This window comes from Streptomyces sp. NPDC031474, from assembly GCF_055581185.1.
Genome location: NZ_JBVIJX010000012.1, coordinates 114,119 through 169,982, shown reverse-complemented (window position 1 = coordinate 169,982; position 55,864 = coordinate 114,119). Strand labels below are relative to the sequence as shown.

At 71.7% G+C, this 55,864-nt stretch carries 52 protein-coding genes and 2 pseudogenes (2 of these 54 cut by a window edge); 18 read left to right on the top strand and 36 right to left on the bottom strand.

All coding sequences use genetic code 11. The annotated features are described in order from the left end of the window. Window positions 1–657 carry the final stretch of a vWA domain-containing protein gene (locus tag ACZ5SK_RS26185; protein ID WP_468576638.1) on the top strand. It extends 696 nt beyond the left edge of the window, so the window shows 657 of its 1,353 coding nt (coding positions 697–1,353); its start codon lies off the left edge, out of view; its stop codon occupies window positions 655–657. A gap of 74 nt (window positions 658–731) precedes the next feature. Here the strand turns inward: ACZ5SK_RS26185 and ACZ5SK_RS26180 are convergent, their stop codons facing one another. From ACZ5SK_RS26180 to ACZ5SK_RS26170, 3 genes are all read right to left on the bottom strand, one after another. Next, window positions 732–1,097 (bottom strand): cupin domain-containing protein, encoded by a 366-nt coding sequence (locus tag ACZ5SK_RS26180; RefSeq protein ID WP_334574854.1) that lies wholly within the window; start codon window positions 1,095–1,097, stop codon window positions 732–734. A gap of 145 nt (window positions 1,098–1,242) precedes the next feature. Beyond that, window positions 1,243–2,220 carry a pyridoxal-phosphate dependent enzyme gene (locus ACZ5SK_RS26175; RefSeq protein ID WP_468576637.1) on the bottom strand — a complete coding sequence of 326 codons (978 nt, stop codon included), beginning with the start codon at window positions 2,218–2,220 and terminating at the stop codon, window positions 1,243–1,245. Next, window positions 2,217–2,918 carry a helix-turn-helix transcriptional regulator gene (locus ACZ5SK_RS26170; protein ID WP_457494076.1) on the bottom strand — a complete coding sequence of 234 codons (702 nt, stop codon included), beginning with the start codon at window positions 2,916–2,918 and terminating at the stop codon, window positions 2,217–2,219. Before ACZ5SK_RS26170 ends, ACZ5SK_RS26175 begins: the two co-directional genes overlap by 4 nt. Window positions 2,919–3,089: 171 nt before the next feature. Between ACZ5SK_RS26170 and ACZ5SK_RS26165 the strand changes: the two genes are divergently transcribed. Further along, complete coding sequence (locus tag ACZ5SK_RS26165) at window positions 3,090–3,920, top strand: SAM-dependent methyltransferase (RefSeq protein WP_334574860.1); 831 nt, start codon at window positions 3,090–3,092, stop codon at window positions 3,918–3,920. Between the two features lie 81 nt (window positions 3,921–4,001). On the opposite strand, the gene ACZ5SK_RS26160 is transcribed toward ACZ5SK_RS26165, so the two are convergent. Together ACZ5SK_RS26160 and ACZ5SK_RS26155 are read right to left on the bottom strand one after the other, a co-directional pair. Further along, window positions 4,002–4,916 (bottom strand): helix-turn-helix domain-containing protein, encoded by a 915-nt coding sequence (locus ACZ5SK_RS26160; RefSeq protein WP_334574862.1) that lies wholly within the window; start codon window positions 4,914–4,916, stop codon window positions 4,002–4,004. A gap of 174 nt (window positions 4,917–5,090) precedes the next feature. Next, window positions 5,091–5,321, bottom strand: coding sequence for a DUF397 domain-containing protein (locus tag ACZ5SK_RS26155; RefSeq protein ID WP_079657987.1), 231 nt, complete (start codon window positions 5,319–5,321; stop codon window positions 5,091–5,093). A gap of 171 nt (window positions 5,322–5,492) precedes the next feature. On the opposite strand from ACZ5SK_RS26155, the gene ACZ5SK_RS26150 reads away from it, so the two are divergent. From ACZ5SK_RS26150 to ACZ5SK_RS26140, 3 genes are all read left to right on the top strand, one after another. After that, entirely contained in the window at window positions 5,493–5,912 is a 420-nt protein-coding gene (locus tag ACZ5SK_RS26150) for an ATP-binding protein (protein ID WP_468576636.1), read from the top strand. 26 nt (window positions 5,913–5,938) lie between these two features. Then, window positions 5,939–6,427 (top strand): hypothetical protein, encoded by a 489-nt coding sequence (locus tag ACZ5SK_RS26145; RefSeq protein ID WP_334574865.1) that lies wholly within the window; start codon window positions 5,939–5,941, stop codon window positions 6,425–6,427. A gap of 78 nt (window positions 6,428–6,505) precedes the next feature. Continuing rightward, on the top strand, window positions 6,506–7,471 hold the full coding sequence (locus ACZ5SK_RS26140) for a pirin family protein (protein WP_334574867.1): 966 nt from the start codon (window positions 6,506–6,508) through the stop codon (window positions 7,469–7,471). A gap of 57 nt (window positions 7,472–7,528) precedes the next feature. Here the strand turns inward: ACZ5SK_RS26140 and ACZ5SK_RS26135 are convergent, their stop codons facing one another. Next, window positions 7,529–8,344 carry a recombinase family protein gene (locus tag ACZ5SK_RS26135; protein ID WP_334574869.1) on the bottom strand — a complete coding sequence of 272 codons (816 nt, stop codon included), beginning with the start codon at window positions 8,342–8,344 and terminating at the stop codon, window positions 7,529–7,531. 139 nt (window positions 8,345–8,483) lie between these two features. Between ACZ5SK_RS26135 and ACZ5SK_RS26130 the strand changes: the two genes are divergently transcribed. Further along, the gene (locus ACZ5SK_RS26130; RefSeq protein ID WP_334574870.1) at window positions 8,484–8,708 is read left to right on the top strand and encodes a VOC family protein; all 225 of its coding nucleotides are present in this window, start codon (window positions 8,484–8,486) and stop codon (window positions 8,706–8,708) included. 215 nt (window positions 8,709–8,923) lie between these two features. Here ACZ5SK_RS26130 and ACZ5SK_RS26125 read toward each other — a convergent pair whose 3' ends face one another. After that, window positions 8,924–9,889, bottom strand: a complete 966-nt coding sequence (locus ACZ5SK_RS26125) for an alpha/beta hydrolase (RefSeq protein ID WP_334574872.1) — start codon at window positions 9,887–9,889, stop codon at window positions 8,924–8,926. A 193-nt stretch (window positions 9,890–10,082) separates the two neighbouring features. Between ACZ5SK_RS26125 and ACZ5SK_RS26120 the strand changes: the two genes are divergently transcribed. Next, window positions 10,083–10,538 (top strand): MarR family winged helix-turn-helix transcriptional regulator, encoded by a 456-nt coding sequence (locus ACZ5SK_RS26120; protein WP_334574874.1) that lies wholly within the window; start codon window positions 10,083–10,085, stop codon window positions 10,536–10,538. Between the two features lie 152 nt (window positions 10,539–10,690). On the opposite strand, the gene ACZ5SK_RS26115 is transcribed toward ACZ5SK_RS26120, so the two are convergent. Then, window positions 10,691–11,131 carry an aldehyde dehydrogenase family protein gene (locus ACZ5SK_RS26115; RefSeq protein ID WP_334574876.1) on the bottom strand — a complete coding sequence of 147 codons (441 nt, stop codon included), beginning with the start codon at window positions 11,129–11,131 and terminating at the stop codon, window positions 10,691–10,693. Between ACZ5SK_RS26115 and ACZ5SK_RS26110 the strand changes: the two genes are divergently transcribed. After that, window positions 11,045–11,641, top strand: a complete 597-nt coding sequence (locus ACZ5SK_RS26110; RefSeq protein WP_468576635.1) for a TetR/AcrR family transcriptional regulator — start codon at window positions 11,045–11,047, stop codon at window positions 11,639–11,641. The two genes, ACZ5SK_RS26115 and ACZ5SK_RS26110, sit on opposite strands and share 87 nt — an antisense overlap. Before the next feature lie 146 nt (window positions 11,642–11,787). After that, a complete protein-coding gene (locus ACZ5SK_RS26105) occupies window positions 11,788–12,522 on the top strand; it encodes an NADPH-dependent F420 reductase (protein ID WP_468576634.1) in 735 nt (244 codons plus the stop codon). Window positions 12,523–13,403: 881 nt separating this feature from the next. Here the strand turns inward: ACZ5SK_RS26105 and ACZ5SK_RS26100 are convergent. The 7 genes and pseudogenes from ACZ5SK_RS26100 to ACZ5SK_RS26070 form a co-directional block, all read right to left on the bottom strand. Beyond that, entirely contained in the window at window positions 13,404–14,237 is an 834-nt protein-coding gene (locus ACZ5SK_RS26100; protein ID WP_468576633.1) for a PIG-L family deacetylase, read from the bottom strand. 73 nt (window positions 14,238–14,310) lie between these two features. After that, a pseudogene (locus ACZ5SK_RS26095) lies at window positions 14,311–14,817 on the bottom strand (FtsX-like permease family protein); the annotation flags it as partial. 30 nt (window positions 14,818–14,847) lie between these two features. Then, window positions 14,848–15,116: pseudogene (locus ACZ5SK_RS26090) on the bottom strand (zinc ribbon domain-containing protein); the annotation flags it as partial. 95 nt (window positions 15,117–15,211) lie between these two features. Further along, complete coding sequence (locus ACZ5SK_RS26085) at window positions 15,212–16,603, bottom strand: acyl-CoA reductase (protein WP_468576632.1); 1,392 nt, start codon at window positions 16,601–16,603, stop codon at window positions 15,212–15,214. After that, window positions 16,600–17,943: a hypothetical protein gene (locus ACZ5SK_RS26080; RefSeq protein ID WP_334574887.1), complete on the bottom strand. Its 1,344-nt coding sequence runs from the start codon at window positions 17,941–17,943 to the stop codon at window positions 16,600–16,602. The genes ACZ5SK_RS26085 and ACZ5SK_RS26080 overlap by 4 nt, the downstream gene beginning before the upstream one ends. A gap of 10 nt (window positions 17,944–17,953) precedes the next feature. Then, the gene (locus ACZ5SK_RS26075) at window positions 17,954–18,667 is read right to left on the bottom strand and encodes an ABC transporter ATP-binding protein (protein ID WP_334574889.1); all 714 of its coding nucleotides are present in this window, start codon (window positions 18,665–18,667) and stop codon (window positions 17,954–17,956) included. A 39-nt stretch (window positions 18,668–18,706) separates the two neighbouring features. After that, complete coding sequence (locus tag ACZ5SK_RS26070; RefSeq protein WP_334574891.1) at window positions 18,707–19,945, bottom strand: ABC transporter substrate-binding protein; 1,239 nt, start codon at window positions 19,943–19,945, stop codon at window positions 18,707–18,709. A 172-nt stretch (window positions 19,946–20,117) separates the two neighbouring features. Here ACZ5SK_RS26070 and ACZ5SK_RS26065 point away from each other — a divergent pair, with 172 nt between their 5' ends. Next, window positions 20,118–22,814 carry an ABC transporter permease subunit gene (locus tag ACZ5SK_RS26065; protein WP_468576631.1) on the top strand — a complete coding sequence of 899 codons (2,697 nt, stop codon included), beginning with the start codon at window positions 20,118–20,120 and terminating at the stop codon, window positions 22,812–22,814. 61 nt (window positions 22,815–22,875) lie between these two features. On the opposite strand, the gene ACZ5SK_RS26060 is transcribed toward ACZ5SK_RS26065, so the two are convergent. The 5 genes from ACZ5SK_RS26060 to fabG are packed head-to-tail and all read right to left on the bottom strand — an operon-like array spanning window position 22,876 to window position 28,368. Then, complete coding sequence (locus tag ACZ5SK_RS26060) at window positions 22,876–23,670, bottom strand: SDR family NAD(P)-dependent oxidoreductase (RefSeq protein WP_334574893.1); 795 nt, start codon at window positions 23,668–23,670, stop codon at window positions 22,876–22,878. Window positions 23,671–23,686: 16 nt separating this feature from the next. Further along, the gene (locus ACZ5SK_RS26055) at window positions 23,687–24,895 is read right to left on the bottom strand and encodes an acetyl-CoA acetyltransferase (RefSeq protein ID WP_334574895.1); all 1,209 of its coding nucleotides are present in this window, start codon (window positions 24,893–24,895) and stop codon (window positions 23,687–23,689) included. Further along, a complete protein-coding gene (locus tag ACZ5SK_RS26050) occupies window positions 24,892–26,334 on the bottom strand; it encodes an OB-fold domain-containing protein (RefSeq protein WP_334574897.1) in 1,443 nt (480 codons plus the stop codon). The genes ACZ5SK_RS26055 and ACZ5SK_RS26050 overlap by 4 nt, the downstream gene beginning before the upstream one ends. A gap of 1 nt (window position 26,335) precedes the next feature. After that, window positions 26,336–27,586 (bottom strand): acetyl-CoA C-acetyltransferase, encoded by a 1,251-nt coding sequence (locus tag ACZ5SK_RS26045; protein ID WP_334574898.1) that lies wholly within the window; start codon window positions 27,584–27,586, stop codon window positions 26,336–26,338. Between the two features lie 35 nt (window positions 27,587–27,621). Further along, window positions 27,622–28,368 (bottom strand): 3-oxoacyl-ACP reductase FabG, encoded by a 747-nt coding sequence (gene fabG / locus ACZ5SK_RS26040; protein WP_334574900.1) that lies wholly within the window; start codon window positions 28,366–28,368, stop codon window positions 27,622–27,624. Between the two features lie 119 nt (window positions 28,369–28,487). On the opposite strand from fabG, the gene ACZ5SK_RS26035 reads away from it, so the two are divergent. Then, complete coding sequence (locus ACZ5SK_RS26035; RefSeq protein ID WP_334574901.1) at window positions 28,488–29,714, top strand: acyl-CoA dehydrogenase family protein; 1,227 nt, start codon at window positions 28,488–28,490, stop codon at window positions 29,712–29,714. Between the two features lie 563 nt (window positions 29,715–30,277). On the opposite strand, the gene ACZ5SK_RS26030 is transcribed toward ACZ5SK_RS26035, so the two are convergent. After that, window positions 30,278–30,880 (bottom strand): DUF2889 domain-containing protein, encoded by a 603-nt coding sequence (locus ACZ5SK_RS26030; RefSeq protein WP_468155952.1) that lies wholly within the window; start codon window positions 30,878–30,880, stop codon window positions 30,278–30,280. Next, window positions 30,877–31,704, bottom strand: coding sequence for an enoyl-CoA hydratase-related protein (locus ACZ5SK_RS26025; protein WP_334574905.1), 828 nt, complete (start codon window positions 31,702–31,704; stop codon window positions 30,877–30,879). The genes ACZ5SK_RS26030 and ACZ5SK_RS26025 overlap by 4 nt, the downstream gene beginning before the upstream one ends. A gap of 169 nt (window positions 31,705–31,873) precedes the next feature. Here ACZ5SK_RS26025 and ACZ5SK_RS26020 point away from each other — a divergent pair, with 169 nt between their 5' ends. Together ACZ5SK_RS26020 and ACZ5SK_RS26015 are read left to right on the top strand one after the other, a co-directional pair. Further along, a complete protein-coding gene (locus ACZ5SK_RS26020) occupies window positions 31,874–32,677 on the top strand; it encodes a FadR/GntR family transcriptional regulator (RefSeq protein WP_334574907.1) in 804 nt (267 codons plus the stop codon). A 150-nt stretch (window positions 32,678–32,827) separates the two neighbouring features. Further along, window positions 32,828–34,009: an amidohydrolase family protein gene (locus ACZ5SK_RS26015; RefSeq protein WP_334574909.1), complete on the top strand. Its 1,182-nt coding sequence runs from the start codon at window positions 32,828–32,830 to the stop codon at window positions 34,007–34,009. Window positions 34,010–34,044: 35 nt separating this feature from the next. Here ACZ5SK_RS26015 and ACZ5SK_RS26010 read toward each other — a convergent pair whose 3' ends face one another. Genes ACZ5SK_RS26010 through ACZ5SK_RS25995 form a run of 4 tightly spaced genes read right to left on the bottom strand, consistent with a single transcriptional unit; the run spans window position 34,045 to window position 37,270 of the window. Further along, entirely contained in the window at window positions 34,045–35,142 is a 1,098-nt protein-coding gene (locus ACZ5SK_RS26010) for a serine hydrolase domain-containing protein (protein WP_468576630.1), read from the bottom strand. After that, a complete protein-coding gene (locus ACZ5SK_RS26005) occupies window positions 35,135–36,598 on the bottom strand; it encodes a class I adenylate-forming enzyme family protein (RefSeq protein ID WP_334574912.1) in 1,464 nt (487 codons plus the stop codon). Before ACZ5SK_RS26005 ends, ACZ5SK_RS26010 begins: the two co-directional genes overlap by 8 nt. A gap of 4 nt (window positions 36,599–36,602) precedes the next feature. Next, on the bottom strand, window positions 36,603–37,025 hold the full coding sequence (locus tag ACZ5SK_RS26000; RefSeq protein ID WP_334574914.1) for a MaoC/PaaZ C-terminal domain-containing protein: 423 nt from the start codon (window positions 37,023–37,025) through the stop codon (window positions 36,603–36,605). Further along, window positions 37,022–37,270, bottom strand: coding sequence for an FAS1-like dehydratase domain-containing protein (locus ACZ5SK_RS25995; RefSeq protein WP_334574916.1), 249 nt, complete (start codon window positions 37,268–37,270; stop codon window positions 37,022–37,024). Before ACZ5SK_RS25995 ends, ACZ5SK_RS26000 begins: the two co-directional genes overlap by 4 nt. A 383-nt stretch (window positions 37,271–37,653) precedes the next feature. Between ACZ5SK_RS25995 and ACZ5SK_RS25990 the strand changes: the two genes are divergently transcribed. The 4 genes from ACZ5SK_RS25990 to ACZ5SK_RS25975 are packed head-to-tail and all read left to right on the top strand — an operon-like array spanning window position 37,654 to window position 42,679. Further along, window positions 37,654–38,733 carry an amidohydrolase family protein gene (locus ACZ5SK_RS25990; RefSeq protein ID WP_334574918.1) on the top strand — a complete coding sequence of 360 codons (1,080 nt, stop codon included), beginning with the start codon at window positions 37,654–37,656 and terminating at the stop codon, window positions 38,731–38,733. A 22-nt stretch (window positions 38,734–38,755) separates the two neighbouring features. Next, the gene (locus tag ACZ5SK_RS25985; RefSeq protein ID WP_361703018.1) at window positions 38,756–41,176 is read left to right on the top strand and encodes a bifunctional acetate--CoA ligase family protein/GNAT family N-acetyltransferase; all 2,421 of its coding nucleotides are present in this window, start codon (window positions 38,756–38,758) and stop codon (window positions 41,174–41,176) included. Next, window positions 41,173–42,147: an LLM class flavin-dependent oxidoreductase gene (locus tag ACZ5SK_RS25980; protein ID WP_334574920.1), complete on the top strand. Its 975-nt coding sequence runs from the start codon at window positions 41,173–41,175 to the stop codon at window positions 42,145–42,147. The genes ACZ5SK_RS25985 and ACZ5SK_RS25980 overlap by 4 nt, the downstream gene beginning before the upstream one ends. A 16-nt stretch (window positions 42,148–42,163) precedes the next feature. Next, window positions 42,164–42,679, top strand: a complete 516-nt coding sequence (locus ACZ5SK_RS25975) for a PaaI family thioesterase (protein WP_334574922.1) — start codon at window positions 42,164–42,166, stop codon at window positions 42,677–42,679. Here the strand turns inward: ACZ5SK_RS25975 and ACZ5SK_RS25970 are convergent. Continuing rightward, window positions 42,673–43,824, bottom strand: coding sequence for an acyl-CoA dehydrogenase family protein (locus ACZ5SK_RS25970; protein WP_334574923.1), 1,152 nt, complete (start codon window positions 43,822–43,824; stop codon window positions 42,673–42,675). The two genes, ACZ5SK_RS25975 and ACZ5SK_RS25970, sit on opposite strands and share 7 nt — an antisense overlap. A gap of 541 nt (window positions 43,825–44,365) precedes the next feature. Here ACZ5SK_RS25970 and ACZ5SK_RS25965 point away from each other — a divergent pair. Continuing rightward, entirely contained in the window at window positions 44,366–47,152 is a 2,787-nt protein-coding gene (locus ACZ5SK_RS25965; protein WP_468576629.1) for an AfsR/SARP family transcriptional regulator, read from the top strand. A gap of 107 nt (window positions 47,153–47,259) precedes the next feature. Here the strand turns inward: ACZ5SK_RS25965 and ACZ5SK_RS25960 are convergent, their stop codons facing one another. From ACZ5SK_RS25960 to ACZ5SK_RS25920, 9 genes are all read right to left on the bottom strand, one after another. Continuing rightward, window positions 47,260–48,516, bottom strand: a complete 1,257-nt coding sequence (locus ACZ5SK_RS25960; RefSeq protein WP_468576628.1) for an NADase-type glycan-binding domain-containing protein — start codon at window positions 48,514–48,516, stop codon at window positions 47,260–47,262. Beyond that, the gene (locus tag ACZ5SK_RS25955) at window positions 48,513–49,070 is read right to left on the bottom strand and encodes a phage tail protein (RefSeq protein ID WP_334574927.1); all 558 of its coding nucleotides are present in this window, start codon (window positions 49,068–49,070) and stop codon (window positions 48,513–48,515) included. Before ACZ5SK_RS25955 ends, ACZ5SK_RS25960 begins: the two co-directional genes overlap by 4 nt. Further along, on the bottom strand, window positions 49,071–51,017 hold the full coding sequence (locus ACZ5SK_RS25950; RefSeq protein ID WP_334574929.1) for a putative baseplate assembly protein: 1,947 nt from the start codon (window positions 51,015–51,017) through the stop codon (window positions 49,071–49,073). Then, complete coding sequence (locus ACZ5SK_RS25945; protein WP_079658064.1) at window positions 51,014–51,427, bottom strand: GPW/gp25 family protein; 414 nt, start codon at window positions 51,425–51,427, stop codon at window positions 51,014–51,016. Before ACZ5SK_RS25945 ends, ACZ5SK_RS25950 begins: the two co-directional genes overlap by 4 nt. Before the next feature lie 7 nt (window positions 51,428–51,434). Beyond that, window positions 51,435–51,716, bottom strand: a complete 282-nt coding sequence (locus tag ACZ5SK_RS25940; RefSeq protein ID WP_079658065.1) for a PAAR domain-containing protein — start codon at window positions 51,714–51,716, stop codon at window positions 51,435–51,437. A 67-nt stretch (window positions 51,717–51,783) separates the two neighbouring features. Further along, on the bottom strand, window positions 51,784–53,655 hold the full coding sequence (locus ACZ5SK_RS25935) for a VgrG-related protein (RefSeq protein ID WP_468576627.1): 1,872 nt from the start codon (window positions 53,653–53,655) through the stop codon (window positions 51,784–51,786). Continuing rightward, window positions 53,655–54,482, bottom strand: a complete 828-nt coding sequence (locus ACZ5SK_RS25930; RefSeq protein ID WP_334574932.1) for a CIS tube protein — start codon at window positions 54,480–54,482, stop codon at window positions 53,655–53,657. Before ACZ5SK_RS25930 ends, ACZ5SK_RS25935 begins: the two co-directional genes overlap by 1 nt. Beyond that, a complete protein-coding gene (locus ACZ5SK_RS25925; RefSeq protein WP_079658068.1) occupies window positions 54,479–54,916 on the bottom strand; it encodes a phage tail protein in 438 nt (145 codons plus the stop codon). The genes ACZ5SK_RS25930 and ACZ5SK_RS25925 overlap by 4 nt, the downstream gene beginning before the upstream one ends. A gap of 54 nt (window positions 54,917–54,970) precedes the next feature. Then, on the bottom strand, window positions 54,971–55,864 hold the 3' end of the coding sequence (locus tag ACZ5SK_RS25920; RefSeq protein WP_468576626.1) for a hypothetical protein. The gene runs 2,079 nt beyond the window's last position; only the last 894 of its 2,973 coding nucleotides appear in the window; its start codon lies beyond the right edge, outside the window; it ends in the stop codon at window positions 54,971–54,973.

Below are 55,864 nucleotides of genomic sequence, written 5' to 3'. Positions count from 1 at the left end.
GCCACGCGTATGGCGGCGCGCCGCCGCCGGGCGTCCCGGGGCACGATCGATCTGCGGCGCACCCTGCGCGGCTCCCTGTCGACGGGCGGGGTACCGATGCGGCCCGTGCTGCGCCGTCGGCGTCCGGCCCGCCCCGAGCTGGTGCTGCTGTGCGATGTGTCGGGCTCGGTGTCCGGATTCTCCGACTTCACGATGCTGCTGGTGCAGGCGCTGCACGACCAGTTCAGCAAGGTGCGCGTGTTCGCCTTCGTCAACCGGATCGACGAGGTGACGGGGCTGCTCCAGCACGGGGCCGCCGACCCGGAGGGCCTCGGCGCCCGGATCCAGGGCGAGGCGCGGGTCACGGGCTACCACGGCAGCAGCGACTACGGGGGCGCCCTGGGCGAGTTCGTGCAGCGCTACGACGCCGCGGTCGGCCCGCGCACCACGGTCTTCGTGCTCGGCGACGCCCGCACGAACATGAGCGACCCCAACCTGGCCGCGCTCCGTCAGATCGCCGAACAGGCCCGGCATGTGCACTGGTTGAACCCCGAGCCCCGGACCCTATGGGGCACGGGCGATTCGGCCGCACCCGAGTACGCCGAGCTGGTCGCGATGCACGAGTGCCGCAACGCCCACCAACTCGGCATCCTGGTGGGCCGGTTGCTCCCGGTCTAGCGTTTACGGTCCGACTGGCCGCCCTTTTCCGGCTGACCGCCTTTTCCGGTCGGCTGTCTCTTTCCGGCTACCGGCTAGCTGTCCTTGGCCTTCGCGTACACGTTCGCCATCGTCCCGGCGAAGTCGTACACCACACACTGTTCGTCGCCCACGACCCATGCGTCGTGGCCCGGCGGGATCACGAAGACGTCACCGGGGCCGACTTCCCCCTCGCCGCCCTCCTCCATCGTGATGTGCATGCGCCCCTGGACCACATAGCCGTTGTGGTGGACCTGGCACATGCTGGTTCCCGCGATCGGCGCCACGGACTCCGACCAGCGCCACCCGGGCTCGAAGGTCCCGACGGCGAAGTCGAGACCTGTCATGTGGACGGCCTCCAGGTGGCCGCGGGGGAAATCGCGGCGCTCGTCCGGCTTGTCGAGCGTCTTCACTTCCAGCATGACGCTCCCTCCTTCCGGCCGTACCTCAGCACGGCCGGGGCCGGTCTCCCCGGCGGCTCTGGGCGTCGTCGGTCGAGGGCCGAGCCCCACTCCTTCCATGGTCCGCCCGTCCCCCGGGCGCCGCCAATCGGAGGATGCGCCCCGGTCAGCCGGCGCCGCTGCACAGTTCGGCGAAGCGAGCGGCGTCGATGTTGCCGCCGGAAACGATCACTCCGACGCGCCGGGGCAGGCCGTCGACCCGTCCGGCGAGGAGAGCGGCGAGCGGGGTGGCGCCGCTGGGCTCCACGACGATCTTCAGGCGTTCGAAGGCGAACCGCATGGCCGCGCGGATCTCGTCGTCGCTGACCAGGACGATCCCGTCCACGAGCCGCCGGTTCACCGAGAACGTGAGCTCCCCGGGCGTGTGCAGGGCCTGGCCGTCGGCGATGGTGCGCGGCACCGGGATCTCGACCCGCCGGCCCGCCTCCAGCGACCGCTTGGTGTCGTCGCCCGCCTCCGGTTCGACGCCGACGACGCGGATGCCGGGCCGCAGTCCCTTGAGCGCGGTCGCGCTGCCCGCGATCAGTCCGCCGCCCCCGACCGGCGCCAGCAGGGCGTCCAACTCCCCCGCCTCCTCCAGAAGTTCGAGGGCCGCAGTGCCCTGGCCCGCCATGACGTGCGGATGCTCATAGGGCGGGATCAGCGCCAGGCCCCGCTCGGCGGCCAGCGCCTCTCCGATGGCCACCCGGTCGCCGGCATAGCGGTCGTACGTCACGATCTCCGCGCCGTAGCCTGCCGTCGCCGCCCGCTTGGAGCGGGGCGCGTCCGCGGGCATGACGATCACGGCGGTGGTCCCGAGTTCGCGTGCGGCCAGGGCGACCGCCTGGGCGTGGTTGCCGGAGGAGTACGCGGCGATGCCCCTCGCGAGCTGATCGGGGGCCAGCCGGGAGGCCGCGTTGTAGGCGCCGCGGAACTTGAAGGCGCCGACGCGCTGGAAGTTCTCGCACTTCAGGAGGACCTCGGCGCCGACGATCCGGTCGAGGGTGCGCGAGCGCAGCACGGGGGTGCGGTGCGCGACGCCCTTGAGGCGGGCGGCCGCGTCGCGCACGTCGTCGAGGGTGATCGGCAGGGGTGCGGTCGTCACGGACGGGCTCCCTCGGGGGTGTCGTCGGCGCCGTTCGCCGCGGTCGTGCGGGAGGCTCTGGCCTGGGAGAGGTAGCTGTAGGCGGAGGCCCGGGAGATGCCGAGGCGGACGGCGACCTGCTCGATCGCGCGGCGCACGGCGAACACCCCGCGTTCGTCCAGACCGCGGAAGAGCGCCAGGCGACGCGGCCGGTCGAGGCCCGCCCAGGTCTGGTCCTGGCGCGTCAGCTGGGCGTCGAGAAGGGCGTCGACGACGGAGTCGATGTCGTCGCCGAAGGTGGTCACGGGCGCGTCGGCCGGCCCTGCGGGCGTCCCGGCGAGCGCGGCCAGCAGCCCCTGCACCCGGTCCACCTCGGTGACGTCCACGTTGACGCACAGCGCGCCGAACACCGCGCCCGTGGAGTCGCGCAGCACCATCGTGGACGACTTCACGAGCTTTCCTGCGCCGGTGCGGGTGACGTAGTTCAGCTCGTCGAGGGCGTCGTCGCCGCGGGCGAGGACCCGCATGCCGATCTCGCTCATCGCCCCGCCGACCGTCCGCCCGGTCACCGACCCGGCGACGGCGACGACGGACTTCTCCGGCCGCCGGTAGTCGTGCAGCACCACCTCGCACACCGGCCCGAAGGTGGCCGCGATCCCGTCCACGAATGGCGTGAGCGCACGCAGCGTCGCGTCCCGCTCGGTTTCCCGGTAATCCATAACCCCCATTAGACCACGGGTCCAGACTCTGGACCATCAGTCCAATGCCGCTCTCGGTCGGACCCCTTCAGGGGAACTGTCGATCAAGGGGTGGTGTCGTCAATTGCCGTTTCCCTAGGATGTGTTGTCGGCCGCGCCAGTCCGGGGCACGGCGGGGATCTGGGGGAAGAGATGCAGCCTGGCAAACAGCTGTCCACGTCGATCGATGCCACGGTTCCGACGGCCGCGCGCATGTACGACCACTACCTGGGCGGCAAGGACAACTACGCGGCCGACCGCGCGGCCTGCGAGGAACTCGACAAGGTCGTCCCCAGCACCCGCGCCCTCGCGCTGAACAACCGGCGCTTCCTGCAGCGGGTCGTGAAGACCCTGACCCAGGAGTACGGGATCCGGCAGTTCCTCGACCACGGCTCAGGCCTGCCCACCCAGGACAACGTCCACCAGGTCGCCCAGCGCATCGACCCGACCGCGCACGTCGTCTACGTCGACAACGACCCCATGGTGCTCGTGCACGGCCGGGCCCTGCTGGAGCAGGACGAGCGGACCACCGTCATCCACGCCGACATGCGGGAGACGGAGGCCATCTTCGCCCACGAGGACACCGAGCGCCTGCTCGACTTCTCGCAGCCGGTGGCCGTGCTGTTCAACTCGGTCTTCCACTGCATCCCCGACAGCGACACCGACGGACCGCAAGCGGTTGTCCGCCGGGTGGCCGAACGCCTCGCCCCCGGCAGCTATCTGGTGATGTGTCAGCTGGTCAGTGAGGACCCGGCGGTCAGGGAGTTCGTCACCGACTTCATGGACAAGGCCACCCAGGGCCACTGGGGCCGGGTCCGCCAGGAGAAGGACGTCGCCGCACTGTTCGAGGGCCTGGACATCCTCGACCCGGGACTGGTGGAGGTCTCCACTTGGCGCCCCGACACCGAGGTCGCTCCTCGCCAACTCACCCAGGAGTGGATCGAGTTCGGCGGCGTGGGCCGCCTCGGCCAGCACCGCGCCTGAGGCCAGGACTGCGGCTGAGGCCAGGACTGCGGCTGTGCGCGTGGCCGGGGTCGGGGTCGGGTCCGCAGCAGGGGCACGCGGTCAGACGTACCGCTGCTTCGCGATGGCAGCCAAGAGGGCCTGCGAATCACGGGGGTTGAGCGCCTCGTCGGCCAGCCGGTCCAGCGCGACGCGGTACTCCTCCGTCTCGTCCTGGTCCTCCAGGAAGGTGGCGCTCCTGATCTGCTCGAGGTAGACGACATCGGGCAGATCGGCGCCGCCGAAGCGCAGATAGGTGACCGGTATGGCCGGCGCCGAGGCGTGGGTGACGTCCAACGGCACGACCTGGACGGTGACATGGGGCAGCCGGGCCAGTTCCACGAGATGGGCGAGCTGCTCGCGCATGACCTCGCGGCTGCCCAGCACCCGCAGCAGCACCGACTCGTCGAGGATCGCCCACACCCGCGGGGCGTCCGGTCGCCGCAGCAGTTCGGTACGCCGCGTCCGCAGCTCCACCCGGCGCTCGACCTCCCGAGACGTCGCCGACGGCAGCCCTCGCTCCACGACGGCGCGCGCGTACGCGGGAGTCTGCAACAGGCCCGGCACGTACTGGATCTCGAAGGTACGGATCGCGGTGGCCGCCTCCTGCAATCCGACCAGGCGGTCGAACCACTCGGGCATCAGCCGCTTGTCGTAGCGCTGCCACCAGCCCGGCTCGCCCGCCTGCCGCAGCAGCCGGAGCAGCACCGAAGCCTCATGGTCGTCGGTCTTGTACAGCGACAGGAGCGCGCGGACGTCCGCCTCGACGGGCGGCCTGCGCCCCTTGCCCGCCTCGATGCGCGACAGCTTCGCCGGGCTGAAACCGATGGCGCGCGCGGCCTGGTCCTGGGACAGGCCGGCGTCCTCCCGGATGCCCGCCAACTGCACACCGACCAGCATTTTCAGCAAGGTTGGGGCGGGCTCGGCACGGTTCAGATACGGTTCGAGGCGGGAGACGCGAGACGACTCGGCAGACATCCTGACTCCCCGTGGACCGGCAGACGACAGACCGAAGTATCGCATCCGAAGCCCTCCGGCCGCACGCGGCAAGGCAATCGGCTCCATCGGGACACCACGAGTCGCCCCCTGGAGCACGCCCGCCGAGTCCGCCCCGGACCCTCACGCGATCCTTACGCGACCCCCACGCGGCGTTCACACCAGATGGTCGAACTCCCCGTCCTTCGCCCCGGCCACGAACGCGGCCAGCTCGGCCGGCGTGTACACCAGGGCCGGCCCCTCGGGATCACGGGAGTTGCGCATCGCGACGCCTCCCCCGTCCAGGGCCGCGACCTCCACACAGTTGCCTTCGGCGTTGCTGTGGCTGCTCTTGATCCAGCGGACGCCCAACGAGCTCGCCCGTACTCCGTTCGGCACTGACGGCACTGCACTCTCCTCGCTCGTACGCGCAATTTCCCGTGAAATTGCACGAGGACATCGTCAGCGTGGATAATAACCATGCCGTCAACCACACTTCTGGCGCCCCGTCCTGACGTCGCTTCAGGGAGATGCACCGTGTCATCACCTGCGCAGATCCGGAGCCATGAGTCCGTCTCCGTGCGTGACTCGCCCAGAACCGCCGCCCTGCACCTCACGGGCAGCCGGGAAGGATTCGCCCAGGCACGGGACTTCACCCACCACACCCTCGACTGCTGGTCCCTGGGCCACTGCAGTGACGACGCGGTGATGGTCGTCACGGAGCTGGCCGCCAACGCGGTCCTGCACGGCCTCCCCCACCCCTCGGCCGGCGAGTTCGACGTACGGCTCAGACTCACCCTGCGCCGCTCCCACCTGGTGTGCGCGGTCACCGACCCGAGCGACAGCCTGCCCGTCTACCCGCACGCCGACGACACCCTCCTGGAACACGGCCGCGGACTGCACATCGTCGAGGCCCTCTCGCAGCACTGGGGCTGGACGCGTCGCTCCCCCGTGGGCAAGACCGTCTGGGCCATGCTGCCGACCCGCTTACAGCCCTGATCCCCGACCGACGGCTGACACCTGACATGACTGCCACGAAGAGAACCGCACCGCTGAAGGACCTGGGACATGTGCCGTGGCCCGAGATCAAGGACTCCACCGGGTCCGCTGCGGACATCCCGATCCTGCTGACCACCGTCGCCCGGGGCGACGCCGACAGCGCCGGGTCCGCTCTAGGCCAACTGCGCCGCAGAATCTGCCAGTTCGGCTTCGTCGTCGACGAGGCGACGGCGGCGACGGTGCCGTTCCTCTGGGAACTCGTCCGGCTCCCCCAGGTCACCTGCCGTGCGGAGATCCTGCGCCTGCTGAAGAGCATCGCCGACACCCGTCAGTGGGAGACCACGGCCGCCGCGTACCCCAAGCTGCTCCACCACCCCGACGACTACGTGGGCTGGGAACGCGCGGCCCGCGACGCCGTGCACGCCCAGCGAGACGTGCTTCGCCAGCTGCTCACCGAGCCGGACACCGAGATCGTGCGCGCCACCACGGAACTCGCCGAGACTTTGACCGGCTGAGGCGCCGGCGGACGGCGAATCCAGGGCCTGACCGGGTCCTTCTGCGGAACTCCACATCCGACCGCTAAGTTGTGCCGCATGAGCAACCTTGACCGTGCGCCCGTACCGAGTGTGTGCGGCGGCCGCGGATTCGTCGTCGCCGAACCAGTCCGCGAGCTACTGAGCCCCCGGCAGGTGAAACTCGGCGAGTCGACCGAGGTGCGCCGGCTGCTGCCGAACCTCGGACGGCGCATGATCGGCGCCTGGGCCTTCGTCGACCACTACGGCCCCGACGACATCGCCGACGAGCCGGGCATGCAGGTCCCGCCGCATCCGCACATGGGCCTGCAGACCGTCAGCTGGCTGCACGAGGGCGAGGTGCTGCACCGCGACTCGACCGGCAGCCTGCAGACCATCCGGCCCAAGGAACTCGGGCTGATGACCTCGGGCCGGGCGATCAGCCACTCCGAGGAGAGCCCCCGGCCGCACGCCCGCTACCTGCACGGCGCCCAGCTCTGGGTCGCGCTGCCGGACGCCCACCGGCACACCGACCCCCACTTCGAGCACCACGCCGACCTGCCCACCGTCACCGCCCCCGGCCTCACGGCCACCGTGCTCCTCGGCGACCTCGACGGCTCCACCTCACCCGGCACGGCGTACACCCCCATCGTGGGCGCCGATCTCGCGCTCGCCCGCGGCGCCGACGTACGCCTGCCGCTCCTGCCCGACTTCGAGTACGGCGTTCTGTCGATGTCGGGCGAGGTGCATGTGGACGGGGTGCCCGTCCTGCCGGGCTCGATGCTCTACCTCGGCTGCGGACGCACCGAACTGCCCCTGCGGGCCGAGTCCGACGCAGGCCTGATGCTGCTCGGCGGCGAGCCGTTCGAGGAGGAGCTCGTCATGTGGTGGAACTTCGTCGGCCGGTCCCAGGAAGAGATCGTGCAGGCTCGCGAGGACTGGGCACAGGGGACCCGTTTCGGCGAAGTGAAGGGCTACGACGGAGCCCCGCTGCGCGCCCCGACCCTGCCCGACACCCCCCTCAAACCACGCGGAAGGGTGCGCTGACCTGGGAAATCAGGCCGCCGGTGCTGAGCACTCGAGGCCGCCTCCCCGCCTGCCCTTCTACGACGATCTCTGGCGGCACGCTCCCCTTGGCGGGCTCCCGAACAGGAGCTTCCGAGGCTGTCCGCGTTTCCAAGGTGTGGGCATCTGCGGGCGGCTTCGCCAGGACCGATGCTGACTTAATGCCGACTTTCCTGATGGCTCGTCAGGCACGGAGGAGTGATGCGTTCGCCGCCGGGAGACCAGATGCACGCTCCGACGTGACTTGACCGTGCGCTGCCACCGGCGTGCCCTGAGGCTGAGTTCTCGCCCCGCCGCCTCCAGATCCCCAGGAGGGCCACGACCAGTTCGGCAGACCCGTGCCGACAGGTCGGCCTCGACGGGGTCCCCGTAGTAATCGCCGAATAAACAACGGATATCGCTGACCTGCGCGGATGTGGCCCGACTCGTTGATCGGCCTTCCTGCCCGACGGGTTCGGCAGTGGCGCCTTCGCGGTGCTTGCGCAGTTCCCGGTAGAGCGTGGAGCGGCTGACGCCGAGTTCGGCGGCGACCTGTTCGGGGATCGCGCCGTCCTTGATCCGCTGGGCGGCTCCGGCACGTGTGGTCGCGTTGAGTTTCGCGGGGCGGCCGGTCGGCAGGCCGCGGGCTTCCTTGGCAGCGCGGGCGCCGGCGGCACGTTCCAGCATGTAGGTCCGCTCCATCTGGGCGAACATCGCCAGCAGCGCGATGGCCATGCCGGTGCCGGGGCCCGGCTCGCTGGTGTCCACGGCGAGCTTGTCGCCGAGCGTGCGCAGGAAGACGCCACTTTCGGTGAGGTCGTGCACGAGATTCAGGGTCTCGCGCATGTTCCGGCCCAGCCGGTCCAGGGTGAGCACGTTGATCCGGTCTCCGGGACGGGCGAAGCCGAGGAGACGTCGCCTTCACCGGCGGCGCCGGACCCCGCCTGCACCACCTGGCCGGCACGGCGTCTCCAACGCCTTCTACCTCCACCTCCGCGATCCCGACGGCCACCGCGTGGAGATCTGCACCTCCGACTACTGCACCGGCGACCCCGACCACGAGACGTACCGCTGGAACGTGCATGACGACCGCCGCCGCGACTTCTGGGGCAACGCCGTCATCGAGTCCTGGTACAAAGAGGGCACCCCGGTCCGCGATCTCGACGGAAACCCGCAATGCGTGTCGGACGCCCTGCTCGACGAAAACGCCGTCCAGGTGGGAGCGGACGGCCTCGGCTGACTTCTCCGGGCACCTTCGCGAGGCGGATCCTGAACACCCAGAGGCGCCCTTCGGGCAGATCCGCTTCTGTTCGTCCGGCCCCAGCTCCTACTCCGCACCGGCCCGCGCGCCCAGCACCGCGCCGCGAGGTTCCCTCCGTATGGCTGTCGCCCTTCGAAAGGTGACGCCCCTCAGGCTCCGGTTCATGCCTGGGCCGGAGCCTGACGCAAGAGAGTTCAGCCGGAGTGAAGGGCCGTGCGCAGGGTGGCGACGGCCTGGCTGATCGCGGCCTCGGCCGCATGGGTGTCGCGCAGGGCGTTGAGCATCACGAAGTCGTGGATGATCCCCTGGTAGCGGACCGCGGTGACGGGCACGCCCGCCTGGCGGAGCTTGTTGGCGTAAGCCTCGCCCTCGTCGCGCAGGACGTCGGCCTCGGCGGTGATGACGAGGGCCGGGGGCAGATCGCGCAGCTGCTCGACCGAGGCGCGGAGCGGACTCGCCGTGATCTCGTCGCGAGACTTCTCGTCGGACGTGTACTGGTCCCAGAACCACTGCATGGCGTCCCGGCGCAGGAAGTAGCCCTCGGCGAACTGGTGGTACGAGGGCGTGTCGAAGGCCGCGTCGGTGACCGGGTAGAACAGCACCTGCTGCACCAACGGCACGTCTCCTCGCTCCTTGGCCATGAGCGTGAGCGCGGCGCTCATGTTGCCGCCGACCGAGTCGCCGGCGACAGCAATGCGAGCGGCGTCGAGACCGTTCGCAGCGCCGTCGGTGACGATCCAACGGGCAACGGCGTAGTTCTGCTCGATGGCGACGGGGTAACGGGCCTCGGGCGAGAGGTCGTACTCGGGGAACACGACCGCGGCCTGCGCACCGACGGCGAGTTCGCGCACGAGGCGGTCGTGGGTGTGGGCGTTGCCGAACACCCAGCCCGCGCCATGGATGTAGATGATCACGGGGAGGGTGCCGGTGGCTCCTGCGGGGCGGACGACACGGGCGCGGACATGGCCGGTGGGTCCGCCGGAGACGGTGACCCACTCCTCGTCGACGCCGGGTTTGGCGATGTCACCGGACTGCACCTCGTCGACGGTCTTGCGGCCCTCGACGGGCCCGAGGTCGAACAGGTACGGCGGGTTCGCGGTGGCTTCGGCGAAGGACTGGGCGCCGGGTTCGAGAACGGGGCGGGCGGCGATGTCGGTCATGGCGACCTCCTGGGTGCGGGTGCCGCGGACGTACTCCTGACGGTAGTCCCCGCTCGGAGCGGTGGCACACCAGGAAGAGTAGTGTGCGATTAGATCGTGCACAACTCATTAGCTAGCGATTCCTTCGTGCGCGATAGAATGAAGAGAACCGAACGACCCGCCCGTGATCAGCGCAAACACCGGGAGCCGCGCCGTGAAGGAAGCCGCCGCAGAGCCGACGCAAGGGTCCCTCCTCCTGGACGACCAACTCTGCTTCGCCCTGTACGCCGCTTCCCGGGCGGTCACGACCCGCTACCGGCCGCTTCTGGACGAGCTTGGTCTGACCTACCCGCAGTACCTGGTGATGCTCGTCCTGTGGGAGCAGGACTCCGTCTCGGTGAGCGACCTGGGGGCAGCCCTCCACCTGGACTCCAGCACCCTGTCGCCGCTCCTCAAGCGCCTTGAAGCGGGGGGCCTGTTGCGACGCGAGCGCCGCCCCGAGGACGAACGTTCTGTGGCTGTCCGCCTCACCGAAGCCGGCATCGAACTCCGCGACAAAGCCCGCACGGTCCCTGTCGCGATCGGCCAGGCGATGGGCCTGACCGCCGAGCAGGACACCGCGGCCAAGGAACTGCTCCGGCTGATCACAGCCAACGTCGCGGGGCAGTGATCACGAGTTCCTGCGGATCTTCACCGAGCGGGTCTCCCGAAACACCCAATCGGCCGACCGCCACGTCGATTTCCTCTCGACCGGATCGACGACAGATGACAGCCCGACGATTCACTCACCACGACCGGACGCTACTGACCGGGACGGCCGTTTCACCAGCTGTCAGGGTGGTCGACGCCCAGGGCACTGACGACCACGATGACCGCCACCGCGTCGGCGCGGACGCGTCGCGCCACGGTGTGTGCGCGGCTCAGATCGGTCGTCCACAGGGTCGCCGCGAGCGCGAAGTCGCTGGCGTTGGCTACGCGGATCGCCTCGCCCTCGTCGTCGAAGGGGATGATCGTGCCGACGTCGATGCTCTGCTCCGGCCGTCTCGCGTCACCTTGCCGGGCGACGGCAAGGGACCCTGCGACTTGACCGGATGCTGCCTCCGTTTTACTCTCGAATGAGTACGGAGGCAGTCTCCGTTTTATTGGATGCGCAGGTCCGTCCGAGGTGAGAGTGCTATGAACGCCAAGGAACAGCAGGGGCGCAAGCCCCGTGCGGACGTTCAGCGCAACCGCACGGCCCTCCTGGAAGCGGCGCAGCGCCACTTCCTGCAGTACGGGGTCGGCACGTCTTTGGAGGCGGTGGCCAAGGAGGCGGGCGTCGGGCCCGGCACGCTGTATCGGCACTTCCCGACCCGGGAGGCACTGCTGGCGGCCGTGTTGCAGACGCGTTCCGAGGAGCTGGTGGCCCGCCAGGCGGACATCGAGCAGCTCGGCGACGCCTCCGAGGCGCTGAGGCAGTGGCTGCGGGCGATGGAGGAGCACTTCAGCGCCTTCAGCGGGCTGCCGGAGCCACTCATGACCGCGGCCAGGGAGCACGCGCCGGACAACCCGCTCACGCTCCCCTGCGACATCCTCATCTCCGCCACCGACGCGTACGTCGGTGCGGCACAGTCCGCAGGGTACGTACGCCGCTCGGTGAAGGGGTACGACCTGTTCCTCGCGGCGATCTCCGTTGCCTGGGTCAAGGGCACGGGTGCCACCGACGAGGAGTCGCTGGACCGTCTGCGGTCGCTCATGGAGAACGGCTACCGCGAACGGGGCGGCCAGGCGTAAGCCACCGGGCGCCCCTACCTGTTTGACCGTCCGGTTGCCGGCCTGTCCGGGATCCGACGGGCCTGGTCGGTGACGGCCGGCTTCCAACCATCACCTCGTGCTGCCCCAGAAACCCGGGGACAACACGCCCCCAGAAGGAACAAATCATGAAACTTACTGTTATCGGCGCGGGTGCGCTCGGCGGCAACCTCGCCCGCAAGCTCACCACGGCCGGACACGACGTACTGGTCGCGGGCGCCCGGGGCCCCGAGGCCGTACCGGCCGAGGTGCTGGAGTCCGGAGCCCGCGCGGCGGACCTCGCCGACGCCGTCCAGGGCCGGGACGTGATCATCCTGTCCATCCCCTTCGGGCGGGCCGGGGAGCTGGCCGGCCTGTTCGCCGCGGTCCCTGCCGAGACGGTGGTCATCGACACTTCGAACTACTACCCCCAGCTGAGCGGGAACATCGACGCGGTCGACCATGGCCAGGTGGAAAGCCTGTGGAACGCCGAGCAGTTGGGACGCCCCGTGGTCAAGGCGTGGAACGCGGCCCTGGCCGGCATCCAGCAGACCAAGGGCGTACCGGCGGGCACGCCGGGGCGCATCGCCATACCGGTGGCCGCCGACTCGGCCGAGGCCCGACGCGTGGCGATGGGGCTGGTGGAGGACACCGGCTTCGACGCCTTCGACGCCGGAACGCTGGCCGACTCCTGGCGCCAGCAGCCGGGCACGCCTGCCTACTGCACCGAGCTGGACCTCAGGGAGCTGGAGGCTGCCCTGGCCGCGGCGGAGCGGGACAAGGCCCCGGGGACGCGTGACCGGCTGATGGAGCGTTTCGCGGCCTTCGCCTCCGCGCCCGCCCTGGAGGAGATCGTCGAGATGAACCGCTCCGCCCACCGCTGACAACCGGGGGTGCCGTCCGGTCGCCCCACCCTCACCCCACTGTCCCCGTCCGACATCCGGGCAGTAAGGAGACCCCCACCGTCATCACCGACGACCGCCGGCCACGCCAGATCGCCGAAAGCCCCACCCTGGACGATCCTCGCCTCCGCCTGCGCGCCCGCCCCCATGATCGCCGACCTGGTCGAGGAACTCGCGCACGGCACCGGCACGCGGCAGTTCAGCCCCAGCGTCCAGCGGCAGCCTCCGCGTCTCACCGCTACCGCACCAGCCGTCGCGACGACCGTCGCCAGAGCGCAGGCGAGCCGAAGTCGCTGACCAGCACACTCACGCACGCGAACAGCAGTGTGGCCCTACGGACGGGGGATGCCGCAGGGCCACACTCGCACCGTACCGCGTCTATCCGTTTCGCAGGGGCTAACTCTCGCTGAATGCCGATGATGTCCCCCGCCCTCGGCAACCCAGCGCGGCGGCGCTCGTGGATTCACTCTGCAGAGCGCTCTCGCCAGGAGGGACCAGGGACCGCTGACCATCCCGATCCTGGCCATCGGCGGCGAGTACAGCACCGGCACGGCCCCGGCGGAGGACATGCGCAAGGTCGCCGCCGACGTCACCGGCGTGGTCCTTCCCGACTCCGGCCACTTCCCGGCCGAAGAGGTACCGGAGCCGGAGCCCCTGACGAAGGCACTGCTGGACTTCCTGCTCTGACCGGGCAGGGCGACAGCGAGGACGAAGTCGCCGACGACAACTCGGGGGGCGCGCAGCTCTGTGTGGGGCACCCGCCTCAACGGCCCTGCCCGGGCGCGGGGGCCGGCGATCTCGTGACCGCCGCACGACCGGGGAGGACCACCCTCGTGATCAAGGGCCGTCGGTGGGCGGGCGGATCAGCGCAGTCCGGCGAAGAGGTCGTTCTCGGGCAGGGCCGCGCCGGTGGTGTCCTGGACGCGTACGAAGGTCTCGACGCCCATCAACTCGGTGAACTTCGCCTGGCCCATCCTTAGGAAGAAGATGTTCTCCCCCTGGCTGGCATGCGCGGCCAGCGCATCGAACTTCTGGTCGCCGAACGCGGCGGTGTCCACCCAGGTGGTGATCTCCTCGTCGGGGAGCCCGATCTCGGCCAGCGCGGCGGCCTCGGCGGGATCCGGCTCCTGTACTTCGCCGCCGAACTCGCGCATGACCTCCCCGAACCGCTGCATCATCGAGCGGGGCGCTGTCGTCCAGTACACCTTCGGTGTCGGCTCGGTCATCGCCAGCGCCGCCATCGTGATGCGGTTGGCCTGGATGTGATCGGGGTGGCCGTAGAAGCCGTTCTCGTCGTAGGTGACGACCACATCGGGCCGGTAGCGCCGAAAGAGTTCCGCGAGTCGGGCAGCGCCCTCCTCCACGGGTGTCTGCCAGAAGGATCCGGGCGCGTCATTGGTCGGCCAGCCCATCATCCCGGAGTCGCCGTAGTCCAGCATCTCCAGGTGACCGACCTTCAGGACTTCGCAGCTTGCCTCGAGTTCTTGACGCCGCATCAGGGCGACGGCCGCCGGATCATGCCCGGGATCACCCGGTTTGACACCCCCCGGTCCATCGCCGCAAGCGCCGTCGGTACATGTCACGAGGACCGTGCGGATGCCCTCCGCCGCATACCGCGCGAGGACGCCCCCCGTTCCGGTGGCCTCGTCGTCGGGGTGGGCGTGTACCGCCATGAGCGTCAAGGGCCGGTCATTCATGAAAACAGTCCTCCAGTAGGAAAAAGCCTCGGACCGAGTCCGCGGCCTGCGTATGAGCGGTCGCCCCTCAGTATCAGATGCCGGACGACCGGGCATACCGCGGCCGCCGGTCTCTCGGCCGGTGCAACAGCGACGGCCGGACCTGCTGTTCCCGCCGCCCACCGGAACGCCCTCGGCCCTTGTGGGTCGAGGGACACATCGGGCGGCATCCGGCGACCGGCTTCGCCCTCCCCCTACTCGCTGCGTGCCGCTTCGGGGCCCGTGATCCGTCTGAGCAGCGGCATCGTGGAGGCGATGCCCCCAGCGAGGCGACCAGCCCGGTGAGCACGATCGCGTAGTACTGGATCCCAGGTGCCCGGATGGAGTAGTCGAACTGTGCCTGGACGAACAGCTGGGCGGCCAGGAAGCCCATCCCGATCGCCACCACCGCGACCACCAGGAGCGGGACCGCGCTTTCCAGCAGTACCACCCTTCGCAGCACCCCGAGCTGTGTGCCGGTCAGCCGCAGCAGGCTGAAGGGGCGCTTGCGGTCGCGCAGGCCCCCGGCCACGCTCACGGCCAGGCTGCAGCCGGCGATGGGGAAACTGACGAGGTTGACTTCCTCCCCCGCCTAGCGGCGGGGGTTTCCAGCGGTCGCCCGCTGGGTTTCCTGCTTCACCGACGACCGCCCCGTCCGGGAGGACTCCCGTTGAGGTCTTACACCGTCTCCACAGGCAGACGCCGCCAGCCCGCGGTCAGAATGCTGCGTGCCGCGTTCACGTCGCGGTCGTGCACGGCGCCGCAGTCGCACGTCCACTCACGGACGTTGAGCGGCAGCTTCTCGCGGACCGTGCCGCAGGCCCCGCACAGCTTGCTGCTGGGGAACCAACGGTCGATCACCCCTTCCGAGTGAAGCACGACAACAACTTCACCGACATGCTGGACTGACATCCGCGTGCACGAGCCTCCTGGCGAGATCAGGGCGCAGTGCCGGATCACTCGTCGTTCACCCAGCGCATGAGCCGTTGCAGTGGGTAGAAGCCGTCGTGGGAGAGGCCCGGTGGCATGCCGCCGGCTCTGCCGAGGGAGACCACACGTTGTACGCCGGCGCAGGCGAGGGCGTCGCGCAGTTCCGCCTTGCGGGGGTCGGGGTACACGCCGACCGTCTGGGTGGCCACCCCGGCGTGCGTGACGGCTTCGGAGAGTACGGCGACCGGGACGACGTTGACGATCTTCCCGTCGGGGTGGAAGTCCACCGGTTCCGGGGAGCGGATGACCAGGCCCCGCCCGTCGTAGCCGCCCCACACCCGGTAGTCGGGCGTCAGTGACCGCAGGACGTCGATCTCCTCGCGGAGCTCACCGGGGACCTTCGGGCCGTCGGCCGAGCTGAACTCCCGTGCTGTTCCCAGGCGTTCGCACAGCAGCGCGGCGTAGCGGTCGGCGTCCTCCTCGGTGCCTTCGACGAACTGGAAGCGGCTGGCGACGCATGCCTGCTGGTTGAAGAACGTGGCGTCCACGGCCCCCGCGTCGGCCGCCCGTGCCAGCGACTCCGGCGAGTCGAAGGCCTCGCGGCCGATCAGGGAGATGGACGTCTTGGGGTCGAAGGAGACGAGCTCGAATCCGGGACCGACGTATTTCAGCGCCCCGCGGATGGTGGCCTCGCCGCCCCAGGCGACCAGTTTGTCGAAGAACTGCGGGCGGAACAGGACGCTCTCGACCCTCTCGTCGCCGCCGCGCCAGTACACCGCCGAGAAGGAGCGGACCACCGGGTGGCCGGGAGCCACGCCGGCCATCGTGCGCAGGATCGCGGTCGCCGTGAACAGGTCGTTGGAGGGCAGCTTCAGCAGGTTGACGCCCTTGGTGAGGGCTCCGCGCACGACGGACATCGCGGCGACGCCGGGGGCGTTGCCGGCGATGATGTGCACGAGACGGGGCGGGAACGCACGGGTGGCCGCGGTGCGGCCCTCGGGCAGCCGCACCTCGCGCCAGCCGTCGAGCACGTCCGCGCCGCCGAGTTCGTGGTCGATCTGCGCGTACAGGCCGGGGCGCTGGAAGGTGCGCCACAGTACGGCGTAGGCGTGCTCCAGCACCTCCGCGGGGAGCGGGCTGACCCGGGCCATGCGGTCCAGCGCCTCGGCGAGCAGGCCCGCACGGTCCGCCTTGAGGGCCTCGCCGGTCTCCACCAGCAGGTCGACGATCTCCGCGACGGGCACCTGGAAGGCGGGGCCGGGTTCGGTGCGGGGCCACACGAGGCGGTCCAGGTCGAGCGCCGGTGCGGTGAAGGCGGCGTCCGCGCGGCCGTGGGCGGTGTGCGGGCCGGCGTCGACCTCGCCGCGGATCACATGGGAGACCGCCACCGGGTCCGCCGCCGTTGTCGTGGGCCTCATCCGTGGATCATCCCCCGTACATAGGAGTCGAGTGTCGCGGCGCAGGTGATCTTGTCGTCGCCGCCGAGGTCGCCGTAGCGCCGGATGTCGGGCAGGACCGTCGGTCCCGTTCTGCCGCAGTCGCACGGGGAGAAGTCCACGTAGACCCGGTCGCCGCTGATCAGCCCGCCCCAGCGGCCGGAGAGGGAGACGTCCAGGAAGGCGAACCGGCCCTCCACGACGCCGAGTTCCGTGTTCAGGAGTCTCTCGCCCGGCTCGTCGAGGACGAGGGGGATCACCCACGGCGGTAGGTGGTAGTTGCCCTTCTCGCAGGCCGGACAGGACCCCTGGAGCTCCGTCATGCCGTAGCTGCGGACGCGCCGTACGCCGTCGTAGAAGGCGGCGAACTGCGCCTGGTAGTCGTCGGGCAGCGCGCGGCCCTTGTTGCCGCCGCCGCTGAGCACGAGGGTGTCGGGGTGCAGACTCCCGTCGGGTACGCCGCGGGCTCGCAGGGCCTGGATCAGCGTGAACTGCTGGTTGTTCATCCCGGCGATCAGCAGCGGCTCGTCGCGGTGCGCGGCGATGTCGTCGACGATCCTGGCCATGGCCGCGCCCAACTCCTCCTCACGGGCCTCGGACGCGGTTTCGAAGGAGCTGATCTCCTGCGGGGTCGCGGTGCCTTCGGCCATCCGGCGGCGCAGCAGCGCACTGCTCATCAGCTCGGCGACCCGCATCGGGTCCTCGGTGAGCAGCCGGGTCCGGCCGGGCTGGGCGAAGACGTCCGCGTGCCACCGGAAACCGTCGATGGAGCGCATCGGGCCGCCGGCCGGCGCAAGCAGGTAACCGCGGCGGGTGGGCTTCGGCGGGAGCGGATCGGGCCAGCAGGTGAGGTGCTCCAGGATGTCGCGGAGGAAACTCAGGTCGCTCGCGTCGCAGTTGAGGAAGGACACCTTCCCGGAGGTGCCGCTGGTGATGTAGGGCCGGTGTCCGGCGGCCGTGATGCGCCTGGTCCACTCGTCGATGTCGCGGACGCCGTCCAGGTCGACGTCGTCCGCCTCGACCGCGGACACGGTCGTGTACCAGCGCAGGAGCCGGTCCCACCGGCCGGCGGTGATGAGGGAGACGGGGTACGACTTGTAGCTGGTGTGGGAGAACAGCAGCGGTACGAGGTCGTCGAGTCCTGTGATCTCGTGTACGCCGCTCTCCCGCGCCCTGGTGCGCAGCAGCGGGATGCGCTCGCGGTGGACGGCGAAGGCCTCCCGGGCGGCTTCGAGTTGCAGCTTTCTCAGGTCGTCGGCGGGCTGGTCGAAGGGGTCGGCGGACCGTACCAGGGAGCGGATCTGTTCGCGTGCGCTGAGCACAGCACCCACCTCAATCAGTCGTGGCGGTTGTCTTTGCGGCGAGGTAGGACGATTCGATCGCGTCCAGATCGCCGCGCAGTTCCTTCGGGGTGCCGGTCATGGTGATGCGGCCGCGGTGCAGGACGTACACACGGTCCGCGATGTCCAGCACCTTGCGGACGTGTTGTTCGACCAGCAGCGCGCCCAGGCCGCGGTCGGCCGCCTCGCGCACCGAGCGCAGGAGACGGTCGACCACGATCGGGGCGAGACCGAGGGACAGTTCGTCCGCGAGGAGCAGCTTCGGGGCGCGGCACAGCGCGCGGGCCAGCGACAGCATCTGCTGCTCGCCGCCGGACAGCATGCCCGCGCCGGTCTTCAGTCGTTTCTCGAGCTCGGGGAAGAGCTCCAGGGCCTGCTGGGTCGCCACTCGGCCGACGCGGAGGTTGTCCGCGGTGTCGAGCCGGGTGAAGACGGCCCGCTCGCCGACGTACGCGAGGCCCTGGCGGGCCCGGCGGTGCAGCGGTGCGCGGCCGTTGTCGCCGAGCCAGCGCACCTCGCCGGTCATCGGGGCCAGGTCGCCCGAGAGCACCCGCAGTGTCGTGGTCTTGCCCGCGCCGTTGGGGCCGAGCAGGGCGACGATCTCGCCGGGGCGGACCTCCAGGTCGAGTTCGCGTACGACGGGTTGGGTGCCGTATCCGGCGGACAGGGCGCGGGCTTCGATCAGGGGTGGCCCGGGGTCGTGCACGGACGTTCTCCTTTGCTCGGGCTCCGGTGCGTCGGACGGTCAGCCTGCCGACATGGCCGTCAGCACCTTGCGGACGTCGACGAAGGTCGAGCCCTCCTTCGCCCACTCGATCTTCCCGTCGCGGATGGTCAGTTCGGTGGCGGTGGTGTTGTGGATGCGGTCGAGTCCCTTGATCGGCAGGGCGGTCGACGCGTTCCAGGTCAGGGGCGGGGTGAGACCGCCGGTGTCGATGCCGGAGGTGGTGTTCAGTTCCTGCACCAGGGCCGTGGACGAGATCGCCGTCAGCTTCCCGGCCGCCTCGGTGAGGACCTTGAAGGCCACCCAGGTCGTCTCGTTCGCGCCGTTGCTCGTGTCGATGTCCGTGCCCTTGGCGGCAGCGACGAAGTCCTTCCAGACGGCGTCGGAGGTCGGCGGGTAGTAGCCGGTGATCGCGGCGCCCTCCAGCGGGCTGCCGCTGCCCCCGGTGGTCTCGGCCAGTGCGGGGGTGAGGTTGCCGACGACGCTGCCGAGCCTGGTCTTCGCGCCGGACTGTATGTACGCCTTCACGAACAGGTCCGAGTGCGTGCCCAGGATGACGCTCACGCAGTCGCTGCCCTTGGTGGCGGCGGCGACCTGCGGGGCGAGGTCGGTGGCGGTGACCGGCACCTTGAGGTCCTTGGGCGCCGTGCCTCCGGCGGAGGTGGCGCCGAGGGTGAGGAACTGCGAGACGATGGCGGCGGCCGCGAGGTCGTACCGTACGCCGGAGATCTTCTTGCAGCCGTCCTCCACCAGCTGCCGCCCGTGGGCCGCGAACACCGCGGGGGTGCCGCCGTTGACGGGGAACGACAGGGGGTTGGAGAACTCCGCCGCCGAGACGCCGGTGCCGCCGATGTACGGGATGCCGGCCTTTTGCAGGATGGGCATGTAGCGGTCGCCGGCGAGGCTGTACGAGCCCACCACCGCGACGACCTTCTCGGCGACCGCCTGCTGGGCGCACTTCTCGGCCTCGTCGGGGTCGTTCTTCTCGTTGCAGGTGAGCACCTTCAGCGGGCCGCCCTTGATGCCCCCGTTGGCATTGATCCACTTCTCGTAGGCCTGGGCGGTGAGCCGGACGCCGGGCTGGGCGCTGCCCTGGGTGTCCTCCGGGTTCCAGACCATCACCTTGACCGGCGTGCCCTTCAGGGAGGAGGTCTCCGCGGAGCTGCCGGACGCCTCTCCCCCGCAGCCGGCGGCGAGCAGGGCTCCGGTCACCGCGAGACAGCTCGCTGCGGTGGTTCTGCGTCGGCGTGAGTCGTTCATGGTTCCTCCGCGGGGCGGTGGGGATCTCCCCGGATCGAGCGAAGTCGAGATCTGGGGGAGCCCGATGGGCGTCGTCGAGATGCCGAACAGCATGAAGCCGGGACATTCGTTAGTGAAGTACTCTGGACACAATTATTTAAATAATTACTCTGTCTGTCTGGAGGTGCCACAGATGGACGACGTTCTGCGTTTCGCACTGCTCGGCCTGGGGCTCGGAGCCCTTTACGCACTCACCGCGCACGGCATCGTGCTGGTCTACCGGGGCTCCGGGGTCCTGAACCTCGCGCACGGCGCGATCGGGATGGCGGGCGCCTATGTGCAGTGGGAGCTGGCCGCCCACCACGCTGTCCCCTACTGGCCCGCCACCGCGTGCGGGGTCCTCGCCTCCGCGGTGCTGGGCGTCCTCACGCATCTGCTGGTGCTGCGCCCGCTGCGCCGCGCGTCCGCCCTCGCCCGGCTGGTCGGCACGCTGGCGGTGTTCATCGTGCTCACCGCGATCGCCCTCAAACGCTACGGCGGCGACCTGCAGTTGGTGCCGGGCAAACTGCCCGCCCGGCTGCTGACGATCGCCGGGGCGACCGTCTCCGAGGACCGGGTGTGGCTGCTCGGCATCGCGGTCGTCGTGACCGCGGTCCTCCATCTCCTCTACAAGCGCACCCTGTTCGGCCTGGGCACCACCGCGGTCGCGGAGAACGAGGGCGTCGCCGCCTCCCTCGGCTGGTCCCCCGACCTGATCGCCACCGGCAACTGGGCGCTCGGCTCGGCGCTCGCGGGACTGACGGGCATCCTGATCGTGCCGGTCATCGGTCTGTCGGTGACCGGGCTGACCACCCTCCTGCTGAGCGCGCTGGCCGCCGCCCTGGTCGGCAGGTTCTCGTCGTTCCCCGTCACGCTGGCGGGCGGTCTGGTCATCGGCATCGTGCAGTCCGAGCTGACCCGCTTCGGCTCCGACATCACCGGCCTCGCCTCGTCGGTGCCCTTCCTCTTCATCGCCCTGGCGCTGGTCGCCCGGGGCCGGGCGCTGCCGCTGCGCGGCACGTTCCTGGACCGGCTGCCGGCCCTGGGCACCGGCAGGGTGCGCCCCGTCCCGCTGGCCGTGGCCGTCATGGTCGGGCTGGCGCTGGTGAGCGTGTCGACGCCGCTGTGGGCCGACGCGATCACCAACACGCTGGTGCTGTCGCTGATCATCCTGTCGATCGTCGTGGTCACCGGGTACGCCGGGCAGGTATCCCTGGCGGCCTACGCCCTCGCCGGGACGGGTGCCTTCATCGCGGGGCACGCATCGGCCGACTGGGGCTGGCCGTTCGAACTGGCCCTGTTGGCAGGGGTGTTGGGGACGGTGCCGATCGGCCTGCTGTTCGCGCTCCCGGCGGTCCGCACCCGCGGCGTCAACCTCGCGATCATCACCCTCGGGCTCGGCGCCACCCTGGAGGCGATGGTCTTCCAGAACACCGGCCTGTCGACGACCCCGGGCAGCGACGGCATCGCGGTGGGCCACCAGACGCTCTTCGGGATCAGCATCTCCGGGGTCGACCATCCACAGCGGTACGCCGCCGTAGTGCTCGCGCTGTTCGTGGCCGCCGCTCTCGTCGTCGCCAACGTGCGGCGCAGCCGCACCGGCCGGCGGCTCGTCGCCGTACGCGCGAACGAGCGGGCCGCCGCCGCCCTCGGCATCGATGTGCGCGCGGCCAAGCTCTACGCCTTCGGCCTCTCCGCGGCCATCGCCGCGCTCGCCGGAGTGCTCACCGGCTTCCGGTCCACCTCGGTGGTCTTCTCCGACTTCGCCTCCTTCGACTCCATCACCGCGCTCGGGCTCGCGGTCATCGGCGGTGTCGGCTTCCTCGTCGGCCCCCTGTTCGGCGCGACCTTCGCCGCGGGCACGGTGGGCGCCCGGTTCGGGGACCTGGTGCTGCCAGGGCTGAGCGAGTGGATGCCGCTGATCGGCGGGATCGTCCTGGTGCTGACGCTGGTGGGCAACCAGGACGGCATCGGCAAGGAGGCCGGCCGGCAGGCGGAGACCGTCCGACGCCGGCTGTTCCGGCAGCGCGACACGGTCACGGCCGCGGCGCCCACGGCGGAGGAGACGGTCGTGCCGCGCGCCGCGCCGCTCCCCCTCCGGGTGCGGAACCTGACCGTCCGCTACGGCGGTGTCGTCGCCGTCGACGAGCTCTCGCTGGACGTCGAGCCGGGCCGGGTGGTGGGGCTGATCGGGCCCAACGGCGCCGGCAAGACCTCCGCCATCGACGCCGTCACCGGCTTCACCCGGGCCGCGTCCGGGGGTGTACGCCTCGGCGACCGGGAGGTGACCCGCATGCCGGTGCACCGGCGGGCCGCGGCCGGCCTCAGCCGGTCCTTCCAGTCGCTGGAGCTGTTCGAGGACATGTCCGTGCGGGACAACCTGTACGCGGCCTGCGACCGCCCCGGCCGGTGGGCGTGGCTCACGGACCTGATCCGTCCCGGCAGCCGCCCGCTGCCCTCCCATGTGCTCGTCGCCGTAAGGGAGTTCGGTCTCCAGGACGGTCTGGACCGGCCGGTGGGCGATCTGTCGTACGGGGAGCGGCGGCTGCTGGCCATCGCCCGCGCGGTGGCGGCCTCCCCGTCCGTGCTGCTCCTCGACGAGCCGGCCGCTGGCCTGTCGGACGACGAGACACGGGAACTGGCCCATCTGGTACGGCGTCTGGCCGAGGACTGGGGCATGGGGGTGCTGCTCGTCGAGCACGACGTCGACATGGTCATGAGCGTCTGCGACCAGGTCGTCGTGCTGGACTTCGGGCGCCGGATCTGCGCCGGTACGCCCGAGGAGGTACGCCGTGATCCTGCCGTCAGGGCGGCGTACCTGGGCGACCTGGAGCCGGAGACACTGTCCTGAGCGGCGCGGACGGCTCGCCGGCGCCTCCCTGACCGGAGGCGCCGGCGAGCCGTCCTGTTGTTCAGGCGTCCCGCAGCTCCGCGACATAGGGGGCGTGGGAGAGCAGCCCGCCGTCCACGCGCAGGGTGTGCCCGGTGATGAAGGCCGACTCGTCGGAGGCGAGGAAGACGACCGCCGCGGCGACGTCCTCCGGGCGTCCCAGGCGTGGCGTGAGGTGATGGCGCAGCATCGCCTCCCGGATCGCCCCGTGCGCCGAGCCGGAGCTCGCCGGCGTGACGATGAACCCGGGCGCGACGGCGTTGCAGCGCACGCCCTGTTTGCCGTACTGGGTGGCGACGTACTGCGTGAGGTTGATGAGGGCCGCCTTGGAGGCGCCGTACGCGGGATTACGCAGGTCACCCGCGAGCCCGGAGCCGGACGAGGTGTTGATGATCGAACCGCCGCCGCGGGCGATCAGGTGCGGGACGGCGGCCTGGATGGCGACCATGGTCCCGCGCAGATTGATCCGCATCGTGTCGTCCCAGACCGCCGGGTCGGCGTCGGCCACGGCGAGGTCCTGCCGGGCGGCCAGGCGGGTGGCCGCCGCGTTGTTGTGCAGGACGTCGAGGCCGCCGTACGTCTCGACCGCTGCGGCCACCATGGCCCGTACGCTGTCGACGTCGCCCAGGTCGACGGTGAGCGCAGTGGCGGATCCTCCGGCGGCGCGGATCTCCTGGGTGACCGCCTCGGCGCCGTCGGCGTTCAGGTCGGCGACGACCGTGTGCGCTCCCTCCGCCGCCACGCGGCGTGCGGTCGCCGCGCCGATGCCGGAGGCGGCCCCGGTGACGATCGCGATCTTGCCCTGGAGTCGCTCCATGGCCGAACCGCCTTTCTCAGGCCGACAGTCGACTGCCGACGACGGACACGAAGGACACACATTCGCCGGGGCCGCCGCCGAGGTTGTGGGTCAGGGCGAGCGACCGCCCCTGCGCCAGGGAGGACACCGTCCGCTCGGGCGGCGCCTCGCCCCGCAACTGCAGCCATGCCTCGAACATCATGCGCAGACCCGAGGCGCCGATGGGGTGGCCGAAGGCCTTCAGTCCGCCGTCCGGGTTGACCGGCAGCGAGCCGTCCAGGTCGAACGCCCCACTGGTGACGTCCTTCCAGGCCTGGCCGCGCTCGGAGAAGCCGAGGTCCTCCATCAGCACCAGCTCCGTGGGCGTGAAGCAGTCGTGGACCTCGGCGAGCGCGAGCTCGGCGCGCGGGTCGGTGACGCCCGCCTGCCGGTAGGCCTCCTGGGCGGAGGCCACGACCTCGGGAAAGGTGGTGAAGTCGTACTCGGGGTCGAGGAGCCCGTCCGCCGGGCCGGCGACGAGGGACAGCGCCTTCACGAAGATCGGCTTGTCGGTGTACCGGTAGGCGTCCTCGGCGCGTACGACGATCGCGGCGGCCGAGCCGTCGGAGACCCCCGAGCAGTCGAACACACCGAGCATGCCGGCGATGATGGGGGCCGACCGGATGCGCTCCGCCGGCACCTCCTTGCGGAACTGCGCACGCGGGTTGCGGGCCCCGTTGACGTGGTTCTTCCAGGCGATGCGGGTGATGACGTCCTTCATCTCCTCGCCGGAGAGCCCGTACTTGGCCGCGTAGGCGGGGGCGAGGAGGGAGAAGTTGGCCGGGGCGGTGATCTCGCCGCGGCTGTCGTCGCCCGCGCCGGGGATGGCGGTGCCCGACAGCCCGGACATCCCGGAGTCCTTGAGCTTCTCCACGCCGACGGCCATGGCCACGTCGTACGCCCCGGACGCGACGGCGTAACAGGCGTTGCGCAGGGCCTCGGAGCCGGTCGCGCACATGTTCTCCACGCGGGTGACCGGCTTGTGGGGCAGGCGCAGCGCCCGGCTCAGGGTCAGGCCGGACACGCCGGACGCCTGCGTGCCGAACCAGAACGCGTCGATGTCGTCGAGGGTGACGCCGGCCGAGGTCACCGCCTCGCCCACGGCGTCCACCAGCAGATCGTCGGCCGAACGGGTCCAGTGCTCGCCGAAGGGCGTGCAGCCCATGCCGACGATGGCGACCCGGTCCCGGATTCCGTGCGAGCTCATCCGTGTGTCTCCTCGGTCTCGCCGCCGGTGCGCACCGGCCGGGCTTTCCAGAAGTAGTTGTGGATCCCGGCGGCGGTCACCGTGCGCCGGAACGTCATCTCGACCCGGGCGCCGATGACCGCGTCGGCCTCGGTCGCGTCGGTGAGCTGGCAGCGGAACCGGCCGCCGCCGTCGTAGTCGACGACCACGACGAGCATCGGCGGACTCGGGGTGTGGGCCAGCCGGTCGACGGTGAACGTGGCGACCGTGCCGCGCACCTGCTCCATCGGCTCGTCGGTCATGGCGTCGACGCTGCGGCAGGAGACGCACACCCGGTCCGGCGGCAGCTGCCGGGTGCCGCACTTCTCGCAGCGGGAGGCGACGAAGCCGTACTTCCAGGCGGTGCGGCGGTGGGCGGGCGGGGCGTAGGGCGGTTCGGGGTCCGGCCGGCGGGGCGGTTCGCGGTCGAGGAGGCCGCGCCAGGACAGGTACGTGGCATACGCCATGGGGGCGCTGCCCGCGGCGATCTGCGCGGCGACCGGGCGGACGCTGCGGTGCGCGGGGAGCGCGTCGGTGGTGCGCAGCAGGACGACTCCGGCGCCGTCGCCGAGCACGACGAGCGCGATGATCTCGCCGGGTGCGGCGCGGTCGAGGACGTCGGCGAGGAGCAGCCCCGGCTGGGCGGTGCCGGCGTTGCCGATCGCCGTGGCGAGGTCCGGGGTCACTGCCTCGGGACGCGTGCCCGCCGCCCGCCGTACCGTCGCGCACGCGCGTGCGTGCAGGCCGGAGACGACGAGGTGGTCGATCGCCCCGCGGTCCAGCCCCGCCTGCTCGAGGGCGGCGGTGAGCGCCTTGTCCGCGAGGGACACATAGATCTCCTCGGCGAAGCGTTCCTCCCAGACCCGGGAGGCGGGGGCGCCGGGCAGTCGCCAGCGTTCGAGGATCTCGTCGCTGACCGTGTCGTGGGCGAGGAGTTCGGCGATGACGGGGGCTCCGTTGCGGTGCCCGCCGAAGACGAAGGCCGCCGCGCCGTCACCGCCCGCGATCTCGTCGCTGCCGCCGGGCAGGCCGGTGCGCAGGTCGGACAGGACGGTCAGGGTGGGTATCGGCGAGCGGGCGGCGGTGACCAGCGCGCCGAGACCGGAGCGTACGGAGCCTGCCATGTCGGCGGCGAGCACGTGCTCGTCGAGGCGGAGCGCGGCGTGGACCGCGGTCGCGTTCGTCTTGTCCAGGTAGGCGGGCGCCGCGGTGGCCAGGAAGAGCTGGCCGATGCGGGGGCGCAGGCCGTCGCGGGCCAGGGCCATGCGGGCCGCCTCGACGGCCATGGACGTGGTGTCCTCGTCGTAGCCCGCGACCGCGCGGGTGCCGCGGCCCGCCGGTGTCCCGAGCGTGGCCGCGACATCGGCGCGGGCGAGGCGGTGGTACGGCACATGGGCGCCGTATGCGATCAGTCCGGCCATGTCAGCGTCCTCCAGTGGCGTGGGGTGCGTGCGTGGGCCGTTCGAAGACCGCGGCCAGGCCCTGTCCGCCGCCGAGGCACATGGTCTCCAGGCCGTAGCGGGCCTGGCGGCGGTCGAGTTCGCGCAGCAGGGTGGCGAGGATGCGGCCGCCGGTGGCGCCGACGGGGTGGCCCAGCGAGATGCCGGAGCCGTTGACGTTGAACCGCTCGAAGTCGGTGTCGGTCAGGGCCCATTCGCGGGTGCAGGCCAGCACCTGGGCGGCGAAGGCCTCGTTGAGTTCGAGCAGGTCGATGTCGGCGAGCTTCAGCCCGGCCCGCTCCAGGGCCCTGGCCGTGGCGGGCACCGGCCCGATGCCCATCGTCTCCGGCGGCACGCCGACGACGGCCCAGGAGAGCAGGCGGCCCAGCGGGCGCAGGCCGAGCTCGGCGGCACGTTCGGGGTGGGTGACGACGCAGATCGCCGCGCCGTCGTTCTGGCCGCTGGCGTTCCCGGCGGTCACCGTGGCCTCGGGGTCCTGGCGGCCTAGCACGGGCCGAAGCCCTGCGAGTTTCTCCAACGAGGAGTCGGGGCGCGGGTGTTCGTCGGTGTCGACGACCGTCTCGCCTCTTCGGCCGCGTACGGTGACGGGGACGATCTCGTCGGCGAAGCGGCCCTCCCGCTGGGCCGCGACGGCCTTCTCGTGGGAGCGCAGGGCGAGTCGGTCCTGCTCCTCGCGCGAGATGCCGTACGCGCGGCGCAGGTTCTCGGCGGTCTCCAGCATCCCTCCCGGCACCGGGTGGTTGACGCCGCCCGATGTGACGCGGCCGCGGGCCAGCCGGTCGTGCAGCGTGGCGCCCGTGCCGCGTACGCCGAAGCGGACGTCGGTGGTGTAGAACTCGGCCTGGCTCATGGACTCGACGCCGCCGGCCAGGACGAGGTCGCTCGCGCCGGTCTGCACCTGCATCGCGGCGGTGATGATCGCCTGGAGTCCGGAGCCGCAGCGGCGGTCGATCTGGAGTCCCGGCACCTCGACGGGCAGACCGGCGTCCAGGGCGGCGACGCGGCCGATGGCGGGCGCCTCGCCGTTGGGATAGCACTGACCGAGCAGGACGTCGTCCACGGCGGCGGGCGGTATGCCGGTGCGTGCCAGCACGGCGCGCACGACCGTGGCGGCGAGTTCGGCCGCCGTCACGTCGCGCAGGACGCCGCCGTAGCCGCCGACGGGAGTACGCAGGGGTTCGCAGATCACGGCGTCACGGAGGAGGGCGGGCATCGGGCAGGCCTTTCGTCTCGGCGCGGAAGCGGAGGTCACATGTACCGGCCGCCGGTCACCTCGACCACGGCTCCGGTGACGTAGCTCGCCATGTCGGAGGCGAGGAAGAGGACGGCCTGGGCGACCTCGGCGGGTTCGCCGGCGCGGCCCAGGGGGATCTCGGCGAGCTTGGCGTCCCAGGCGGCCCGGGGCATCGCCTCGGTCATGGCGGTGCGGATCAGGCCGGGCTGTACGGCGTTGACGCGGACGCCCGCCTTCGCGAGTTCCTTGGCGGCTGCCTTGGTGAGGCCGACGAGTCCTGCCTTGGCGGCGCTGTAGTTCGTCTGGCCGAAGTTGCCGACCTTGCCGGCGATGGAGGAGATGTTGACGATGCTGCCGCCCTGTCCGTGCGCGCGCATCGCCTCGGCGGCGTAGCGGGTGCCGTTCCAGGCGCCGGTGAGGTGGACGTCGATCACGGCGCGGAAGTCGGCGAGGGGCATCTTGCGCAGGGTCGCGTCCCGGGTGATCCCGGCGTTGTTGACCATGACGCCGACCGGTCCGAAGGCCTCGGTGCAGTGGGCCACGAGGGCGGCCACCTCGTTCTCGTCGGTGACGTCGCAGCGCAGCGAGGTGGCGGGCACGCCGTGCTCGGCCAGGCGTTCGGCGGCCTCGGCCGCGGCGTGCTCGTTGATGTCGCCGAGGACGATGTGCGCGCCCGCGGCGCCGAGGACTGCGGCGATCTCGAAGCCGATGCCCTGTGCGCCGCCGGTGATCACCGCGTTGCGGCCGTCCAGCAGTCCCATGTCAGCCCGCCTGTCTGCCTCTGACTCGACGCCATTCCCGTTAAATAGATAACCTATTATGCTGAAACAATCAATACAGCGATGAGCTGTGCGGGCAGGCCGACAAGGAGCGATCACAGGTGGACATCAGCTATCCCCCGGAGACCGAGACCTTCCGCGCCGAGGTCGGGGAGTTCCTCGCCGAGGCGCTGCCGCCCGACTGGAAGGGCATCGGCGCGCTGGACGAGGCCGCGGCCTGGGCCTTCGCCCGGGACTGGCGCCGCCGGCTCGTCGAGCGCGGCTATCTGTCCCTCACCTGGCCCGAGCGGTACGGCGGCCGCGGCCTGTCCAAGCTGCATCAGGTCGTCCTGATGGAGGAGCTCGCGCTGGCCGGGGTGCCGTTCGGGCTGCCGCAGGACACCTTCGGTGTGAAGATGCTGGCGAACACGCTGCTGCGCTGGGGCACGGAAGAGCAGAAGAGCCGTTTCCTGCCGCGGATCCTCGGCGGCGAGGACACCTGGTGCCAGGGGTACTCGGAGCCGGACGCGGGCTCGGACCTGGCCTCCCTGAAGACGCGCGCCGTACTGGACGGCACGGAATGGGTGATCGACGGACAGAAGGTGTGGACGTCCGGCGCCCATCACAGTGACTGGATCTTCGTCCTGGCCCGTACGAACCGGGACGCGTCCAAGCACCGCGGGATCTCGTTCCTCCTTGTGCCGCTGGACCAACCCGGCGTCGAGGTACGGCCGTTCCGCATGATGAGCGGGCAGCTGCACTTCAACGAGGTCTTCTTCGACGGCGCCCGCACCCGCGCGGATCTCGTCGTCGGGGGCGTCGACAACGGCTGGACGGTCGCCCAGAGCCTGCTGGGCGTCGAGCGCGGGGAGGAGGCGGCGACCAACCCCATCCTGTTCCGGGCGGAGGTGGAACGCCTCGTGGCACTGGCCCGCCAGTACGGCAAGGACCAGGATCCCGTCATCCGGCAGCGGATCGCCTGGTGCTGGTCCAAGGTCGAGATCATGCGCTGCCTCGGGTACCGGATCCTCACCGGCTGGCTCAAGGGCGCCGAGCCGGGTCCCGAGTCGTCGATCGCCAAGCTGTACTGGAGCGAATACCACACCGAGGTCACCGATCTGGCGATGGACATCATGGGCCTGCACGGCCAGGTTCCGGTCGGCCGGCAGCCCCTGCGCACCTACCGCACCGACGACCCCGGCGCCGCGAACTCCTCGGCGTCCTGGTCGACGACGTACCTGATCGCCCGCTCGGGCACGATCTACGCGGGCACGTCCCAGGTCCAGCGAAACATCCTCGCGGAAAAGGTCCTGGGCCTCCCCCGCGAACCACGCCCGAACGCCGCCTAAAACCCAACAGACCGAAGCCCCAACCCCCCTGGGCGGCGCGGGGCGGGGCGGCGCGGCGCGGGGCGGGGCGGCGCGGCGCGGGGCGGCGCGGCGCGGGGCGGCGCGGGGCGGGGCGGCGCGGGGCGGCGCGGGGCGGGGCGGGGCGGGGCGGGGCAGGGGGGCAGGGGGGCAGGGCGGGGCAGGGCGGGGCAGGGCGGGGCAGGGCGGGGCAGGGGGGCACACAAAGGCCAGCTCCCGACCAGGTCCGCGACCTCGACCCGAGCCCGCACCGCTCCGCTCCGAAGCGGCAGGACCGCCAAGGACGACCGAACCCGTCAGGGCCGCCGGCGCGCCTGAAGGCGCCCAGCCCCCGAACCAGGTCCGCAGCCCGACTAGGGACCGGACCCGCCAGGCACCACCGAACCCGTCAGACGCACCGAACCCGACGCAGGCCACCGGACCGTCAGGGGCGCCGAACCCACCAGGGGTCGTCGGCGCACACAAAGGCGCCAGGCTCCCGCACCCGGGCCGGCGCGGCCCGACCTGCCAGGAGCCGCCGGACCCGTCAGAGACCGCCCGACCCGTCAGGGGGCGCCCGGCCCGTCAGGGAGCGCCGGGGGCTTGAAGGTGTTGAGGTTTGGGACTGGGCGGGGGCCTGTGCCGGGGCGCCAGCCTGCGTCGAGTTTTCGCAGGCCCACGCCGTTCGGCGCCCAGATGTGGCAGCTGTTCAGGACGCCCGCCGTGGCGCGCGGGTTGTGGACCGGTGCGCCGTCGGCTGCGCGGCGCAACGCGCCCGCCGAGATCGCCGCCTGTACGACCGCGGGGCCGAGGGCACGGCTCAGCTCGTACAGGTGCGTGCAGCCGGAGACACCCCGGAAGCGCTCCTGGATCGCCCGGTTGTATCCGGCGGCGACGCCGAGCCCGACCAGGCCGTCGAAGACCGGCGCGATCAGCGGGCACTCCGCGTGCGGGAAGGTCCGCATGTCCGCGCCGGCGGCCGTGATCACCATGTCGTCGAGGCGGACCCGTACGGTCAGGGTCATCCGGTGGACGACCCCGCCCGGCGGCGCCTCCCAGGGGCGCTCGTCGCGCAGTTCCGCCTCGACGGAGATCTCGCCCCCGCCCTCCTCCTCGTGGGCCGTGACAGTGATCGTGCGGCGGTGCAGCGGCAGATCGGCGCGGCTCATGACGCGCTCTCCGCCGGCTCCGGCGCCGTCTCGCCGAGTCCCGCGAACTGCGGCCGCCGGCGCTCGATGAAGCTGAGCACGCCCTCCCGGTAGTCCGGGGCGCGCTTGGCCACGGCCAGGAGCGCGGCCGCGCTGTCGCTGCTCTCGGTGAAGGTTCTCGCCTGGTCGTCGGCGAGCTGCCGTTTGATCAGCGACATCGCGTACGGGCTTGCCGTGCGTGCCAGTTCGGTCGCGTACGCCAGCGCCGCCGGGAGCAGTTCCTCCGGTTCGGCCAGGCGGTTGACCAGGCCCATCGACAGGGCCTCCGTGCCGGTGACGCGGCGCGAGGACAGCAGCAGGTCGGCGGCGTTGCCGTGGCCGACCAGCCGGGGCAGGATCCACGACACGCCGTCCTCGGCCACCAGCCCGCGTGCGCTGAAGGCGGCGGCGAACTTGGCGTGGGGCACCGCGAACCGGACGTCGCACATCAGCGCCTGATTGAACCCGATGCCCGCACAGGCCCCGTTGACGGCCGCCACCACGGGCTTCGGGAAGGTCATGGGACGGGTGCGCGGCGGCAGCTGCCCGGTGGGCCACGGGCGGGCGCCCGACGACGCCCCGTCCAGCACGCTCATGTCCATCCCCGGGCAGAAGCTGCGCCCGGCGCCGGTGAGCACCACGGCCCGTACCCGCGGATCCGCCTCCGCCCGGTCGAACAGCTCGTTGTAGAGCAGCTCCATCTCCAGCGTCCAGGCGTTGTGCCGCTCGGGACGGTTGAGAGTGAGGAGCATGACCCCGTCGGGGTTGAGTTCGGTGAGGATCACCGGGGTCGGATTCTCGGTCATCGAGGTCACTCCCACGGACGCCCGTTGGCTTATAGCTAGATGAATCATCTATATACCCAACGATGGCCGGGACACCAGACCAGGTCCGCGGAAGACAAGATCATCTATACCTTGACCTGGTACCCTCGATGCACTAAGACGATTCATTTTGCTATATGAGGAGCCCACCGTGGCCGAGGCTGCCCGCGCAAGCGAAACGGCGACCGTGCCCGCCCCCGCCCGCACCCGCGTCGGACGCCAGGTGCGGGTGCCGAAGACCGCCGAACTGGTCGCGGCCCACCTGCGCCGCCAGATCGTACGGGGCGAACTGAAGCCGGGCGACGCACTGCCGCCGGAGTCGGGACTGATGGAGCAGTTCGGCATCTCCCGGCCGACCCTGCGCGAGGCGTTCCGCGTGCTGGAGTCGGAGTCCCTGATCACGGTGCGCCGTGGCGCCCACGGCGGCGCCCGGGTGAGCGCGCCCGACGCGGACGTCGCCGCCCGCTTCGCCGGCCTGATCCTCGAATACCGCGGCGCCACCCTGGGCGACATCTACCGCGCCGCGGCCGTCATCGAACCGCCCTGCGCCCGCCAACTCGCCGCCAAGCACACCGCGGACGACATCAAGCGACTGCGTGACGCGGTGGCCGCCGAGAAGGCCGCCCTGGACGACCCGCTCACCCTGGTCGACGCCCAGGACGCCTTCCACGCCCTCCTGGTGGAGCTCACCGGCAACCAGACCCTGATCCTGCTGTGCAGCATGCTGCGCAACATCATCGACCGGGCCAACGCCTCGTACACCGCGGCCGCGACCGACGCCGAGGCCCAGAAGACGCAGGCCCTCAAGGGACACCGGGCACACGTACGGCTGGTCGGCCTGATCGAGTCCGGCAAGGCGGACGAGGCCGAGAAGCTGTGGCAGCGGCACATCTCCAGCGCCGACGACGTCGTGAACGCCGCCGGCCCCAAGACGGTGCTCGAACTCATCGACTGAGGCGACCGCCGCACCGGCGGGACCCAAGGGCGAATCCCGCGGACAGGACCCGCGGGCAAGCCTCTCCCCACGAACCCCTTGCCTCCGAGAAACAGTTAGATAATTATAGAAGGCGTACTGAATAGCTCCTGGGGTCCGGAGGCGACGGCCATGGCCGAACAGCGCAAGCGCATCTTCGACTGCGACCAGCACATGTACGAGGAGCGGGACTCCTTCACCCGCTACCTACCGAAGGAGTTCCTCGGTGCGGCGGTCGCACCGGTGACGCTGCCGGACGGGCGGGAGGTGATCCTCGCCGGGGACCGGATCGTCGTATGTCTGGAGCCCGAGTTCGGGCAGGTGTACCGGCCCGGTTCGCTGAAGGAGATGCTCAAGGCGATGGCCTCGGGCAATCCGGAGGAGACATACCAGTTCGAGCCGATGCACGAGTCGTACCAGAACCGCGAGTCCCGGCTGCGGGTCATGGACGAGCAGGGACTCGACCAGACGATCATGTACCCGGGCGGCTGGGCACTGGTCGCCGAGGAGTACGTGAAGGGCGTCGAACCGCTCTACGCCAACTACCACTCGTTCAACCGCTATATGAACGAGGTGTGGGGCTTCGACCACCAGGGCCGCATCTACGCGCCCGCGCTGCTGTCCCTGCGCGACCTGCCGAGCGCGGTCAAGGAACTGGAGTACGTCCTGGACCAGGGCGCCCGCTTCATCCTGCTGCCCACCGGCCCGGTGTACGGCCGCTCGCCGGGCGACCCGTACTTCGACCCGTTCTGGAAGCTGGTCGACGAGGCGAAGGCGAGCGTCTGCTACCACATCAGCGAGTTCTACTACAACTCGCAGGTGGCGCCCTCCTGGGGCTTCGACCCGCACCCCATCCACTTCCGGATGTCGGCGTGGCAGTGGCAGAACACCTACGGCCAGCGTCCCATCGAGGAGACGCTGTCCGCGCTGATCTTCGACAACCTCTTCGGGCGTTTCCCGAACATCAACGTCCTGGTGTCCGAGTTCGGCTCCGAGTGGGTGCCGCACTTCGTCCGCCACATGGACAAGAGCCGAGGCATGGGCCGCAACGGCCCCTGGATCGGCGGGCAGTTGGACGAGCGGCCGAGCCAGATCTTCCGCAAGCACATCCGTGTGGTGCCCTACCCCGAGGACGACATCGTGGGCGTCGTCAGGCGGCTCGGTTACCACGAGTCCATCGTCATGGGCTCCGACTTCCCGCACGCGGAGGGCCTGGCCGCCCCCGGCGACTTCCGCAAGCTCATCGCGGAGCTCGACGAGTCCGCGCAGGACGACATCATGTACAACAACGCCCAGCAACTGATCAGCCGCTGAGCGTCGCAGTGCCCCCGCCTGGCGGCGGGCCCGGTCTAACCGACCAGGCCCGCCGCCAGGTTCGCGATGTCGGTGACAAACGCGGTACCGCGCGGCGAGTGGTCGTAGCCGGCCAGCGGGTAGCCGTTGCTCAGACAGGCGAAGGACAGGCCGGACTCCGGGTCCATGAAGCCCAGTTGGTACGCCGCGCCCGCGCTGCCGAAGAGCGACGGCGAGCCCGTCGACGGCAGGTTGCTCCCCGCGTCGGGTCCGGCCACGGTCACGAACAGCCCCATGCTCGTCCGGCGACCGCCGCCGCCCCCGTAGATCTGCTCGCCGTACGGATGGCCGGTCAGCCGGATCCGTGTGCCCTCCGCCACCGCCCCGGGTCTCCACAGCCCGGAGTGGACCAGCGCCTGGAAGTAGAGCGCGACGTCGGCGGCGGTGGCGACCAGGGCGTGGCTGGGTTCGCCGGCCGCCAGGACCTTCGGGTCGGACAGGTACCAAGGACCCCAGGGGTCGGGTTCCCGGCCGTCGTCGGTGCGGTCGGTGGCGAGCATCGGGGCGACACTGCCCGGCTGCCGGTCCACCGGCACGCCCAGCTCGATCGACGTCAGGCCCAGCGGCCGTACGACCCGCTCGTGCAGGTAGTCGGCGAAGGCGAGGCCCGTGCGCCGCTCGACGATCTCGGCGATCAGCCAGGCCGCCGAGGTGAGGTGGAACTGGAACCGGCTGCCGGGCGGGTGGTCCAGCCGCCAGCGGCCGAAGGCGGCGAGCCGCTGCTCGCGGTCGAGCATCTTGGGGTACCCGAGGGGCGCGAAGGGGAATCCGGCGGTGTGCGTGAGCACCTGCTCGACCGTCACCGTCTCCTTCCCGTTCGGCGCGAACTCCGGGATGATCGCGGCGACTTGCTCGCCCACGTCGAGCAGCCCCTCACCGATCAGCTTCCACACCACGCCCGCGACGATCGACCGTCCGACGGACTGGAGGACGTACCGGGTGCCGGGGTGGGCGTCGCCGTAGGTCTGGAAAACCACCAGCCGGCCGTCGTGGGCGACGGCAACCTGGGCCGACGGCAGGGGGCCGTGCTCCACCTCCAGGCGGATGCGGCTCAGCAGGGTGTCGAGTCGCTGTGGGTCGACGGGGTCAGGCACGTCTTCCTCCTTGGTACGGCTCCCGCAGACGACGGCGTACGACCTTGCCGTTGGCGTTGCGGGGCAGGTCGTCCACGAACCACCAGCGGACGGGGACCTTGAACCCGGACAGCCGGGCACGGGTGTGACTCCTGAGCGCCGCGGGATCCGGCGGGGTGTCGGGATCGGCCGGTACGACGAAGGCGACGACGGTCTGCCCCAGCCGCTCGTCGGGGACGCCCGTCACCGCCGCGTCCGCGACGCCGGGATGAGCGGTCAGGACCGTCTCGACCTCCAGCGGATGGACGTTCTCGCCGCCCCGGATGATCATGTCGGTGCGGCGGCCGACGAGGTAGAGATAGCCGTCCGGTGCCACTCGGCCCAGGTCGCCGCTGTGCAGCCAGCCCTCGGCGTCGATCCGGAAGAAGTGGTCGGCGCGGGCGTGGATCTCGCCGACGCCGTCCGGTCCGATGTCGTCGACCCTGAGCTCGACCCCCGGGGCGGGACGCCCCACGGAGCGCAGCAGTTCGGTGCGTCCGGCGACCGCCTCCCGGTGGTCCTCGGGGGTGAGCACGCTGATCGGCGAGCCCTCGGTCTGGCCGAACATGTTGAGCATGCGGACGCCGGGCATCGCCTCGTACGTGCGCCGCAGGGTGCCGGGGCGGATGGGCGCGCCGCCGTACTGGAGGGTCCGCAGGGTCTCGTGCCGTGCCTCACCGGCCGCCAGCAGGGTCTCCAGCATGGCCGGGACCATGCTCGTGTGCGTGGTGCCGAGGTGCCGCAGCAGGCCCCAGCCCTCGACGGTGAAGCGGGGCAGTCCGGTGATCAGCGCGCCGGCGGCGAGGGCGACGGCGATGTTGCCGAGGCCCGCGATGTGGTGGAAGGGCGCGCTGCCGCCGTAGAAGCTGTCGGGGTCGACCCCGCACAGCCGCCCGTTCACGCGGGCTCGGGCGGCCAGGCGCCGCTGGGTCATCGGGACGGGTTTGGGCAGGCCCGTCGTCCCGGAGGTGTGCAGTACGGCCGCGAGTTCGTCGGGTCGGGCCGTCAAGTCCCGTGTGGGCGTATGCAGTTCGGGCACCACGGCTACCCGTCGGCCGGAGAGTTCGGCGACCTGGTGGGCGAGCTCCGCGAACTCGGGCTGGGCCAGCAGGATGTGAGCCGGTAGTTCCTTGACCACGCGGGCGATCTCGTGCGCCGTCATCCGGACGCCGAGGGGTGCGAGCGGATGGCCGGATCCGGCGCCGCCGATCACCAGCGCGAGCGCGTCGGCGGAGGTGGCGACGAGGGCGGCCACCGGGGCGCCGGGCGCCAGGCCGAGGGTGTCCAGCCAGCCGGCCGCTCCCGCCGCCCGGTCGAGGAGTTCGCGTCCGGTCCAGGTCAGGTCGCCGAACCGGACGGCGGGGCGGGGGTGGTCGTAGGCGCGGTTCACCATCGTGGTCCAGGTGGCCGTCTGCCCCGGCTCCTGCGCGGCAGCCACCGGCTCAGGGCTCCAGGCGGGCCGCCGCGGTGCCGGCGACCACCTCGACGCCGTCCTGGTTGACGGTGCGCAGCAAGAAGCGGGCGACCGGGCCGGACGGCGTGTCCTCGATCGAGTCGACGATGGCGGTGGCCGTCAGGGTGTCGCCGGGCCAGACCTGGGCCTTGAAGCGCACGCCGTAGCGCAGCAGCGCCTCGGGGCCGACCCAGTCGGTGAGGACCCGGCCGGTCATGCCCATCGTCAGCATGCCGTGGGCGAACACGCCCGGGTATCCCGCGGCCTCGACGGCGAACCGTTCGTCGGTGTGCAGCGGGTTGAAGTCGCCGGAGGCGCCGGCGTACTGCACGATCCGGGTGCGCTTCAGGTCGCCGACGACGACGCGCTCGCGGCTCTCGCCGACCTTGATGTCGGCCACACTCACGCTCATCGGGCGTCCTTCGGGGTCGCGGGGCCCTCGGGGACGACGGCCACGGTCACTGCGCTGACGACCGGCTCGCCGTCGGCGTCCCGGTACTCGGTGATGCGCTCGCTGAAGAGGAGACGGCCGCTGCGGCCCTGCTTCTCCCAGCTGCGTCCGGGGACGGTGTGCGCGAAGAGGGTCTCGCCGGCGCGCACCGGGCGGTGGTACTCGAAGTGCTGCTCGGCGTGCAGCCCGCCGCCGCCCTCGGACATCACCCCGGGGCCGCCTGACGAACGGCACGCGCGCCCGGAAGTCCGCCAGGGACCGGATGTCGCGCGGGTGTGCCCCGTGCTCGTCCCAGAGCTCGCGGTAGAAGGCCGAGTTGGCATAGGCGTACTCGACGAGCTCCAGGATCCGTTCCTCCTGCCGCGCCCGCAGTTGCTCGCGGGGCATGGTCTCCACCTGGGGCTCGAAGTACCTGTCAGCGGTGTCCCTGTCACCCACCATGGCGCCTCCTCGCGGCTCGGTGCCCAGATCTTCCAGCTATCAGCGCAATCAGTCAACCAATTAGACGCTTTCAATCCCGGTCTTCCATTCGGTCCGCCATACAACTAAAATCGTTAACTGATTACATCCATTGGCCCGAAGGAGCGTCATGTCGAAGATCTGGGTCAACTCGGGGGACTCGCACGTGATGGAACCCGCCGACGTGTGGACCGAGAGGCTCCCCGCACGGCTCGGCGCCCGCGCCCCGCGCAGCGAGCGCGGCGAGAAGTACGAGATGCTCTACATCGACGGGGAGCGCATCGACCGCCAGCTCGGCGACTTCATGGACGCCATGCGCCCGCCGGGCGCCTGGGACCTGAACGTCCGTCTCAAGGACCTCGACCAGGAGGGCGTGTGGTCCCAACTGGCCTTCCCCTCCATGGGGTTCTGGCTGGTGTCGATCACCGACCGGGAGCTCGCCCGGGAGACCGTACGGGCCTGGAACGACTGGGCGCACGAGGAGATCCTCCGCAAGAACAAGCGCGTGATCACCACCGCCTGCGTCTCGACCGCCGACGTCGGCGACGCGGTCGCCGAGCTGGAGCGGGCGGCCGAGCTGGGCTTCAAGGCGGTCTTCCTGCCGTGCTCGACCCGGGAGGGCGAGGAGTACGCCCTCGACCGCTGGGAGCCGCTGTGGACCGCGGCCGAGCGGGCGGGCATGGTGCTCGGCTTCCACATCGGCACGGGCGGTCAGAACGTCGTCTTCCGAGGTCCCGGCGGCGCGGTGGTCAACTACATGGAGACGACCTACCCGGGCATGCGGGTGGTGTCCCACATGGTCGCGGGCGGCGCCCTGGACCGTCACCCCGACCTCAAGATCCTCATCGCGGAGGGCGGCGCGGGCTGGGTGCCGGCCATCGGCGACCGCATGGACGAGGCCTACCGCCAGCACGGCATGTTCGTCCGGCCGAAGCTGAGCCGGCTGCCCAGCGAGATCATCCGGCAGCAGGTGTACGCGTCCTTCCAGCACGACAAGAGCTCGGTGGAGATCGTCGAGTCGACCGGCTACCGCAACGTCATGTGGGGCGACGACTACCCCCACCTGGAGGGCACCTACGGCCACACCCAGGCCACGCTCCACGACCTGTTCGACGGCGTGCCGGACGAGGTGCGCGAGCGCGTCACGCGCGGCACCTTCAACGAGCTCTTCGACCTGCCCGAGCAGACTCCCCAGGAGGCGGCCGTCTGAGCGGCGGCGAGGCGAACCGGCGGTGACCACTCCCCCGTACCCCGAGGATCTGGAGCGGCCCGGGCTCGTCAGGACCGGGCGGTCGACGTTCGTCAGGCCGATCCGGCCCGAGGACGCCGACCGTCTGGTCGCGTTCGTCGGCAGTCTGTCCCGGGCCACCCTCGCCTACCGCTCCCTCGGCCCGGTGGTCCGCGCCCGCGACGACGACATCCGGCGCGGCGCGCACGTGGACTACCTCAACGAGCTGGCGCTCGTCGCCCTGGCCGGCGACGAGATCGCCGGCCTGGTCCGCTACGTCCGCGACCCGCAGGATCCGGAGCACGCCGAGGTCACCTTCACCATCCGGGACGACCACCAGAGCGAGGGGTTCGGCAGGCTGCTCCTCGAGCACATCGCCGCCGCCGCCCGTGCGCGCGGCATCCGGGTGCTGGAGGCCGACGTCCTCGCCGACAACACCCGGATGATCAACGTCTTCCTGGGCTCCGGCTACCGGATCGAGGCCGGCCCGCCGGGCCAGATCATCCACTTCGAGATCGCCGTCGACCCGCAGGCCCTCGCCGTGGCCCGGGCCGAGCGCCGCGAGCACACCGCCGTACGGCGCTCCCTGCGGCCCCTGCTCGAACCACGGTCGGTCGCCGTGATCGGGGCGAACCGCAGCCCGCTGACCATCGGCCACGAAATCGTGGCCAACCTGCTGCGGGGCGGCTTCGGCGGCCGCGTGTTCCCGGTCAACCCGCAGGCCGAGCGGATCGCCGGCGTGGCCGCCCACCCGAACGTCCGTGACCTTCCCGAACCACCTGACCTGGCGCTGGTGGCCGTACGCGCCGAGGCCGTGCCCGATGCCGTACGAGAGTGTGCCGAGGCCGGCGTCAAGGCGGTGGTGGTCGTCTCCACGGGCTTCGGCGAGACCGGAGCCGAGGGCCGGGCGAGCGAACTGGAGCTGGCCCGGTTCGCCCGGGCTTCGGGGATGCGGCTGGTGGGGCCCAACTGCATGGGCGTGATCAACACGAGCCCGGCCGCGCGGCTGGCCGCGACGTTCTCGCCCGCGCTGCCGACGCCCGGCCGGGTGGCGATGTCCAGCCAGTCCGGGCCGCTGGGGCTCGCGGTGCTCGACTTCGCCCGGCGGCTGCGGCTCGGCTTCTCCGGCTTCGTGTCGGTGGGTCACGCCGTGGACGTGTCCACCAACGACCTGCTCCAGTGGTGGGAGGAGGATCCGGGGACCTCGGTGATCCTGCTGCACGTCGAGACCTTCGGCAATCCGCGCCGGTTCGCCCGCGTGGCCCGCCGGATCGCCCCGCGCAAACCGATCGTCGCGGTTCACCCGGGCCTCGCGGACTCGCCGGTGAGTTCGCTGTTCGCCCAGTCAGGCGTGATCCGCACCCGCAGTCTCCAGGAGCTGTTCGACGTGGCTCTGCTGCTGGCCCATCAGCCGCCCCCGCCCGGCGACCGGGTCGCCGTGATCACCAACGCGGGCGGGCCGGCGGCGCTGACGGTCGGGGCGTGCGCGGCGAGCGGTCTGTGCGTGCCCGCGCTCGGTGAGCACACCCGGCAGACGCTCCGGTCGGCCCTCGCGCCCCGGGCCGACGTCTCCAACCCGGTCGATCTCACCCCCACGGCCACCGCCGCCCACTACCGGCAGGCGCTGGACGCGGTCCTGGCCGACGACGGCATCGACGCCGCCATCGTCCTGTTCATGCCGCCGCTGGCCGACAAGCCCGACGAGGTCGCGTCGGCGATCCTGGACGCGGCCGCGGCCCGGCCCGAGAAACCGGTGGTGGCCAGTTTCCTGGGCGGCGCGGGCGTCGCCGAACTCCTGCACCGGGGCGACCTGGTCGTCCCGACGTACACGTTCCCCGAAGCGGCGGCCGGCTCGCTCGGGCACGCGGCGGCCTACCAGGCCTGGCGCAGCACCCCCGCGGGCGTCATACCGGATCTCGCCGGAGTCGACGCCGAGCGCGCCCGGTCACTCGTCGCCGCCTGTGGCCCCGGCGCCGTTCCCCCGGCGGTCGCCGCCGGGTTGCTGGACGCGTACGGGATCGCCGTACGGAACTGCGAACCGGGGCCGGGCCCGGACGCGTTCCTCTCCGTCAGCGCCGACCCGGTGTTCGGCCCGGTCGTCTCCTTCGGGCTGACCGGGGACTACGCCGACCTCATGGCGGACGTCGCGCACCGCGTCACTCCGCTGAGCGACCGCGACGCCCGCGAGATGGTCCGCTCGCTGCGGGCGACCCCCCTGCTGGAGCGGCGGGGTGTGGAGTTCGCGGCCCTCGAGGAGACCGTGCTGCGGATCTCGGCGATGGTCGAGGACCTCCCCGAGATCGAAACCCTGGAACTGCGCCCGGTACGGCTGCTGCCGCCCGGCGACGGGGTGGCCGTCGCCCGCGCGACGATCCGGCTGGCGCACGACACCACGGCAGGCACCCTGAAAGGCGGCCCCGTATGAAGGTGGGCATCTACTTCGACCTGCGCAACCCGCCGCCATGGCGGCAGAGTTGGGCGCGCCTGTACGGCTTCGCCCTGGAGATGTGCGAGGAGGCGGACCGGCTGGGCATCGACTCGGTCTGGTTCTCCGAACACCATGGCTTCGAGGACGGCTACCTCCCCCAGCCGCTCACCATGGCGGCCGCCGCCGCGGCCCGCACCCGCCGGGTGCGCCTGGGCACCGCGGTCGTCCCCGCCCCGCTGCACGCGGCGCCCGAGATCGCCGAACAGGCCGCGATCGTGGACATCATCAGCGACGGCCGCCTCGACCTCGGTCTCGGCACCGGCTACCGGGTCCCCGAGTACCGCCTTTACGGAGCCGACCTCGCCAAGCGCTACACCACGACCGATCAACGGGTGCGGGAGATCCGCGGCCTGTGGGCCGAATCGCTGGTCACCCCCGCCCCGGTCCAGGACCCGCTGCCGATCTGGCTCGGCTACCAGGGCCCGCAGGGCGCCCGGCGGGCCGGCCGGCTCGGCACCGGGTTGCTGTCGCTGAACCCGGTGCTGCTGACGCCGTACCGGGAAGGGCTCGTCGAGAGCGGGTACGACGCGTCGGCGGCCCGGATGCAGGGCTCGTTCACGACGTTCGTCACCGAGGACCCCGAGGGCGACTGGCCGGTGGTGCGCAGGCATCTGCGGTACCAGTGGGACAGCTACCGCAGATACCTGGTGGAGGGGACGGACCAGCCGGTCCCCCGTCCCATCGATCCGGAGAAGTGGCGCAAGAGCGGGCTGTCCGCGAGCGGCGTCGGCCAGTTCCTGTACGGCACACCGCAGGACACCGCCGAGGCCGTCAAGGCGTACGTGGCAGGGTTGCCGGTGGAGGGGGTGTTCCTGTGGGCCTCGCTCGCCGGGATGCCCGAGGACATGGTGGCCCGCCAGGTCCAGCTGATCGCCGGGAAGCTGCGCCCGCTGCTTGCCGATGTCTGACACGAGGAGGCACCCCATGCCGACGACGCCACCCACGGGCCCCTGGGCCGGGGCGGACTTCCAGGAGCCGCCCCGGACCCCCGGCGGAGTGGCCCTGTGCGGGGCGTGCCGCGCGGCCGCGTCCTGTCGGCTGGGAGTGCGGCGCGAGCAGCTCGACGAGGACGGGTCGGCGCGGTTCGCGCTGTCCTGCCCGCGTGACCAGGAGGGCGGTCCCGATGTCGCGCACGGCGGCTGGACGGCCGCTGTGCTGGACGACTGTCTCGGCCATCTGCCGCTGCTGCACCGGGTGTTGAGCGTGACGGCGGAACTGAGCGTGAGCTTCGTCATGCCGGTGCCGGTGGAACGCCCGTTGGAGGTCCGGGCCTGGGTGGAGAAGCGGGAGGGCAGGCGCTGGTACATCGCGGGCGAGATGGTGCTCCTGCCGGCCCGGGCCGTGCTGGCCCGGGCCTCCGGGATCTGGGTGACCCGCGACCGGGGCCACTTCGCCCGCCACCAGGAGTGGCTGGCCGGTCAGGACGGCGAGGCTCAGTAGGAGCGCAGGCCCATGCTGCGGGCGATGCCGTTGCGCTGGATCTGGCTCGTCCCCCCGGAGATCGTGGCCACGATCGACTCCCGGTAGCGGAAGCTCATCACGCTCTCCGTGGAGAACCCGTGTCCCGCGAGGACCTGCATCCCGAGCCGGGCGGCGGCGACGTACGTCTCCGAGCCCTTCAGCTTCGCCATCGAGCCCTCGCGGGTGCAGGGCTTGCCCTGGGCGAGCAGCCAGGCCGCGCGGTGGGCGAGCAGCCGGGCGGAGTCGATCTCGGTCTGCAGGTCGGCCATGGCGTGAGCGAGCGCCTGGAAGTTCCCGATCGGGCGGCCGAAGGCGTGCCGGGTGCGGGCGTACTCCAGCATCTCGTCCAAGGTGGCCTGTGCCGCCCCCAGGTATCCCCCGCTGATGATCACCTTCTCCAGCTCGATGTTGGAGAGCATGACCTTCCACCCCTCGTCCCGCGGACCGACGAGGTTCTCCTTCGGCACCAGGGCTTCGTGGAAGAAGATCTCGTTGGTGCCCAGGATGTGCCGGGCCAGCGTCGGCGTCCGCCGGACCTCGACGCCGTCCGTCGCGGGATCGACGAGCAGGAGGCTGATGCCGCCGTGCTTGGGCTCGCGGGGCCCGGTGCGCACATAGGTCGCGATGGTGGTGTCGGGCAGTCCGCCGCCGGTGCACCATGCCTTCTGGCCGCGGACGACGAAGTGGTCGCCGTGATCCTCGGCGGTGGTGCGCAGCGCCGCGGCGTCGGACCCGCTGTCCGGCTCGCTGAGGCCGACGGCGAGCCGGTGGCGGCCGGTCATGACCTGCTCGCGGATGAAGTCGCGCTGCGCCTCGCCGCCCCAGCGGAACACCGTGACGGCGGGGATGAGCACCCCGATGTAGCACATGGCGACGTCGAAGCTGGCCCGTCCCAACTCCTCGGCGATCAGGATGAGTTCGAGCGGTCCCCCGCCGTCGCCGCCCTCCTCCTCGCTGAACGGCAGGGAGAACCACCCCAGATCCGCCATGCCCCGGAACAGCTCGGGCGGTACGACGCCCTCCTCGTCCCACCGCTTGGCCTTCTCGGCCGGGCACACGTCGGCGACGAACTGCCGTGCCGTCGCGCGCAACAGGTCCTGCTCGTCGGTCAGCCCGAAGTCCACGGTCACTCCTCGCGCCTACTGGGATATTTATCTACCTAATTATTCTATGTTAGCGGATAGGAGGGGGTGGCGACAGTACATCCCCCGTCGACCCGTCGACCGCGTTCTGGGCGGACGTCACCCCCGCGCTCGGCACCGAGCCCGCCGCGAAGGCCACGGCACCCATGCGGCGTCCACGATCGTCGGCTCGGGCGCGGCCTCGGACGGCAGACGCAAGGGGGTCGCGCCGTCCACGGGCGCCCTCTTCGTGAGCGCGGCGGGCAACGCGGGCCCGACCGCGAGGTCGGCGGAAGCGGGTGCAGCCGCGGCCGCCGCGGCAGTTGCGCCCCGCCGTCCGTACTGAAACGGCACTCTCTTTGGCATCGGCCGTTTCCGGGCGCTCCGGATGAGGGAAAAGCACGAAAATGACACCCCACGGCCACGCAAGTCCTACGCCCCATAACCTGCCGGACTTTGTGGCACTAAAGACCAGCACAAAAGAAGAAAATGTCGAAACGGGACATCCCTGTCAGAGCATCCGGGAACAGCGGAGATGAGACATATGACGAGTCTTTTACCGGCTCAGCAGTGGACCGCGTTCCGGATACCGGTCTCCGAGGCCATGTCCCGGGGCCGCCTGACCGAGCAGCTCGCGCACGGCTCGTCGGGCCTGGTGATCGCCCCGCCCGGCTTCGGCAAGACCGCGCTGTTGGCGCAGGCGGCCAAGGCGCATCCGGGTCCGGTGACGTGGTACCAGGCCCGGCCCGACGCCGACGAGCGGGAGTTGCTCACCACGCTCGGGTATCCGGCAGACGCGCTGGCGGGCTCCGCCGGGCCGCCCGGCGCGGACCGGCGGATGTCGCGGCGCCGAGATGCCGGGGACGGCGGCCCCGTCGGGCGACTGGTCGTCATTGATGACATGCACCTGCTCTTACCGGCCGCGCGGGCGCTTGCGGTCCGGCTCGGCCAACTGGCGCCGCCCCACCCACGGGTGCTGATCGGGACGCGCCCCGCCCCGGGGCTGTCGGCGGCCGCGCTGGAGGCGTCGGGCGCGACGGTGGTGAACGCCGACGCCCTGCGTTTCCGCTCCTGGGAAGTCGAGCACCTGTTCCCGTACCTGTACGACACGGCGCTGCGCCCCGAGATCGCGCTGCCCCTCGTCCGGGCCACCGGCGGCAGGGCCGCGACGCTGAGACTGTTCGCCAAAGCCGTGGCGGCCCGCCCCGACACGGGTCAGGAGCGGATCCTGGCCGACGGGATGTTCGGCCGCGAATACCTGGAGCGGGAGGTGCTCGCCCCGCTCCCCGGCCGTCTCGGACGGTTCCTGACGGAGACCTGCCTGCTGGGCCGGCTCACCGCCGACGCCTGCCGCGCGCTGACCGGCCGCACCGACAGCGCCGAGATGCTGTGGTCCCTGGCCCACGAACACGGGGTCCTGCGCGCCGATCCGGACGGGCGGACGTACGGCGCCGAGCCCCTGCTCCGCGAGTGCCTGCGCGCGCGGCTCACCGGCACGCTGACCGACGTCGAACTGACGCGGCTGCGCGTCCGGGCCGCTGCCTGCGCCGCCGCGGGCGATCATGACGATCGTCAGGACCCGCCGCCGTCGGCGGGGCGCCGTCGCCTCGGGTCCGCCGACTGGCCCGACCCGCTGCGCATCGTCGTCGCGGGCGGCCCGGACATCTACCTCGGCCGCTCCGCCGGGCGCGTCGCCCAGGACGGTTCCGGCAGCTCCGCCGCCCTCCTCGTCCAGGGCATCGCCGCCGCCCTGACCGGCGACAGCACGGCCGGCGCCACCGTACGCCGGGCCCTGGCGGAGGCGACGGACGATGCCCTGGTCGCGCTGTCCGGGCAACTGGTCCGGGTGGCGCTGGCCGTGCTGGCCGGGGGTCCGGCCAGGCCGGTCCCCTACCCGGAACTCCAGCGGATCGCATACGACGCCGAACGGCTGGACCTGCTGTGGCTGAGCCGGGCCGCCCGGTGCCTGCTGGGCCTGGGGCCGCACCCCGAGGACGCCGGGCAGCCGGTCGTCGTGCTGGAGGAGTGCACCCGGCTCGGCGACGCCGAAGGGGCGGCGCTCGCCGCATCGGCCGTGTGCCTGCGCTCGGCGCGCACGGGACGCCCCGGCATCGGCGAGTTGGAGGACGTCGTACGGCGGTTCCGGGCGCTGGGCTGGGGCACGCTGGAGGCGTGGGGCCGGGCCGCCCTCGCCGTGGTGGAGGTCGCGCACGATCTGCCGGACGCCGGGCAGCGCGCCGCCCAGGCGGAGGCGTTCGCCCGGTCGGCGGGTGTCACGGGCGCACGTGCGCTGGCCATGGGCGCGATGGCGCTGGCGGCGCCTGACGCGGCGAGCCGGGCCGATTTGCAGGAGGCCGCCTGGTCGACGGCCCGGTCGGCGCGACTGCCGGTGGCCGGGCTGCGTTCCTGGCTCACCGCGCTCGCGGCCCCCGCCGGACAGCCCCCTGCCGGACAGCCCCTTGCCGGGCAGGCCCCTGCCGGGCAGGCCCCCACCGGCCCGCTCGGGGACGGCGGAGGCGCAACGGGCAGGGCCAGAGCCGGCGGGCAGCACACCACCGCGTCCGGACGCGTCCTCGCGGCACGGTCGGCGCCGGGCCTGACGGTGCGTTGCCTCGGTGGCTTCGAGTTCACCCTGGCCGGGCGCGAGCACGACTGGGCGAAGCTGCGCCCCAGGGCACAGGCGGTGCTGCGGCTCCTCGCGGTACGCGCCGGCCAGGCCGTCCACCGTGACCATCTGCTGCTCGCGTTCTGGGACGGGGTGACGACACCGTCCACGCTGCACAACCTCCAGGTGACGGTCTCCAGTCTGCGTTCCTTCCTGGAACCGGAACGTCCCCGGGGCGGTTCCCGGCTCATCGCGCGGCAGGGCGACTCCTACCGGCTGGTGCTGGCGCCCGGCGATGTGAGCGACGTCGCGGCGTTCGAGCGTGCGGTGCGCGACGGCCGAAGAGCCCGGGCGCAGAAGCGGTCGGAGGAGGCGGCGGACGCGTTCCGCATCGCTCTGGACCACTACGCGGGTGAACTGCTGCCCGAGGACGGGCACGCCGAGTGGGTGGCCGGCGACCGGGAACGGCTGCGCCGGGAAGCGGCGGGCGCGGCCGTGGCCCTGGCCGAGATACGTCTCGCCCAGAGCCGGCCCGTGGACGCCGTGGAGGCGGCCGAACGCTGCCTCGAGATCGACGGGCACCGCGACGCCGCGTGGCGGACCCTGATTCGGGCGTGCGACGCCGCGGGGCTCGCGGCCGACGGTGCGCGGGCCCGGAACGGCTACTCGGCGATGCTGGCCTCCCTGGGGATCCCGCCGTCGGGCGGGCTGTCCCATCCGATGTAGCGGCGGGCGCCGGGGCGCTCGACCGCCGGGTCCCCTGCTCCGGGGCGCGCCGCGGGCGGGACGCCACCACCGGGGGGCACCCTGGCGCCGGGCGTCCCGAGCCGATGTCATCGGCGGCCGAAGAACTCGACCTCCAGGATCGCCGTGTGCCGGTTCTTCCCCTCGGCTCCGTAACTGGACCGGACGATGAACCGCACCGTACTGACGTTCTTCCCTGCGAGGTCCAGCGTCTGCGGCCCCGGCTTGTCCTCCAGCTTGAGCTGCTTCTTGTGCACCGCGCCGCCCGGTTCGCCCAGTTCGACGTCGAGGACGGACGGCCTGGCCTGCTTGAGGAACTCGTCCTTGTTGACCGAGATCCCCGTCTGGATGATGAGGGTCGTGAGCGTGACGGGCTGTTCGAAGCGTGCCTGAACCTCCTCACCCGTGCCCGCGCCGGCCTGTGTCGGCGCCCAGTAGGTGTTGTTCGCCCCGTCGAAGGCCAGGTTCGGCCCGTGGTCCTTGAGGTGACTGGACCCCTCCGCGAACTTCGGATTGACGGGGGTGGGTTTGGCCGTCCGGTCGCGGAGGTTGTCGATGAGGCTGCTCAGGTGGGGCCGGGCGAGGTAGCCGCCGCCGAGCAGGACGACCAGCGTGATCGGGATCGCGAGGCTCGGCCGTCGCCATGCCCGGCCCGCGGGGCGCTGTCCGGCCGCGAGCCGAGGCGGCGGGCGGCGGCGGAGCCGACGCCGCAGTCGTGTCCACCACGAGAGCCGCTCCTGTGCCGCCACGGGCGCGGTGAGCACGGCGCCGCAGCGCAGACACAGGGTGCGGGTACGGGGGTTGGCCTGTGCACAGGCCGGACAGATCAGGTCATGGACCGGGGTCCGGGGGTGGGGGGCGTTCGCGGGGGTGTCCTGCGTGTCCGGCTCCGCGGGCAGGTCGTCCGGGTCCGCCGACCGTTCACCGGGCCGCCGCACGGTGCCGGAGGGCCCGGATTCCGACGTCGGCTGCGCCTGGGGCCGTGTGGCAGCGGGCGTCGACGTCTGCGGCCGGGGCAGGACGGAAGCGGTCCGGGCGGTCGTCGGCTCCGGCGCGGGACCGGCGGTCACCGCTCCCTGGACGGACGGCCCGGCACCGGACGCGTCCGCTGCCACGGGGCCCTGCGCCACCGAACCCTGCGCCACGGAACCTTGCGCCGCCGGGCCGGATACGGCGGGCCCGGCGACCGCTGCACGGGTCGTCGTTGCCGTGCCCTGACCGCCGTCTTCGGAGCCGGCGCCGCTCTGCTCCCAGTCCAGGAAGGCGTTGCAGGACGCGCAGAACGCCGCGCCCCGCGCGTTGTGGTGGCCGCAGTCCGGGCAGATCAGCCCGCCGGGGCCGCTCATGACGCGTCCGCGAGGGGCAGCAGTTCCGTGGCGTATCCGACGTGCGCCGGCACCTCACCGGCCACCAGCCGCCGTAGCCGCTCCGCGCCTGCCGCGTCCGGGTCGGCCACCCGCACCCGTACGGTCACCCGGGGCGGCGCACCGGCCGGCCCGGGCAGAGGGCTGTGCGCCGTCTCGGACCACGACGTTCCGCCGGTCTCCTCGATCTCCGCCTCCGTGCCGAACTCCAGCCGTACGGCTTCGTCGAGTCCGCCTCTCGTGCCCCGTCTGCGGTGCCGTTCCACCGCGTTGAGGACCGCGGCCCGGCGCTGTCCGGCCGGCCGATCGGCGGCGGGGCCCACGGCCACCCATTCGCCCAGCCACGCCAGGAAGTCCTCCGGGGCGGTTCGCGGGTCGAGATGGGCGGGGAGGTTGTCGATGGTGAGCAGCACCGGCGCCAGTACGTCGTCCAGCGCCGCGAGGAACCGCTGGATGAAGTCCTCTCCCAGGTAGACGGCCGGGAGTTGGTAGATGAGTGGATGAGGCGTGGGCAGTCCCTCGACCGCTGCGCGCATTCAGGCCTCCCGCATTCGGAGTTGGTGCTCGTAGGAAAAGACGAGGGCGTGCGGGTCGAGCACGATCCTGGTGACCGGCTCGGCGCGCTGCCCGGTCACCGGGTCGGCCGGGAAGAGCCTGACGTCCTCGACGAGGTCGACGCCCGGCACCCGTTGCAGGACGGCGTACACCTCTCCGGCGTGGATCGGCCGCCCGAACGGCCAGCCCTGCCCGCTCGGTCCTCCGGTGATCGGGTTGAAGTACCCGTACAGGGCGGCCAGCGCCGCGGTGCGGACCGGGTCGGCGGCCGCGCCGGGGGCCGCCAGGACGGACGCCACGACGGTGACGCCCTGGTAGTAGGGCGGCTCGACCACCAGCCGGGTGCCGATGGGACGGCGCTGGTCCAGATAGTCGGCGAGGGCCCGCAGCGTCTCCCGGGGCGGCACCAGGTCGTCGAAGTGCAGCCGTCCCTGGTCGTCGCTGCGCACGGCCGGCACCAGAAGCAGCCGCACCCCGCCCTCCTCGCCCTCCCCCGCGGGTACGCAGGCGACCCGCGCCGCGTCCGGGGCGACCTCCCGCGCCAGGACCTCGTAGTCGCGCGGCACGACCGCCCGGTACAGGGTGCTCAACGTCATGGGGCCGCGGACCTTGGCGCTCTCCACGCTCTCCCCGTCGACGCCGCCGACGGCGGCCCGCCGGTTCTCGGCGCGGGCGACGAACGGCAGCGAGGTGCGCAGCATCCGCAGCGTCCCGGTGGCGACGTTGCCGGGGCTGCCGCCGCCGGTCCGGTAGGCGCGGATCCGCACCGGGGCTCCCTTGGCCGGCACGGCGCCGTAGTAGCGGATCGTCCCGTCCGGCTCGCGAACCGCCGGACCGAAGTCGATCCGGCCCGAGTTCGGATCCAGTGTCAGATGCCGGTCGCCGGGTCCCGAGTGGGCGAAGTCGTCGACGCGGTGCCACTGCGACCAGTCCGAACCGTCCGCCACCTCTACGACGAACGGCTCGTCGCCCGGGACGACGGGGGGCCGGGCGACGTGGAAGGACTGACCGGGCACGCCCTCGGACAGCCCCAGGACCTCGTCCGTCACCGTTTCGGCGTGCACGGCCTCGACCGTCGCGCCGATGGTGAAGGCCTCGGCCTCGCGCAGGGTCGGCGACTGCAGATAGGTGGGCTGGTCCGGCTCGGCGGAGACCAGCCGGCAGCGCACCCACCCCGCGGTCTGGCGCGCGATCGTGGACTCCGTGTGACCGCCCGGCAGGTGCAGCACCACCTGGCCGGGGCGGTTGAAGCCGCCGGTCGTGTCCTCCTCGACGTCGCAGCGCGCCCACGCCGTGCCGTCCCACGCCTCCCAGCGCAGCGGCGGGCGGCGCGGGTCGACGCCGACGCCGTCCACCCGGCAGTCCAGACGCAGCACGACGACCCCGGCCCGGACGGGGTTGGTCAGGCCGACGTACAGGGCGTCGCCGGGGGCGGGCTCGGAGTCGAAGCAGGGCACGTCACGGCCGAGGGCGAGTTCCTGCGTACGGTCGGTGGCTCCGCCTCCGGCGGGGCAGGTCGCCAGCCGGGCCAGTCCGCACGGCACGATCGGCAGGTCGCGGACGGTGGTGAACACCACCGCCTCCTCGGTCTCGGTGCGCACGGTGGCGACCTCGGTGCCGGCCCTGACCCGGACGTTCTCGGGCTGCGGCGCGGAGAGCCAGAACGTGACGTCCGTGCGGGCGGCGGTGGGCGGGTGCAGTCGGACGCCGATCAGGTCGAGGAAGGCCAGGTAGTTCTTCTCCGGCACGCGGTTGACGCGGTAGAGGAGCTGGTCGACCATCGTGGCGAACGCCTCGATCAGGGTCACGCCCGGATCGGAGACGTTGTGGTCGCTCCACTCGGGGCAGCGCTGCTGGACGAATCTCTTGGCCTCGTCGACGAGTCCCTGGAACTTCCGGTCGTCGAGATGGGGGGAGGGCAGCGTCACGGACCCGTTCCTTCCTCGTGCGCGGGGATCACATAGAACGGGAACACGAGGTTGCGGGGGTCGTTCGTGCCCCGCACGGTGTAGCTGATGTCGATGTACAGCACGCCGTCCTCCACCGCGTCGAACCGGACGTCGATGCCCACGACCTCGATCCGCGGCTCCCAGCGGTCCAGGGCGAGCCGGATCTCGTAGGCGACCTGCCCCGCGGTGCTCGCGTCGGCGGGGGCGAACACGTAGTCGTGGATGGCGCAGCCGAACTCCGGCCGCATGGGTCGCTCCCCCGGCGAGGTGGCGAGCACGAGCCGGATCGATTCCTCGATCTCCCGCTCGCCGCGCACCAGGGCGATGCTGCCGGTGGCGTCGGTGCGCGGCGGGAACGCCCAGCCCGCGCCGACGAACTGCTGTCCCATCAGCGGCTCACCCGCCGATCAGGACGGTCGGGCAGCCCGCGATGATCGGGGCGCCGCAGGCGGCGGTGTCACCCATGCGGGCGGCGGGCCTGCCGTTGATCAGGACGGTGGGGCAGCCCGGCGGGATGATCACGGACGGCGGGTGCACGGCGGGCGGCGGGAAGGCGCACGTGTGGGTGGTGCCGACCGTGGCGGCGGGCATGCCGCCGATGAGGACGGTGGGCGCGCCAGGCGGGCCGACCGTCCCGGGGTGGCCGGTGGGATCGCCGACGCGAGCGGCGGGTGGCATTCAGAAGGCTCCTTTTCGTCGGCTTGTCGCTTGTCGTCATCTCTTGGCGGCGCCATGTGACGGACCGTCAGTTGATCCGGACCAGGCCCGCGTTGATCGTGCAGGTCGCCCCGCCCTTGATCTCCGTGCGCGCGGTGCCGTTGACCGCGACCTGGCTGCCCTTCACCTCCACTCCCCCGCTCGTCGTGAGCCCGACCTGGCCGCTGCCGCCGTCGACCGAGACGCCGGTCTGCGCGGTCACCTTCACCGACTTGCCGGTCAGTTCGAGGGTGCCGTTGCCCGCGTCCATCAGCGCGCCGTTGCCGGCCTTGACGGTGACCTTGTCCTTGGCGTCGATCTCCACCGTGCCGTCGCTGTGCACGATGATCTTGGTGCCCTTGCGGTCGAGGTCGAGGGTGAGCTTGCCGTCGCCGGTGATCATCCGTACGCCCTGCGGCCCGGAGGCGTTGTCGAGCAGTTCGAGCTGGTTGCCGCTGCGGGAGGAGAACGACCGCCGGTTGACGGCGCCGCTGGTCCCGTCGATCAGGTCGCCGCTCGCCGTGGACGGTTTGTCCTGCCCGTTGAAGAGGCAGCCGAGTACATACGGCCGGTCGAGCCGGCCCTGCTCGAACCCGACCAGCACCTCGTCACCCACCTCCGGGACGAACGCGGAGGTTCCCTTGCCGCCCTTGCCCCCTCCTCCGGAGGTCTGCGCGCACCGGGCCCAGTCGCTGACGTACTCGTCGGACAGCCAGGGGAACTTGACCTTGACGCGGCTGACTTTGTCCGGGTCCTTGGTGTCGGAGACCAGGCCGATGACGACTCCGTCCACCTCGGGGAGCCGGCCCGCCCGGCCCGCGGCGGCGCCGGCCAGCGCCGACAGGGAGCGTTCCTGCTGGCCCGAGACGGTCACCCAGGTCTCGTAGCCGCGCTGTGCGTCGAAGACGTGCCGGGAGGCGGTGACGGTGTACCGGCCGTCGAACGGGGCGCCTACCCCGGACAGTGCGACCGCGCCGCCGGCCCGGACCTCGGGATTGCCCTGGATGACCGCCTCCATCTCGGCGAACGTCCCGGCGATCCGCTGCGCCAGCGCCTTCGCGACCTGCTCGACGCGGGCCTGCGCGCCGTAGGAGTTGTCGGTGACGAGGTAGTCGGCCTTCCCGAAGGGGCGCGCCGCGTCCGCCGGGCTGATGCCCAGTTGGATCGTGTCCGCCCTGCCCGCATCCGCCGTGCCGACCAGCGCCTGCTTCGTCTTGGTGTCCCAGCCGCGCACCTGGACCTGGGAGACCTGCTCGGCGGCGGTCACCCCGGCGCGGCAGCGCACCAGGTTCTTCCCGAGTTCCAGCACCAGCGGGTCACGGTCGGCGCGGGCCGAGGAGCCGGGCGCGCCGGATGCCGCGGTGGGCCCGGTGACATGCAGGGCGCCGTCGATCACATAGACCTGTGCTCCGGCGTCCTCGGCCAGGTCGCGGAGGAACTCCCAGTCGGAGACGTTCGCCTGGGCGACGTGTTCGAGGACCGGCCCCGAGACGTCGATCGTCCCCGTCCGGAGCCCGGCGCGCTGGGCGACGCGACGGCATATGTCCGCGACGGTCATGTTCTGGTAGGCGGCGACCCGACGGCCCCGGAAGAGCCGGTGCGCCTTGTCCATGCCGCGGACCACGGTGAACGTCCCGGTCTCGTCGAAGTCCAGCTCCAGTGCGGTCACCTCGCCCTTGAGCAGCGGCTTCGGCGAGCCGCCCGCACCGGAGGAGACCAGCAGCCGCGCCTCGGAGCCGATCTTGATGCCGGCCTTGTCGAGCAGCACCCGGCTGGGGTCGCGAAACCGCAGGACGAACGTGTCGGGCAGGGTTCGGCTGTCGTCGACGTAGCCCTCCACCAGGGTGTTGGCGAGGTCGGCGGGCAGCCTGGTCCCGCCGATCTCCATGACGAGGATCTTGGCGACGGTGTCGTTGGCCATCAGACGTCCTTCCGGCCGCCGGCCGCCGCGGACCCGTACGCGACGGCCTCCGCCGGCCCGCCCGGCAGCGTGTCCAGTTCGTCGGCCGACGGGAGCAGCAGTTCGCGCCCCTCCGTCAGCCGCATCGGATCGTCGATGCCATTGGCCTCGGCGATGGCCCGCCAGGCCGCCGCGTCGCCGTACTCGGCCCAGGCGAGGCCCTGCAGGGTGTCACCGGCGCGGACGCGGTGGACACGGCGGGCGGTGAGCGCCCCCGACGTCGGGTTCTGGCCGGCCGTCTCTCCGCTGATCTCCTCCATCGTCACCTGGCACACCGCGCGGATCGGCGTCCCGGACGTGGTGAACAGCGTGTACTTGACCTGGACCTGGCTGACGTAGCCGGGGAAGCCGGTGATGCCGCCCCAGTGGAAGACCACCCAGGGCGGCGACGACCGCTGCGCCTGCCGGGTCTCGTTGGTCGGCACGCAGCAGGCGAACAGACTCTCCACCGCCTTGACGACACTGGTGTCCTGGGTGTCACTCGCGTCGAAGAACATCTCCACGGTGAGCTTGCTGGGCTGCGGCCCCTGGTACTCCGGTGGGCCCGCGCTCTTCGCGCCCTTGGCGGGGGTGCGTTTCCAGGACGCGGACTTGCCCAGGCTGAGTTCCTTGGGATTGAACTGGAAGTCGATCCGGCCACAGGGTCCACCGGGGGTGAGGCTGCCGCCCGAGGGCGGGGTGCGCAGTTCGAGGTAGGCGTGCTCCAGCTTGGGCCGCGCGTCACCGCCCGCGGCCGACGCCGACCTCGCGCCGCCGCCTGCCGCGCTGAACGCCACGGGCCCGCTCATGCTCCGGGCTCCATCATGTAACCGTGGTGCGCGATCTCGATGGTCTCCGTGGCGACCTTGGGCGACTCGGGATTGAACGTGGGCCCGGTCCAGCGCACCGGCACCACCTCCAGCAGGCCCCAGCGGGCGACCATCACGTCGTCGCCGGTACGTGCCTCGATGTGCGCGGTCTTGCGGGCGAACCCGGTGGTCATGCTGGCGAACCACTTGGCCACCTTCTGGGTGTCCTTCGTCAGCGGCCGGGACAGTTTGACGTTGGGGTACTTCAGGCGGGTCGGCAACTGCCAGACATGGCCGTTGTTCCCGCCCTCCTCGCGGGCTTCGAGCACCACCTCGCAGCCCAGCCCCTCACAGGTGTTGAACGACCCCAGCTCGATCCCGTCGATCGTGACGACGAAGCAGACCGTGACCGCCGGGTCCTGGGTCGTGGACATCCGATGCCCTGCCTTTCTGTCGGTACGGGTGCTCTGTCAGTGCCGGGTGCTCTGTCAATGCCTGGTGTGGATCAAGGTGCCGGCGCGTTCACGTTCGATGCGCAGCTCCGCTCTGAGCAGCCTGCTGAGGGGGGCGACCAGGGCTCGGACGAGTTCGTCCGTGACCTTGGGGACGCCCGACCCGGCGGTCTTCCCCGGGGCGGCGGCCGACGTCGAGGCCGACGGCTCCGCCGCCGATGGAGCGGCCGGCTCCGGCGGCGTCGGCGGGTCGGCGGGCGGCTCCCCGGCCGACGCGCCGTCCTCGGCGCGTTGCACGGCGGGCGCGGTGAACTCCACGGAGCCGTCCGGCATCCACTGGGCCACCCCGGCGGCGACCGCCGCGGCCCCCGCGCTGACGCCGGACAGCGCGGGAGCCGAGGGGGCCCGTCCCCGGAGGGGTGGGGACGGGAGCGATGGCGTGGCGAAGTGGGGTACGGGCGACGGAGCGACACCGGGAACGCTCGCGAGCCGTTGCAGCGGGACCGGGGGGCCGAGGGCGTCCGGACCTTGAAGCGCCCGGGTGGCGGGCTGGAGGAGGCCATCGGGGCGGACTGCGGCACCGGGAGCTGAAACGCCGGGGAATTCCGGGCGCCCGGGGCGGCCTACGTCGCCGTAGGACCAGGCAGAGGGGGCGCCATCGGCGTGAGCTGTCGTACCGGCGTCCGTGGCCCGCTGCACGACGCCGCCCGCGTGGCCGGTGGCGGTGGCGGTGGCGGTGGCGGGGTAGGCGCTGCCGCCGCCGGTCGCGGTGTGCCCACTGCGAGGGCCGTCGGGCGCGGTGTCGGCGGACCAGGCATGGCCGCCCGAACCGCCGGCCCCGGGGGCGGACGGTCCGCCGCCGGCCCGCTCCCATCGGACCGGGACCGCTGCCGCAGGCTCGGAGGCGACCGGCGCCTCGGCGGAGGGCGC

Bases quoted from the DNA above. Each gene is read 5' to 3' on its own strand.
- ACZ5SK_RS26180 (WP_334574854.1), bottom strand. From the start codon at position 1,097: ATGCTGGAAGTGAAGACGCTCGACAAGCCGGACGAGCGCCGCGATTTC.
- ACZ5SK_RS26170 (WP_457494076.1), bottom strand. From the start codon at position 2,918: ATGGATTACCGGGAAACCGAGCGGGACGCGACGCTGCGTGCGCTCACG.
- ACZ5SK_RS26165 (WP_334574860.1), top strand. From the start codon at position 3,090: ATGCAGCCTGGCAAACAGCTGTCCACGTCGATCGATGCCACGGTTCCG.
- ACZ5SK_RS26160 (WP_334574862.1), bottom strand. From the start codon at position 4,916: ATGTCTGCCGAGTCGTCTCGCGTCTCCCGCCTCGAACCGTATCTGAAC.
- ACZ5SK_RS26145 (WP_334574865.1), top strand. From the start codon at position 5,939: ATGACTGCCACGAAGAGAACCGCACCGCTGAAGGACCTGGGACATGTG.
- ACZ5SK_RS26140 (WP_334574867.1), top strand. From the start codon at position 6,506: ATGAGCAACCTTGACCGTGCGCCCGTACCGAGTGTGTGCGGCGGCCGC.
- ACZ5SK_RS26125 (WP_334574872.1), bottom strand. From the start codon at position 9,889: ATGACCGACATCGCCGCCCGCCCCGTTCTCGAACCCGGCGCCCAGTCC.
- ACZ5SK_RS26110 (WP_468576635.1), top strand. From the start codon at position 11,045: ATGAACGCCAAGGAACAGCAGGGGCGCAAGCCCCGTGCGGACGTTCAG.
- ACZ5SK_RS26105 (WP_468576634.1), top strand. From the start codon at position 11,788: ATGAAACTTACTGTTATCGGCGCGGGTGCGCTCGGCGGCAACCTCGCC.
- ACZ5SK_RS26100 (WP_468576633.1), bottom strand. From the start codon at position 14,237: ATGAATGACCGGCCCTTGACGCTCATGGCGGTACACGCCCACCCCGAC.
- ACZ5SK_RS26085 (WP_468576632.1), bottom strand. From the start codon at position 16,603: ATGAGGCCCACGACAACGGCGGCGGACCCGGTGGCGGTCTCCCATGTG.
- ACZ5SK_RS26070 (WP_334574891.1), bottom strand. From the start codon at position 19,945: ATGAACGACTCACGCCGACGCAGAACCACCGCAGCGAGCTGTCTCGCG.
- ACZ5SK_RS26065 (WP_468576631.1), top strand. From the start codon at position 20,118: ATGGACGACGTTCTGCGTTTCGCACTGCTCGGCCTGGGGCTCGGAGCC.
- ACZ5SK_RS26060 (WP_334574893.1), bottom strand. From the start codon at position 23,670: ATGGAGCGACTCCAGGGCAAGATCGCGATCGTCACCGGGGCCGCCTCC.
- ACZ5SK_RS26055 (WP_334574895.1), bottom strand. From the start codon at position 24,895: ATGAGCTCGCACGGAATCCGGGACCGGGTCGCCATCGTCGGCATGGGC.
- ACZ5SK_RS26050 (WP_334574897.1), bottom strand. From the start codon at position 26,334: ATGGCCGGACTGATCGCATACGGCGCCCATGTGCCGTACCACCGCCTC.
- ACZ5SK_RS26045 (WP_334574898.1), bottom strand. From the start codon at position 27,586: ATGCCCGCCCTCCTCCGTGACGCCGTGATCTGCGAACCCCTGCGTACT.
- fabG (WP_334574900.1), bottom strand. From the start codon at position 28,368: ATGGGACTGCTGGACGGCCGCAACGCGGTGATCACCGGCGGCGCACAG.
- ACZ5SK_RS26030 (WP_468155952.1), bottom strand. From the start codon at position 30,880: ATGAGCCGCGCCGATCTGCCGCTGCACCGCCGCACGATCACTGTCACG.
- ACZ5SK_RS26025 (WP_334574905.1), bottom strand. From the start codon at position 31,704: ATGACCGAGAATCCGACCCCGGTGATCCTCACCGAACTCAACCCCGAC.
- ACZ5SK_RS26015 (WP_334574909.1), top strand. From the start codon at position 32,828: ATGGCCGAACAGCGCAAGCGCATCTTCGACTGCGACCAGCACATGTAC.
- ACZ5SK_RS26000 (WP_334574914.1), bottom strand. From the start codon at position 37,025: ATGAGCGTGAGTGTGGCCGACATCAAGGTCGGCGAGAGCCGCGAGCGC.
- ACZ5SK_RS25995 (WP_334574916.1), bottom strand. From the start codon at position 37,270: ATGTCCGAGGGCGGCGGCGGGCTGCACGCCGAGCAGCACTTCGAGTAC.
- ACZ5SK_RS25990 (WP_334574918.1), top strand. From the start codon at position 37,654: ATGTCGAAGATCTGGGTCAACTCGGGGGACTCGCACGTGATGGAACCC.
- ACZ5SK_RS25980 (WP_334574920.1), top strand. From the start codon at position 41,173: ATGAAGGTGGGCATCTACTTCGACCTGCGCAACCCGCCGCCATGGCGG.
- ACZ5SK_RS25975 (WP_334574922.1), top strand. From the start codon at position 42,164: ATGCCGACGACGCCACCCACGGGCCCCTGGGCCGGGGCGGACTTCCAG.
- ACZ5SK_RS25965 (WP_468576629.1), top strand. From the start codon at position 44,366: ATGACGAGTCTTTTACCGGCTCAGCAGTGGACCGCGTTCCGGATACCG.
- ACZ5SK_RS25960 (WP_468576628.1), bottom strand. From the start codon at position 48,516: ATGAGCGGCCCCGGCGGGCTGATCTGCCCGGACTGCGGCCACCACAAC.
- ACZ5SK_RS25955 (WP_334574927.1), bottom strand. From the start codon at position 49,070: ATGCGCGCAGCGGTCGAGGGACTGCCCACGCCTCATCCACTCATCTAC.
- ACZ5SK_RS25945 (WP_079658064.1), bottom strand. From the start codon at position 51,427: ATGGGACAGCAGTTCGTCGGCGCGGGCTGGGCGTTCCCGCCGCGCACC.
- ACZ5SK_RS25940 (WP_079658065.1), bottom strand. From the start codon at position 51,716: ATGCCACCCGCCGCTCGCGTCGGCGATCCCACCGGCCACCCCGGGACG.
- ACZ5SK_RS25935 (WP_468576627.1), bottom strand. From the start codon at position 53,655: ATGGCCAACGACACCGTCGCCAAGATCCTCGTCATGGAGATCGGCGGG.
- ACZ5SK_RS25930 (WP_334574932.1), bottom strand. From the start codon at position 54,482: ATGAGCGGGCCCGTGGCGTTCAGCGCGGCAGGCGGCGGCGCGAGGTCG.
- ACZ5SK_RS25925 (WP_079658068.1), bottom strand. From the start codon at position 54,916: ATGTCCACGACCCAGGACCCGGCGGTCACGGTCTGCTTCGTCGTCACG.